The sequence below is a fragment of the Streptomyces sp. NPDC057616 genome, assembly GCF_042800575.1.
Lineage (GTDB): Bacteria > Actinomycetota > Actinomycetes > Streptomycetales > Streptomycetaceae > Streptomyces.
Window position 1 is genome coordinate 296,674 of sequence record NZ_JBHVGU010000005.1, and the last position, 48,220, is coordinate 344,893.

The following is a 48,220-nucleotide window of genomic DNA, read 5'->3' on the forward strand; positions in this document are numbered from 1 at the left end:
CCTGGGTTCACCCCCGCGACCGGCTCCTGGCGCCTCTTGGTGGGGGAGGAAACTCCCCCCCCGGTCCCGCCCGCGCCCCGCACACCTCTCCCGGTTCCGGGACCTCACTCGTACACGACGACCTTGTCGCCGGTCCGCACCTGTGCGTACAGATCCGCGATCGCCGCCTCGTCGCGTACGTTGACGCAGCCGTGCGAGGCGCCGGTGTAGCCGCGGGCGGCGAAGTCGTAGGAGTAGTGCACGGCCTGACCGCCGCTGAAGAACATGGCGTACGGCATGGACGAGTCGTAGAGCGTCGACCAGTGGTGGCGGGACTTCCAGTACACGTCGAAGACGCCCTCGCGGGTCGGTGTGCCGACCGCGCCGAAGCGGACCGACATCGTCTCCACCGTCCGCCCGTCGATCATCCAGCGCAGGGTCCGGCTCGTCTTGTCGATGCACAGCACGCGCCCGGTCATGCACCGCGGATCGGCCGGGCCCGCGGGCTGGCCGCCCATCAGATACAGCTCCCACTTGCCCGGCTCGTGCGTCATCCTCCTCAGCCGCTGCCAGGTGACGGTGTCCGTCTCGCCCGTCCTCGGCAGCCCGCGCTTGCCCTGGAACCCCTTGACCGCGTTCTCGGTCAGGTCGTCGTACGTCCCGGTCGGGCCGTCGAAGAGCCAGTCGGCCTGGCGCAGCCGCGCCTGCAGCTCGCGCACCCCGGCGCCGGAGTCGCCGCGGGACCACATCACGGGGGCGCCGGACTTCGTGCCCGGCGCGCTCGGACTCGGGGCCCTGCTCGGCTTGTCGTCGGCCTTGGTGGAGGGGGGCTTGCTGCTCGGCAGCTCTATGTGCACGGGCGAGTGGGTCCTCCCGTCGGGGCCCTGCACGGTGCAGGCGCACACGGTGGACAGGGCCGCGAGTGCCGTCATGGCGGCGATCGATCTCCCCATGCCCGTATTACGCACCACGGCCCCCCTCGATCTCAGCGGCACACCCGCGTGTCACCTGAGATGGTGCCCGCGGATGACTGGTCGCGAACGGCGCGGCATTGTGGGGACCGGAACCGTACACGTCCGGTGCAAGTCAACGCTCAGCGGGAGGCATCACCACCATGGCGCGCGAGTCGGAGTCCGGACTGCCCATCGAACCGGTCTACGGGCCCGAGGACCTGGCGGGCTGGGACCCGGGCGGGAAGCTGGGCGAACCGGGGGCGTACCCCTTCACCCGCGGTGTCTACCCGTCGATGTACACGGGCCGGCCGTGGACCATGCGCCAGTACGCCGGATTCGGTACGGCCACGGAGTCCAACGCGCGCTACCGGCAGCTGATCGCCCACGGCACGACCGGCCTGTCCGTCGCCTTCGACCTGCCCACCCAGATGGGCCACGACTCCGACGCCCCCCTCGCGCACGGCGAGGTCGGCAAGGTGGGCGTGGCGATCGACTCGATCGACGACATGCGGGTGCTGTTCGGCGGGATCCCGCTGGACAAGGTCTCGACGTCGATGACGATCAACGCGCCCGCCGCGCTGCTGCTGCTCCTGTACCAGCTGGTGGCCGAGGAGCAGGGGATCGCGCCCTCCCTGCTGACCGGCACGATCCAGAACGACGTGCTGAAGGAGTACATCGCGCGCGGCACGTACATCTTCCCGCCGAAGCCCTCGCTGCGGCTGACCGCCGACATCTTCAAGTACTGCCGGGCCGAGATCCCGAAGTGGAACACGATCTCGATCTCCGGCTACCACATGGCCGAGGCGGGCGCGTCCCCCGCGCAGGAGATCGCCTTCACACTCGCGGACGGCATCGAGTACGTCCGCACGGCGGTCGCCGCCGGCATGGACGTGGACGACTTCGCGCCCCGGCTGTCCTTCTTCTTCGTGGCCCGCACGACGATCCTCGAGGAGGTCGCCAAGTTCCGTGCCGCGCGCAGGATCTGGGCCCGCGTGATGAAGGAGGAGTTCGGCGCGCGCAACCCGAAGTCGATGATGCTGCGCTTCCACACGCAGACGGCCGGGGTGCAGCTGACGGCCCAGCAGCCGGAGGTGAACCTGGTGCGGGTCGCGGTCCAGGGCCTGGGCGCGGTGCTCGGCGGCACCCAGTCGCTGCACACCAACTCCTTCGACGAGGCGATCGCGCTGCCGACGGACAAGTCCGCGCGCCTCGCCCTGCGCACCCAGCAGGTGCTGGCGTACGAGACGGACGTCACGGCGACGGTCGACCCCTTCGCGGGCTCGTACGTCGTCGAGAGCATGACCGACGACCTGGAGGCGGCCGCGGTCGAGCTGATGCGGAAGGTCGAGGACCTCGGCGGCGCGGTCGACGCCATCGAGCGCGGCTTCCAGAAGGCCGAGATCGAGCGCAGCGCCTACCGGATCGCGCAGGAGACGGACTCCGGCGAGCGGGTCGTGGTCGGCGTCAACCGCTTCCAGCTGGACGAGGAGGAGCCGTACGAGCCGCTCCGCGTCGACCCCGCCATCGAGGCCCGGCAGGCGGAGCGGCTGGCCCGGCTGCGCGCCGAGCGCGACCAGCCGGCGGTGGACGCGGCCCTGGCGGAGCTGCGGAAGGCGGCGGCGGGCGAGGACAACGTCCTGTACCCGATGAAGGAAGCCCTGCGCGCCCGCGCGACGGTCGGCGAGGTGTGCAACGCACTTCGGGAGGTATGGGGCACCCACGTGCCCTCGGACACCTTCTGACGTGCGACACTCCCTCTCATGCTCGGCGTCATAGATCTCCCCACCTACCTGGCCGGCCTCGTCCTCATCGTGCTGCTGCCCGGTCCCAACTCGCTGTACGTGCTCTCCGTGGCCGCCCGCCGCGGGGTGCGCGCCGGTTACACCGCCGCAGCCGGCGTGTGGTGCGGGGACACCGTGCTGATGACGCTCTCCGCCGCCGGGGTCGCCTCGCTGCTGCAGGCGAACGCCGTGCTGTTCGGGATCGTGAAGTACGCCGGTGCGGGGTATCTGACGTGGCTCGCCATCGGGATGATGCGCGCCGCGTGGGCGATGTGGCGGAGCCGGCGGGAGCGCACCCTGGAGCAGGAGGCCGCGCCCGCGGCGGCCGACGAGCGGCCCTACCGCCGGGCGCTGGTCGTGAGCCTGTTCAACCCCAAGGCGATCCTGTTCTTCGTCGCCTTCTTCGTGCAGTTCGTCGACCCCGGCTACGCCTACCCGGCGCTGTCCTTCGTCGTCCTCGGCACCTTCGCGCAGATCGCGAGTTTCCTCTACCTCAGCGCCCTGATCTTCGGCGGCACCCGCCTCGCCGCCGCCTTCCGCCGCCGCAAGCGCCTCTCGGCGACGGCGACCTCGGCGGCGGGCGCCCTGTTCCTGGGCTTCGCGGTGAAGCTGTCCCTCGCGAGCTCGTAGCGCGGTGCGCGGCGGCACCGGTCAGCGCAGGCCGAGCCGGGTGACGTAGGCCCGCAGCCCGTCCGCCGAGTCGCCCGCCCAGCCGATGTAGCCGTCCGGGCGGATCAGGAACAGGCCCTTGGTGTACGGGGGCCGGGCCGGGGTCTCGATCACGTGGAGCGACGTGGTGGGCAGGGGCGCGGCCTCGGTGTCCAGGGCCAGCAGGGTCCAGTGCGGGCCGCGGAGGGCGTCGAAGAGGCGTACCTCCGCGAGCCGGGCGTCGGGGGCGCGGTCGCCCGCGCGCAGGGTGTTCGCGGCCGGGCGGGTGTCCTCGGTGAGGGTGGACTCCCGGTAGCCCAGGCCCAGTTGCATGGTCGCCGCGCCGCGCCTCACCTCGCCGCGGTGCACGCCGGTGGAGATGCCGAGCATCTGGGCGGCGATCGGGCGCCGCTCCTCCTCGTAGGTGTCCAGCAGGGCCGCGTCCGCGCCGTCCGCCAGCACCGCGCCCAGCTTCCAGCCGAGGTTGTAGGCGTCCTGGACGCTGGTGTTGAGGCCCTGGCCGCCGGCGGGGGAGTGGACGTGCGCCGCGTCCCCGGCGAGGAAGACGCGCCCGGAGCGGAAGCGGTCCGCGAGGGCCGCGCGCGGGCGGAACTCCGAGGCCCAGCGGACCTCCGTGATGTCCTCGGGCGCGAGGTGCGAGCGCGCGGCGGCGACCTTGCGGATGCCGTCCAGCGAGGTGTCCGGGGCGGTCCCCTCCGGGAACTGCGCGACCAGCTGGAAGTCCTCCGTGCCGGCCAGCGGGCAGATCGCCATGTATCCGTCGCCCGCCCCGGCCGGCGGGAAGAGGTGCCAGTTGTCGCGGTCCAGCCCGGTGATGCGCACGTCCGAGACCAGCACCGGGTTCGGGTCGACGGTCTCGCCGGTCATGCCGACGCCGAGCGCGCGCCGCACGGCCGAGCGGCCGCCGTCGGCGGCGACGACGTACCGGGCGCGCAGGCCGGGCCCGGAGGCGAGGTGCAGGGTGACGCCGGTGGCGTCCTGGTCGAGCCCGGTGACCTCCTCGCCGAAGTCCACCCGGCCGCCCAGCTCCACGAGCCGCTCGAAGAGGATCTCCTGCGTCCGCCACTGCGGGACCATCCACGGCACGGTGAACGCCGAGTCGCCCGCCGCGTTCCTGAACTCGTCCGGGTCGAGCATCACGTGCTCGCCCACCCGCTCGCCGTCCCGCCAGATCATCCCGATCGGGTAGGGCCCGCCGGCTTCGAGGATCCGTTCCAGTACGCCGAGGTCCTCCAGGACCTCCATGGTGCGCGGCTGCAGGCCCTTGCCGCGCGAGCCCGGGAAGAGGGCGTCCGCCTTCTCCAGGACCAGCGCGTCCACGCCCCGCCGGGCGAGGTCGACGCCCAGGGCCAGCCCGGTCGGGCCCGCGCCCACGATCACGACATCCGCGGTCTTCACGATCGATCTCCTTAACGCTGTTAAGTTCCGTCCTTCAGGAGAGTGCCCTTAACGCTGTTAAGCTGTCAAGCGTGAGTACGGAGAGACGCGCGCCCCTCGACCGCAAGCGGGTCGCCGACACGGCGCTGGGACTGCTGAACGAGGTCGGCCTGGACGGCCTGACCCTGCGGGCCATCGCCAACGAGCTGGACGTCAAGGCGCCCGCTCTGTACTGGCACTTCAAGGACAAGCAGGCGCTGCTGGACGAGATGGCGACGGAGATGTACCGCCGCATGGTCGCCGGGACCGCCCTCGATCCCGCCGACACCTGGCAGGAGCGGATGGAGAAGTCCTGCCGGGGACTGCGCGCGGCCCTGCTCGCCTACCGCGACGGCGCGCGCGTCTTCAGCGGCTCACGTTTCACCGGCACCGACCACGCGCGGGAGATGGAGGAGAACCTGCGCCTGTTCACCGCCGCCGGCTTCACCCTCGCCCAGACGGTCCGCGCCAACGCCACCGCCTACGCGTACACCGTCGGTTTCGTCGTCGAGGAGCAGGGCGTCCAGCCCCTGCCGGGGGAGCGCCGCGAGGGCTACGACGTCGAGGACCGCGCCCGTATGCTCGCCGACTTCCCCCTCGCGGCCGCGGCCGGCACGGAGATCTTCGAGGACTACGACCGGCACTTCGAGGAGGGCCTGCAGCTGGTGATCGCGGGGGTCGAGGCGCGGTACGCCGGGTAGTTCCGCGAGAGCCGGGCCGAAAGCGGTGGGGCGGCCTCCGGGATCCGAAGATCCGGCGGCCGCCCCACCGTCGTGCCGAAGGCGTACGCGTCACATGCTCTCCCCGCGGGCCTCGCTCAGCGCTTCACGGACTTCTTGATCGCCCGGGCGCGGCGGACCACGCGGCGGGCCGTGGAGTTGCGCGGCAGGAAGGCCAGGCGCTCCGGAAGGCCGCCGGGCAGGCCCAGCGAGGTGAGGCGCTTGCGCTTGAAGTAGCGCTTGGTGCGCGGCTGGAGGTGCCGGGAGAGATGGCGCTCCGCCGCCGGGCGCAGGCTCGGGTGGATCTGCGACTGCATGGTGTAGCTGAGCGCGGCCATCAGGCCGTCCAGGGTGTCCGCGGGGACCGTCTCCTCGCCCTTCCTGCCCTCCAGGTCCGGGATCAGCGCGTCGGCCAGCACGGCCGGGACCCGGTTGCTGTTCTGGTACGGCGTCAGACGGTCCAGGAGCGGCTCGGTCCCGATGCGGGCGACCGGCAGGCCGTAGAACGAGGAGGCCGTGAACAGCGCGGTGGAGAAGCAGCCCACGACCAGCGCGGGCGGCGACTTCTCGAAGAGCAGCTCGGCGAGGACGGGCAGGTCGAGCACGGTGAGCTCGACGCCGAGCCTGTCCGCCTCGGTCTCCAGCGCGCGGCTGTAGCGGGCCGGCGCGGTGGGGTGCGGCTTGAAGACGATCGCCCGGTGGCCGCGCCCGACCGCCCCGCGCAGCATCCGCACGTGCAGGTCCTCCTCCTCCTCGGGGGAGAGGATGCCCAGCGCGGACAGGTACTGGCCGAGCAGCAGCGCCGAGTCGTCCGGCAGGGCGGGCAACTCCGGCACGGAGGCCGTGAGTTCGCCCATCACCTTCAGGAAGGCCTCGGTCGGCAGCACCTGCGCCGGCACCCCGAACTCGGTCAGCAGCATCGGGGTGAGCCCCGGCACCAGGTCCAGGTGCAGCAGCCGCCGCACCCGGGTGCCGACCAGCGGGTCGAGCTTGTTGCGGGTGGGGCCGTAGCTCATCAGGCCGTCGGCGTACACCTCGACGGGCGCGTCGGTGAACAGCTGGGCCACGCTCAGCGCGGGCGCGACCTGGATGGACTCCAGGACCAGCTCCACCCGGTCCTCGCCCAGGTCCCACAGCATGCGCAGATAGCGCTCGAACAGCGGGACGTCGTCCGAGCGCGGGGTCCAGGACCCGGGGTGGAAGGGGCGGATGGCCTCGTTCCAGGACACCACGGCGTCGAAGCGGTCGCGCAGCGGCTCGAAGCCCGGCATCTCGTCCACGGGCGAAGTGACCTCGGGCGTCGCGGAGTTGTTGAACACCAGCAGCAGCCGGCGGGCCGGCTCCTGGCCGTCCCTGTCCTGGAAGCAGTCCGAGTCGATCGCCGCGGCCAGCGTCGCGGCGCCGTACAGGGTCGAGACGCAGAAGATACGGGTGGTCCGGGACATCAGGCAGCCGCCTTCGCAGTGGTGACCCGGCGGCGCAGCCGCCGCAGCTTGGAGGAGCGGTGGAAGTCCATGGTCTCCAGGACGTCACCGAGGGCGTCCTGCGGCATCCGCTTGATGGCCGCCGCGCTCATGGCCCGCAGCTGCCGGTGCACGGACGGCTCCCACTTGTCCTCGTCCGAGAGATGGTGGGCGATGATCGCGCAGTACGTCCGCACGGCCTTAGGCAGCAGCCGGTCCGCGTCCGGGTCCTGCGCGGTCTCCTCGATGACCTGGTCGAAGGCGCGGATGAAGTCGAGCTGGCGGACGTCGCCGATCTGGGTCAGCGAGGAGGCGACCCCGCGCCGGTAGAAGACGCCCAGGAGGCTGACCACGGCGAAGGACTCCGCCTCGCGGTGCAGCTTCCAGATCCATGGCCGGTCCTCGGCGGTGCGCAGGCCGTCGGTGAAGTGGAGCAGGCCCTTGTCGAGCAGCCGGCGGTGGTAGGCGCCGGCCCACGCGTACGCGTAGTCGACGGAGGTGCTGCGGTCGGCGGGCAGGATGGCCTCACGGGGGTCGAACGCCTCCCAGCGGCGCCCGATCGGCACCCGGTGCACGCTGCGTGCGCGGGCGGTGGCCTGGACGTGGTCGGTACGGACGAAGTCGCAGCCCAACGTCTCGATGGCGTCGACCAGTTCGGCGAAGTAGCCGGGGGCCAGCCAGTCGTCGCCGTCCAGGAACGTCAGGTACTCGCCCTGCGCGGCGTCCAGGCCGGTGTTGCGCGCGGTGGCGAGTCCCCCGTTCTTCTCATGGCGGATGTAACGCACCTGCGCGACGTCCGAGAGTTGCTCGGCCGCACGTTCGAGAATGGCCGGAGTTTCGTCCTTGGAATGGTCGTCGACCAGGATGAACTCGAAATCCTGGCGAGCGTTCAACCGAAGGCTTCTAAGGGTGTCCGGGGCGTATTGCTGCACGTTGTAGAACGGCACGATGACGGAAAGCTTTGGCACACGGGAAAGCGTAGGAGGCCGTCCGTCGGGAGAACTTTCCGGTACCCGTACAGAGGGTGAACTGAATGTGTCGGATCGGTGCATCGCCTGTACTTCCGGAGCTTCGGCGAGCCAGTTCGGCTCTCGGCGGGGTGTTGTTAACTTTTTGTTGAGGTGCGGTTGGGCCGCTCCTCGGAATTGCTTCCTAGCGTCTTCGACGTGCCACCAAGTACCTCGAAGCCCACGCGAATCGCCGTACTCGCGGACTCCGACACCCGCTGGAAATGGGGTGCGCTGACCGCGGCTCGTATCGCTCCGGGTCCGTCCATGGAAGCCGCTTCTCTCGACGACGCGCAAGTCGCTCCCGAGATGAACGGATTTCTGCTGCGCGGGCGGGCGACACCGACCGCACGCCAGCTGGCGGAGGTCGGTGTGCGCGCGGACTCCCTCAGGGAGGTCTCGGCCGTCGAGTTCCTGCGCGCCATGGCCGAGGAGTCGTACGACCTCGTCGTCCTCGCACTCGTCGGCGGCGGCGTCCAGGCGATGCTGCACGGCCTCAAGCGCGTGTGGGAGGGGCGCACGGACCGCCCCGTGGTCGTGACCGGCTATGTCGGCGTCGTCTACGAGAAGCTCGCCGACGGCCTGCTGCTGCGGCACGGCGCGGACCTCGTCCTCGCCAACTCCCGCCAGGACGCGGAGCGTTTCCGCGCCGTCTACGAGGGAGTGGGCGCCGACGCCTCGTCGGTGACCGAGGTGGCGCTGCCGTTCCTCGGCGGTGCTCCCTACGAAGGTGAACACGACCCCTACTCCGTGGTGTTCGCCGTGCAGCCGTCCGTCCCGGACAACCGCAGGGACCGGGTGTACCTGCTCGACCGGCTGATCCAGCACGCCCGGCTGCACCCCGAGCGCGAGGTTCTGCTGAAGCTGCGCTCCCGGCCGGGCGAACACACCACGCACATCGAGGAGCTGCCCTACCAGAAGCTGGTCCAGCGGCTTCAGCCGCCGGCCAACTTCCGCCTGGTGTACGGGAACATGGGCGAGGTCCTCGACCGCACCGACCTGCTGGTCACGATCAGCTCGACGGCCGCACTGGAGTCCCTGCACCGCCGCATCCCCACGGTCGTCCTGACCGACCTGGGCGTGCGCGAGGTGCTCGGCAACCACCACTTCGTCGGCTCGGGCTGCCTCGCCTCCTGGGACCAGCTCGACGCCGGGCACCGGCCCGTCCCCGACGAGGACTGGGTGGCCCGGCAGGGCGTCGCGGCTGTGGGTCCCCCCTCTGGAGGAGGGTCCTACGAGGCGGCCTTCGACGCGGCGCGTGAACGCATCGCCAAGCTGCTCGACCGGCCCGGCGGCCTGCCGCCGCTGACCCCGTACTACACACCCGCGACCGCCCCCGGCTATCTGCCCGGGATCCTCGCCCGCCACCACCTCGGCCCCGACGGCAGCGTTCTGCCGGGGGCACCCTCGGCCGACAAGGCGCCGGGGCCGGTTCGGCAGATGGTGCGCCGGGCCGCGCGGGGGGCCTACCGGCACGGCGTGCAGCGGGTGGCGCCCGCCATCCGGCGGATGGGCGAGCTGTGAGCCGCACGACCCCATTTCAAGGAGCTGAACCCATGTCCAACCCGGAAGCGGGCCAAGGCGTTTCGGTGCGCCGGGTGCTTGCCGTGATCCCCGCGCGCGGCGGCTCCAAGGGCGTGCCCGCGAAGAACCTGCTGCCCGTCGGCGGCGTCCCGCTGGTGGCACGTGCGGTGCGCGAGTGCCGCGCCTCCCGCCTGGTGACCGACGTCGTCGTGTCCACCGACGACCAGGCCATCGCGGCGGCGGCGCGCGAGGCCGGCGCGGAGATCGTGCTGCGGCCGGCGGCCATCGCCGGCGACACGGCGACCTCCGAGGCGGCGGTGCTGCACGCGATGGACGCCCACGAGGCCCTGCACGGGGCGCCGGTGGACGTGGTGCTGCTCGTGCAGTGCACCAGCCCCTTCATCCTCCGCGAGGACGTGGACGGGGTGGTCCGGGCCGTCGTGGACGACGGCGCCGACTCCGCGCTGACCGTCGCCCCCTTCCACGGCTTCGTCTGGCGCGACGCGGACGACGCGGTCGGCGCGGGCAGCGTCGCGGAGGCGGACGCGGCCACCGGCGGCGGCTACGGCATCAACCACGACAAGTCCTTCCGGCCGCGCCGCCAGGACCGCCCCCAGGACTTCCTGGAGACCGGCGCGGTCTACGGCATGCACGCGCCCGGCTTCCGCAAGCACCAGCACCGCTTCTTCGGCCGCACCGAGCTGGTCCGCACGGACCCCGCGCGCGTGCTGGAGATCGACGACCCGCACGACATGGCGCGGGCCCGGGCGCTGGCCCCCCTCTTCGACGCGGACCGCCCCGGTTCGCTGCCGACCGCCGACGACGTCGACGCGGTCGTACTGGACTTCGACGGCACCCAGACCGACGACAGGGTGCTGATCGACTCCGACGGAAAGGAGTTCGTCTCCGTGCACCGCGGGGACGGCCTCGGCATCGCGGCCCTGCGCAGGAGCGGCCTGAACATGCTGATCCTCTCCACGGAGAAGAATCCGGTCGTCGCCGCACGGGCCCGGAAGCTGCAGATCCCGGTCCTGCACGGCATCGACCGGAAGGACCTCGCACTGAAGCAGTGGTGCGAGGAGCAGGGCATCGCGCCCGAGCGCGTGCTCTACGTCGGCAACGACGTCAACGACCTCCCGTGCTTCGCCCTCGTGGGCTGGCCCGTGGCGGTCGCGAGCGCCCACGACGTGGTACGCGGCGCCGCCCGTGCGGTCACCACCGTCCCCGGTGGCGACGGCGCGATCCGAGAGATCGCCAGCTGGATCCTCGGCCCCTCTCTCGACTCCCTAAACAAGTAAGGACAGTTCTGCCATGAGCACCAACTCCCGCCTGCGTAAGTTCGGTTCCTCGCGCCTTGCCGGACCGGGCCAGCCGGTCTACATCTGCGGCGAGATCGGCATCAACCACAACGGCGAGCTGGAGAACGCGTTCAAGCTCATCGACGTGGCCGCCGAGGCCGGCTGCGACGCCGTGAAGTTCCAGAAGCGCACCCCCGAGATCTGCACCCCGCGCGACCAGTGGGACATCGAGCGCGACACCCCCTGGGGCCGGATGACCTACATCGACTACCGCCACCGCGTGGAGTTCGGTGAGGACGAGTACCGCCAGATCGACGAGTACTGCAAGGAGAAGGGGATCGCCTGGTTCGCCTCCCCGTGGGACACCGAGGCCGTCGCCTTCCTGGAGAAGTTCGACGTCCCCGCCCACAAGGTCGCCTCCGCGTCCCTGACCGACGACGAGCTGCTGCGCTCGCTGCGCGCCACCGGCCGCACGGTCATCCTGTCCTCCGGCATGTCGACGCCGAAGCAGATCCGCCACGCGGTCGAGGTCCTGGGCAGCGACAACATCCTTCTCTGCCACGCCACTTCGACGTACCCGGCGAAGGCCGAGGAGCTCAACCTGCGCGTCATCAACACCCTGCAGGACGAGTACCCGAACGTCCCGATCGGCTACTCCGGCCACGAGACGGGCCTGCAGACCACCCTCGCGGCGGTCGCCCTCGGCGCCACCTTCGTCGAGCGCCACATCACCCTGGACCGCGCGATGTGGGGCTCCGACCAGGCAGCCTCCGTCGAGCCCCAGGGCCTCACGCGCCTGGTGCGCGACATCCGCACCATCGAGGCCTCCCTCGGTGACGGCGTCAAGAAGGTCTACGACTCCGAGCTCGGCCCGATGAAGAAGCTGCGCCGCGTCGCGGGCGTCGTCGCGGAGGCGGAGATCGCCGCGGCCGCGGGCGAGCCGGTCTCGGTCTGAACACCCCCGACGCTCCACACCTGTAACGCTCTACGACGGGACGGTCGTACGTAGATGAGCCCCCGCGCCGGGTCAGCCGGCCCCCACACTCTCGCGTTCGTCGAGAGCCCGGTACAGCTGCTCAACGTGCTGGAGTGGGCGCACCTCCAAGCCCTCGGGGCCGTGGAGGAACCCGGCGGGGGGCTCACCCTCGTCGTCCTGTCACCGACCGACCCCATGACCCGCGGCCAGCTGCGCCGGATGGCCGAGCTGGCGCGGGACGAGGGGTACCGGGTCCGCTGGGAGGAGGCGCGCGGAGGCCCGGGCGCCCCCTTCCAGACCATCGGCGGCCTGACGCCGCTGCTGCGGCGGGCGCGGCGGGTCGTGATGGGCGACCCGTTCTCCCGCTACGTACAGCTTCTGCTGACGATCACCAAGGCCCGTGACCTCGTCGTCGTCGACGACGGCACGGCCACGATGGAGTTCGTCGCGCAACTCGCCCGCGGGGAGCGGCTGGTGCGCTGGCACCGCAAGGGCGGCCGGCCGGGCGCCCGCGACCTGATCTTCGCGCCCGTGTCCTCCTCGGCCCGCCGCCGGCTGACGCCCGGCGACCGGCGCAACGTGGAGGTCTTCTCCTCCATGCCGGTGGACGAGAAGCCGGAGGGGGTGACCGTGACCGCGAACGACTTCGCCTGGACCCGGGCCCGCTTCGGCCCGCCCCGCATCACCAAGGGTGCCGACATGGTGGGCACCTCGCTGGTGGAGACCGGCGTGGTCGACGGCGGCCACTATCTGGAGGCCGTCCGCACCCTCGCGAAGGCCCACGGAGCCACCCGGTACTTCGCGCACCGCCGCGAAAGCACGGACAAGCTGCACCGGCTGGCCGCGGAGACGGGGCTGGAGATCGTCCGCCCCGACCTGCCGCTGGAGCTGATCGCCCGCCGCGGTCCGGTGGGCCGCACCATCCTGAGCTTCCCCTCCACGGTCGTCCACACCCTCCCGCTCGCCCTGGCCGGCACGGAGGTCCGCGTAGCGGTCTGCGACATCGACCCCGCCTGGCTGACGGAACACGCCTCCCCCCGCGCCGAGGGCTTTCTCTCGGGCGTAACCGGCAAGGCCCGAGACGTCACCCGCCTCTCAGCGGTCACAGCGGCCTGACGGCGCCCTGACACGGCGTGGGCGCCGTCCCGGCGTCGAGGCCGCGGGTCCGGGTGCGGCGTGTCCTGTGTGTCGGCGTGAGAGCGCCTGCCGGTGTCCCGCCGGACAGGACACAGCCCGTCCGCGGTCACCGCGGTGTACGGGGGACGTCCCGGCCCCGGGGCCGCAAGCCCCGGCGGGCGCGCTCCGCGTGTCGGCGGTGACAGCCGTCTGACTGCTCCGCCGGAGCAGGTGAACGGGACACAGCGAGGGCACGCAGGCCCCGTCAGCCGTCCTTCTGGGCCAGCAAGAAGGCTCGGGGGCGTTTCTCCTCGCCCGTGGGCTCGCGCAGGACTCGGGCCCGTAGGTGCAGGCCTGCCTTGGTCAGGGGCTCCGCCACGGCGTCGGGCGTGCGCCAGTAGTAGTCGAGGGCGATGTCGTGGCCGAAGCGCTCCGTCAGGCGCAGGTGGCCCGCCTCGTCGCCGCTCTGGAAGCCGAGCAGGACATGGCCGCCGGGGACCAGGACACGGTGGAACTCGGCGAACGCCGTCGGCAGGTGCTCGTCCGGGACATGGATGACCGAGTAAAGGGCGAGCACACCGCCCAGCGTCGCGTCCGGCAGATCCAGCGAGGTCATCGAGCCGACGTGGAAGCGGATGCCCGGATGCGCCTGCCGGGCGAGCGCCACCATGCCGGGGGAGACGTCCACCCCGAAGGCCGGGACCCCCAGCGCGCCGAGCCGCGCGGTGACGTACCCCGGCCCGCTGCCGACGTCCGCGACGGGCGCCGTACCGGACGCCCGTACGAGTTCCGCGAAGGCGGTGACAAGGGCCAGATCCAGCGGCCGGTCACCCAGATGGTCGGCGAACTGCTCGCTGTAGGGCTTGGCGATCGCGTCGTAGGAGACTCGTGTGGTGTACAGGAAATCCGGTCCGGCCGGTTTCTCGGAGCTCACGCGCCGCACCCTACTGGCGGCGCCTGCCGCCCGGGCGCCGTCCCGACAGATGGAACAGAACCGCCGACGCGGTGCGGAGCGTGGTATGCGTAGAGAAAACACAGGTTTACCCATCTCAACTCACAGCCATGCGTCGAGCGGCCAGATTTTCTTCCCCTCAGGGATTGAACTTTTGTTGATCGAGGGTCGGTCGGCCCCATCGGCGTCCTACCCTTCAGAGGGTGAAGCAACTGATGTCTCTTGAGCCCGAGGTCGACCTTCCCGGGGAAGCCGCGCTTCCCGGCACGCTGCCCGAGGACCTGCGTGCCGAACTCGTAGCCTTCCGGCGCGACTTGCACATGCACCCCGAACTCGGCAACCAGGAGTTCCGCACCACCGCCGCGATCAAGGCGCGGCTCGAGGCCGCGGGCCTTTCGCCGCGCGTGCTCTCCATGGGTACGGGACTCGTCTGCGACATCGGTGACGGGGACGGCGTACGGCCCATGCTCGGCCTGCGCGCCGACATCGACGCCCTGCCCATCCCGGACATGAAGACCGAGTGCGCCTACCGCTCCACGGTCCCCGACCGCGCCCACGCGTGCGGCCACGACGTGCACACCACCGTGGTGCTCGGCGCCGGCCTCGTCCTGGCCGGCCTGCACCGCCGCGGCCTGCTCCCGCAGCCGGTCCGGCTCATCTTCCAGCCGGCCGAGGAGGTCCTCCCCGGCGGCGCCGCCGACGCCATCACCTGCGGCGTGCTCGACGGCGTGGGCCGGATGATCGCCGTGCACTGCGATCCCCGGGTGGACGCGGGCCGCATCGGACTGCGCGAGGGCGCCATCACCTCCGCCTGCGACCGCCTCGAGATCGGCCTGGACGGGCCCGGCGGGCACACCGCCCGGCCGCACCTGACCACCGACCTGGTCACCGCCGCCGCCCGCGTCGTCGTCGACGTGCCCGCCCTGGTCGGCCGGCGCGTGGACACCCGCAGCGGGCTCGCCATCACCTGGGGCCGGATCGAGTCCGGGCACGCCCCGAACGTGATCCCGCAGCACGCCGAGCTCTCCGGCACGGTCCGCTGCCTCGACCTCGCCGCCTGGCGGCAGGCGCCGGACATGGTCGTGGCCGCCATCGACGAGGTCGCCAACCTGCACGGCGCCAAGTCGGAGATCAACTACGTGCGCGGCGTCCCGCCCGTGGTCAACGACCCGGACGTGACCGCGCTGCTGCGCGACGCCATGACCGCGCGGCGCGGCGCGCAGTCCGTGGAGGGCACCGAGCAGAGCCTCGGCGGCGAGGACTTCTCCTGGTACCTGGAGCACGTGCCCGGCGCCATGGCCCGCCTCGGCGTCCGCACCCCGGGCGAGCGCACGGTGCGCGATCTGCACCAGGGCGACTTCGACGCCGACGAGTCGGCGATCACCGTGGGCGTGGAGCTGTTCACGGCCGCGGCACTGCTGGACGCGGCCACCCGCTGAGCGCACGGGCCCCCTCGGGGGCCCCTCCGCCGTCCGGCGCAACACGGTTGTAAGCCATTCGTTCACCCATCGAAATCAACCGCGGACGACCGCAAGGCACCAAGTTCAGACGGTGTTTGCCTCGAATCGATAACGGCTTCGCGAGAGGTGTTTTTCTGACATCTACGCGCGTTACGATGCCGCGAAGCCAACGCCGCCGGGGCGTTCCGGCTCGAGCACTGGCATGGTGCTCACATCAAGCGCCGACGAGGCGCTCAGGTCAGGTGAAGGAGCCTTCCCGTGCGCCGGGTAGCCAAGCTTTCCGCTGCGTGTATCGCCACCGCAGCTCTCGCACTGTCTGCCACTGCCTGTGGCAGCACCTCGTCCGACAGTGGCAGCTCCTCGTCCGCCTCCTCCGGCGGCGGCAAGGGCGTCAAGATCGGCCTCGCCTTCGACGTCGGCGGCCGTGGAGACCGTTCCTTCAACGACTCCGCAGCCCGTGGCGCCGACAAGGCCAAGACTGAGTTCGGCGGCTCGATCAAGGAGCTGACCGCCAAGACCTCCGACACCGAGGCCGACCGCGAGCAGCGCCTGACCGACCTGGCGGACGCCGGCTACAACCCCATCATCGGCGTCGGTTTCTCCTACGCCACCTCGATGCAGAAGGTCGCGGCGAAGTACCCGAAGATCAACTTCGGCATCGTCGACTCGGTCGTCGAGGGCAAGAACGTCAACAGCATCACCTTCACCGAGGAGCAGGGCTCGTACCTGGCCGGTGTCGCCGCGGCGCTGAAGACCAAGAAGGACCACGTCGGCTTCATCGGCGGCGTGGACACCCCGCTGATCAAGAAGTTCGAGGCGGGTTACGTCCAGGGCGTCAAGGACACCAACGCCAAGGTCAAGGTCGACGTGCAGTACCTGACGCACGGCTCCGACCTGTCCGGCTTCTCCAGCCCCGACAAGGGCAAGGAGGCCGCGCAGGGCATGCTCGACAAGGGCGCGGACGTCATCTACACGGCGGCCGGCTCCTCGGGCAACGGCGCGATCGAGGCCGTCCACGGCACCAAGGGCGCCTGGGCCATCGGCGTGGACTCCGACCAGTACAACATCCCGGGTCTGGCCGCGTACAAGAGCTCGATCCTGACCTCCATGGTCAAGAACGTGGACGTCGGCGTGTACGACTTCATCAAGTCCGTGCACGACGGCAAGCCGCTGACCGGCAACCAGGTCTACTCGCTGTCCAAGGGCGGTGTCTCCCTGGCGACCAGCGGTGGCTTCATCGCCGACATCCAGCCCAAGCTGGACGCCGCGAAGAAGAAGATCGTCGACGGCTCCATCAAGGTCAAGACCACTCCGTGACCTGACGGTTCCCGCCGGACCACGGCTCGGCGAAGGGGCGCTCGACAACCCCCTCGCCGAGCCATAACAATGTGTCAACTCTACGCGTGTAGCGTGGAGTTGCCGCGCTAGCGTCGCCGACGCCTGCCCTCGCCTACGCAGCCCCTTTCCCCCAGGAGAGTGCGCCATCAACGCGTCCAGCCCTCCCGCAGCCGTCGAACTGCGCGGCATCACCAAACGCTTCCCCGGCGTCGTCGCCAACCGGGACATCGACATCACCGTCGCCGCGGGCACCGTCCACGCGCTCTGCGGTGAGAACGGCGCCGGCAAGTCCACCCTGATGAAGATCCTCTACGGCATGCAGCAGCCGGACGAGGGCACCATCACCGTGGGCGGCGAGCGGGTCACCTTCAACAACCCCGCAGACGCCATCGCGCGCGGCATCGGCATGGTGCACCAGCACTTCATGCTCGCCGACAACCTCACCGTGCTGGAGAACGTCGTCCTCGGCGCGGAGAAGCTGCACGGCATCGGCGCCAAGGCCCGCGCCAAGATCAAGGAGCTCTCCGAGGCGTACGGGCTGAACGTACGGCCCGACGTCCTGCTGGAGCAGCTCGGCGTCGCCGACCGCCAGCGCGTGGAGATCCTCAAGGTCCTCTACCGCGGCGCCAAGACCCTCATCCTCGACGAGCCCACCGCCGTCCTGGTGCCGCAGGAGGTCGACGCGCTCTTCGACAACCTGCGCGAGCTGAAGGCCGAGGGGCTCACGGTCATCTTCATCTCCCACAAGCTGGGCGAGGTGCTCTCCGTCGCCGACGAGATCACCGTCATCCGGCGCGGCACCACGGTCGGCACGGTCGACCCGCGCGCCACCACCACCAAGCAGCTCGCCGAGCTGATGGTCGGCAGCGAGCTGCCCACGCCGGAGACCGAGGAGTCGACGGTCACCGACGTGCCGATGCTGGCGGTGTCGGGGCTGCACCTGAGCCAGACGGACCTCGACGGCGTCGAGCGGATCATCCTCGACGAGATCGACTTCACCATCCACAAGGGCGAGGTCCTCGGCATCGCCGGCGTGGAGGGCAACGGCCAGTCCGAGCTGGTCGAGGCGATCGTCGGCATCCGCGACCCCGACGCCGGCTCCATCACGCTCGACGGCACCGACATCTCCCACGCGCCCACCCGCCGCCGCCGCGAGGCCGGCGTCGGCTACATCCCCGAGGACCGCCACCGCCACGGCCTGCTCCTCGAGGCCCCGCTGTGGGAGAACCGCATCCTCGGCCATGTCTCCGAGCGCCCCAACTCCCGCGGCCAGCTGCTGGACCTCAAGGGCGCCCGCGCCGACACCGAGCGCATCGTCCAGGCCTACGACGTCCGTACGCCGGGCATCGAGGTGACCGCGGCCTCCCTGTCCGGCGGCAACCAGCAGAAGCTGATCGTCGGCCGCGAGATGAGCCACGCGCCCAAGCTGCTCATCGCCGCCCACCCCACCCGCGGTGTGGACGTCGGAGCGCAGGCCGCGATCTGGGACCACATCCGCGAGGCCCGCCGCGAGGGCCTGGCCGTGCTGCTGATCTCGGCCGACCTGGACGAGCTCATCGGGCTCTCCGACACCCTGCGGGTGATGTACCGCGGCCGTCTGGTCGCCGACGCCGACCCCGCCACGATCACCCCCGAGGAGCTCGGCTCCGCCATGACGGGTGCGGCCTCCGGCCACCTGGAGCACGCAGAGGACGACGAGCGATGAAGAAGCTGACCCAACGCATCGACAGGGAGCGGCTGCTCCTCGGCATCGCGGCGCCCCTGCTCGCGATCGTCGCCGCGATCGTCGTCACCACGCTGGTCATCCTCGCCACCGGCAAGAACCCGGGCGACGCCTTCAGCGACATGGTGACCTACGGCTCGGCGAGCGACAGCCAGGTCTACATCCTGAACAAGGCGACGACGTACTACCTGGCGGGTGTCGCGGTGGCCATCGGCTTCCGCATGAACCTGTTCAACATCGGCGTCGACGGCCAGTACCGGATCGCCGCGTTCTTCGCCGCGGTCCTCGGCGGGGCGCTGACCCTGCCGGGCTGGATCTCCATCCCGCTGATCATCCTGTGCGCCATGGCGACCGGTGCCCTGTGGGCGGCCATCGCGGGTGTGCTGAAGGTGACCCGCGGCGTCAGCGAGGTCATCTCGACCATCATGCTGAACTCGATCGCCACCGCGGTCATCGCCTACCTCCTGCAGCCGGGCAAGCTCGCCGAGCTGCAGAGCGGCGGCACGGTCGTCTCCACCAAGCCGCTGCCCAAGAGCTCGTACTTCTTCAGCTTCAACACCGGTGCGGCCGGCGAGCTGTGGGGCTTCATCGTCATCGCCGTGCTCGTCGGCATCGCGTACTGGTTCGTGCTGGGGCGCACCCGCTTCGGCTTCGACCTGCGCACCGTCGGCCAGTCCGAGAGCGCGGCCTCCGCGAGCGGTGTGTCGGTGAAGAAGATGGTCGCCACCAGCATGATCATCTCGGGTGCGGTGGCCGGCCTGATCGGCATGCCGACCCTGCTCAACGACAGCCACCAGTTCAGCAACGACTTCCCGTCGGGCATCGGCTTCACCGGCATCGCCATCGCGCTGCTGGGCCGCAACAACCCCGTGGGCATCGCCCTCGGCGCCCTGCTGTGGGGCTTCCTGGAGCGCACCACCAACCACCTGGAGTTCCAGGGCTACGACAAGGAGATCCTCGGCGTCATCCAGGGCGTCATCGTCCTGTGCGTCGTCATCGCCTACGAGGTCGTACGCCGCTACGGCCTCAAGCGCCAGCAGCAGCGGGTCGGCGCCGAGCTCGCCGCCCAGGCCGCCGCCCCGACCGAGAAGCAGGAGGTGGCGTGATGACTGCCACGATGACCGACACGCCGCCGCCCGCGGCGCCCAAGGCGGACACCGGCCGCTCCGGCTCGGGCCGCCCGCTCGGCCGGACCCTCACCATCCTCGCGGTGGGCCTGGCCCTGGTCGCCGTGGTCCGCATCATCACCGGCGCCGACCAGCTCACCTCCGAGGGGCAGATCTCCGCGGCCCTCGGGCTCGCCGTGCCGATCGGCCTCGCCGGCCTCGCGGGCCTGTGGTCCGAGCGCTCCGGCGTGGTCAACATCGGCCTCGAGGGCATGATGATCCTCGGCACCTTCGGCGCCGGCTGGATCGGCTGGCAGTCCAACCCCTGGCTCGGCCTGCTGTGCGGCATCGGCTTCGGTGTCCTCGGCGGTCTGGTGCACGCGGTCGCCACCATCACCTTCGGCGTCGACCACATCGTCTCCGGTGTCGCGGTCAACCTCCTCGCGCTGGGCACCACCCAGTACCTCGCCAAGCTCTTCTTCTCGGAGGGCAAGGCGGCCGACGCGGGCGGCAACCCCAAGCAGTCCCCGCCCGTCGACTCGCTGCCCAACTTCGACATCCCCGGCCTCTCGGACGCCCTGCACTCCGTCGAGAACCACCACTGGTTCGTGATCTCCGACCTCGCGGGCATCCTCGGCGGCCTGGTCACCGACCTGTCCGTGGTGACGATCCTGGCCGTGCTGCTCTTCGTCGGCAGCTGGTGGGTGCTGTGGCGCACCTCGTTCGGCCTGCGCCTGCGCTCCTGCGGCGAGAACCCGATCGCCGCGGAGTCGCTCGGCGTCAACGTCTACCGCTACAAGTACGTGGCCGTGGCCGTCTCCGGCGGCCTCGCCGGCCTCGGTGGCGCCTTCCTCGCGCTGGTCACCTCGCACACCTACCTCGAGGGCCAGACCGGCGGCCGCGGTTACATCGGTCTGGCGGCCATGATCTTCGGCAACTGGCGGCCGGGCGGACTCGCCATGGGCGCGGGCCTGTTCGGTTACTCCGACGCGCTGCAGCTGCGCAACGGCGGCGAGACCGTCCACGCCCTGCTGCTCCTGCTCTTCGTCCTCCTGCTGGCCCTGGCCGGCTGGAAGCTCTACAAGAAGGCGATGTGGCAGGCCGCGACCAGCGCGGTCATCTCCGTGCTGATCCTGGCCTGGTACCTGACCACCGACGAGGTCCCGAGCGACTTCGTGGGCGCCACGCCGTACGTCGTCACGCTGCTGGTGCTGTCGCTGTCCGCGCAGCGCCTGCGGATGCCGAAGGCGGACGGCATGCGCTACCGGAAGGGCCAGGGCAAGTGACCTCGCAGGCCGGCGTCGACTGGGAGGCGCTGCGTGCCGAGGCCCGCGAGGCCATGACGCACGCGTACGCCCCCTACTCGGGCTATCCCGTCGGGGTCGCCGCCCTGGTCGACGACGGCCGCACGGTCTCCGGCTGCAACGTCGAGAACGCCTCCTACGGCATCAGCCTGTGCGCCGAGTGCGGGCTGGTCTCGCAGCTGCAGCGCACCGGCGGCGGCCGGCTGACGCACTTCACGTGCGTCGACGGGCGCGGCGAGATCCTCGTCCCGTGCGGCCGCTGCCGCCAGCTCCTGTACGAGTTCGGGGGCCCCGACCTCCTGCTGGAGACCCCGGCGGGGGTCCTCCCCCTCTCGGAGATGCTGCCCCAGGCCTTCGGCCCGGACCATCTCACCAAGTAACTCCCGTACGGCCCCTCTGACTTGAGCTCCGACCTCGGCAGAGGGGCCGTGCACTTCCAGGAACCTCGGAAGGAACGCACGTCATGGCCATGGACGTTATCTCCGTCATCCGCACCAAGCGGGACCGCGGCGAACTCAGCGACGAGCAGATCGACTGGGTCATCGACGCGTACACCCGTGGGGAGGTCGCCGACGAGCAGATGTCCGCACTCGCGATGGCCATCCTGCTCAACGGCATGAACCGCCGTGAGATCGCCCGCTGGACGGCCGCGATGATCGCCTCCGGCGAGCGCATGGACTTCTCGTCGCTGTCCCGCCCGACGGCCGACAAGCACTCGACGGGCGGCGTCGGCGACAAGATCACGCTTCCGCTGGCACCCCTGGTGGCGGCCTGCGGCGCGGCCGTGCCGCAGCTGTCGGGCCGCGGCCTCGGCCACACCGGCGGCACCCTGGACAAGCTGGAGTCGATCCCGGGCTGGCGCGCCCTGCTCTCCAACGAGGAGATGCTCGGCGTCCTCGACACCACCGGCGCGGTGATCTGCGCGGCGGGCGACGGACTGGCCCCCGCCGACAAGAAGCTCTACGCGCTGCGGGACGTCACCGGCACGGTCGAGGCGATCCCCCTGATCGCCTCCTCCATCATGTCGAAGAAGATCGCGGAGGGCACGGGCTCCCTGGTCCTCGACGTGAAGGTGGGCACCGGCGCCTTCATGAAGACGATCGAGGACGCCCGCGAACTGGCCTCCACCATGGTGGGCCTGGGCACCGACCACGGCGTGCGGACGGTCGCGCTGCTGACGGACATGTCGACCCCGCTGGGCCTGACCGCGGGCAACGCCCTGGAGGTCCGTGAGTCGCTGGAGGTCCTGGCGGGCGGCGGCCCCGAGGACGTGGTGGAGCTGACCCTGGCCCTCGCCCGCGAGATGCTGGACGCGGCGGGCGTCAAGGACGCCGACCCGGCGAAGGCGCTGGCCGACGGCTCCGCGATGGACGTCTGGCGGCGCATGATCGCGGCCCAGGGCGGCGACCCGGACGCCGAACTGCCCACCTCCCGCGAGCAGCACGTGATCAAGGCCCCGTCGGCGGGCGTCCTGACCCGCCTCGACGCCTACGACGTCGGCGTCGCGGCCTGGCGCCTGGGCGCGGGCCGCGCCCGCAAGGAGGACCCGGTGCAGGCGGCGGCGGGCATCGAGCTGCACGCCAAGCCGGGCGCCACCGTGAGCGCGGGCCAGCCCCTGCTGACCCTGCACACCGACACCCCCGAGCGGTTCGAGTACGCGCTCCAGGCCCTGGAGGGCTCGTACGACATCGGCGCCGCGGGCACGGAGTTCACGGCGTCGCCCGTCGTGCTGGAGCGCATCGCCTGACGGCCGGGGCGAGGTGAAGGGGCCGGTCCCACGGGGGGCGGCCCCTTCGGCCTGTCCGGGCTCAGCCGAGCAGGGCGGCCACCACCACGAGGACGGGCACCGACAGGATCGTCGACAGCAGGATCGAGTCCCGCGCCAGGCCCTCGGCGACCCGGTAGCGGCTCGCGTACGTGTACAGGTTCTGTGCCGCCGGCAGCGCGGACGTCACCACCACGTCGAGGAGCTGGTGGCCGTGCAGGCCGAAGACACCCGTCGCCAGGGCCCACGCCGCCACCGGCTGGCCCACCGCCTTCAGGGCCACCGAGAGGAACACCGGGCCCTTGTCGGCGCCCCGGCCCGGCATCGTGCTGCCGCACAGGGAGATGCCGAAGGCCAGCAGGACCGCCGGGACGGACATGTTGGCGATCAGGGTCAGCGGGTCCATCACCGGGTCCGGGACGCGGACGCCCGCCGCGGCGACCGCGACGCCGGCCAGCGAGCAGACCGCGATCGGGTTGCGCAGCGGCGTGAGCAGCCGCATCCACAGCGGGCCCTTCTCGCCCTGGCCGGACAGGTCGAGGATCGTCAGCGCGATCGGGGTGACCGCGATGATCTGGAACAGCAGCACCGGCGCCACCAGGGAGGCGTCGCCCAGCACGTACACGGCGATCGGGATGCCGAGGTTGCCGGAGTTGACGTAGCTGGAGCACAGCGCGCCGATCGTGGTGCGGCCCACGCCCCAGCCCCGTACGGCGCCCACCGCGACGAAGACGCCCGCCGCGGCCGCCGTGCTCATCGCGGTCACCAGCAGGCGGCTGGAGAAGATCACCGACAGGTCGGCCTTCGCGAGCGTCGTGAACAGCAGGGCCGGGGACGCCACATGGAAGGCCAGCTTGGTCAGCACCTCGCGCCCGTGCTCGCCGAGATGACCCCGGCGGCCGATGACGTACCCGACCGCGATGACGACGGCGATGACCGCGAAGCCCGTCAACACCCCCTGCACGGCGCCTCCTCGGAGGGGAGGGAGCCGTGGGTTGGCCGGGGCGGTGCCGATATGTGGGGCATACAGCCAACCCTCTTGGGCGGGAGGGCAGCAGGTCAATGTGATCCCGGTCGGCGGACACGGCCGCACGGGAGCGCGGGTCCGCGCCGGCGGGAGGGCGCGGCCCGATGAGTTCCGGGTGTCCGGCCGGTCTACAGATCGTGGATGCCGTGACACCCGCCGTACTCGTGCTGCCCGACCCCGTCACCCGTGACGAGGTGGCAGGGCTGTGCGACGACGTGCGCGACCTGCTGGAGGCCACCGGCACCGGCGTCGTCGTGGTCGACGTCGCGGCGCTGGGACCCTGGGGGCTCGGTGCCGTCGACCTGCTCGCCCGGCTGGAGCTGTCCGCCCGCCGGGCCGGGGGCCGGATCCGGCTGCGGGACCCCACCCCCTCCCTACACGCCCTCCTGAATCTGGTCGGGCTCCGCTTCGAGATGGAGGGGCAGGCCGAACAGCGGGAACCACCGCTTGGTGTCCAGGAAGAAGTGGAACCCGGTGAGCCGGCCGTCTGAGATCTCCAGGACCTGCACCGCCCACGGGGTGTAGCCGCCCTGCTCCGGGTCCGGCTTGTACTGGGCGAACCCCGGCAGGCCGTTGACCTGCACCGGCACCAGGCGGGAGCCCTCGCATGCCGCGCCCAGCGTCGTCATGAAGCCCGTGATGTCGTCGTGGCCGGTCAGCCACAGGTCGAACGGCGGCATCGTCATGACGGCGTCCTCGTGCAGCAGGGTCGTCAGCGCCGTCATGTCGTACCCCTCGAAGGCCGCGACGTAGCGGTCGAGGAGCTTTTGCTGGTCCTCGTCCAGCGGGTCCGAGACGGCCGCGTGCACCGCCTTGTCGTCCCGCTCGGCGAGCGTCGCCCGGGCCCGCTGGAGCGCGCTGTTGACCGACGCGACCGAGGTGTCGAGCAGCTCGGCGACCTCGCTCGCCTTCCACGCCAGCACCTCGCGCAGGATGAGCACCGCCCGTTGCTTCGACGGCAGCTGCTGGAGCGCGGCCATGAAGGCGAGCCGCACGGACTCCTTGGCGACGGCCGCCTCCGCCGGGTCGTCGGTCGTGGGCAGGACGCGGTTGTCCGGCATCGGCTCGAGCCAGGTGTTGTCCGGGCGGGGGGAGAGGGCGGCCTGGGCGAGGGGCGTCGACTCGCTGAGGTCCATCGGGCGGGCGCGCTTGTTGCCCGCGGTCAGCATGTCCAGGCAGACGTTGGTCGCGATGCGGTACAGCCAGGAGCGCAGGCTGGAGCGGCCCTCGAACTTCTCGTAGCTCCGCCAGGCGCGGACCATGGTGTCCTGCACCGCGTCCTCGGCCTCGAAGGAGGATCCGAGCATGCGGTAGCAGTAGCCGGTCAGCTCCACCCGGTGCTTCTCCAGCCTGATGTCGAGGTCCGCCGTCGTCGTCCCCGTGCCGTCGCTCATCGTCCACCCACCCCTGTGGAGTTTCTGTCGCGCGCCTTTGCGCCCAGCACCTTGGAAGCTACCGCAGGGCACTGACAATGGCGTCCCGAGTGGGAGAAGGCGCAGGTCAGGTCAGGGGTGGGGGACAGGGGTCAGGCCGTGACCGGCTGCCGCCGGGCGGCCACGCGCGCCGCGCGCGAGCCGAACACCGTGATCGTCACGACCCCGAGCACGGCCAGCAGGCCGACGCCGACCGTGCCCGACCAGCCCGCGGCGTGGAAGGCCACCGCGCCGACGGTGCTGCCGGCACTGGAGCCGATGTAGTACGCCGACTGGTAGAGCGCCGCGGCCTGCGCGCGCCCGTGGTCCGCCGTCCTGCTGACCGCCGACGACGCGACCGCGTGACCCGCGAAGAAGCCGGCGGTGATCAGCACCAGGCCCAGCAGGACCGGGACCAGGGAGCCGACCAGGCTCAGCAGCAGGCCCGCCGCCGTCGTGCCGCCCGCCAGGTACAGGGCGCCGCGCCGGCCCAGCCGCCCGACCAGCCGGCCCGCGGTCGAGGCGGAGACCGTGCCCACCAGGTACACCAGGAAGATCGACCCGATGATGCCCTGCGGCAGTGAAAACGGCGCCTCCGTCAGGCGGTAGCCGATCACCGTGTAGACGCCGCCGAAGACCGTCATGAACAGCGCGCCGATCGCGTACAGGCGGCGCAGCAGCGGGTTGGCGAGGTGGTCGCGCACCGTGCGGGCCAGGACCCGCGGCCGCAGCGAGCCGGCCGTGAAGTGGCGCGGGGCGGGCAGCAGCAGCCGGAAGGCCACCGCGCAGCCGACGGCGATCACGCCGATCACGCCCACCGCGACGCGCCAGCCCCATTCCTGCGCGACCCAGCCGGTGATGACACGGCCGCTCATCCCGCCGACGCTGTTGCCCGCGACGAACAGCCCGATCGCCGTGACCAGCGCCCTCGGCCGGACCTCCTCCGCCAGGTACGCGGTCGCGGAGGCCGGCAGCCCGGCCAGCGCCGCGCCCTGCACGGCCCGCAGCACGACCAGCGTGGTCAGCGAGGGCGCGAAGGGGACCAGGAGCCCCACCGTGACCGCGACCGCCAGCGAGCCCGTCATCACCGTACGGCGGCCGAACCGCTCCGAGAGCGCGCTCATCGGCAGCACGAACACCGCGAGGCCGCCGGTCGCGGCCGCCACCGTCCAGCTCGCCGAGCTCGCCGCCACCCCGAACTCGCCCGAGATCAGGGGCAGCAGGGCCTGGGTGGAGTAGAGCAGGGCGAAGGTCGCGACGCCCGCGAGGAAGAGGGCGAAGCTCATCCGGCGGTAGCCGGGGCCGCCCGGGGTCAGACGGGTGTCGGTGGCAGGGGCGAGGTCGGCGGCGCCCACGACGGTGGACGCCCCGGTATCGGCGGGAGTCATGCTTCGAAGCTACGGACGCCGCCGCTCATCCGTCCAATGCACGGAATTGCCATAATCGTTCCCATGGCGCATCAACACAGCTCACAGCCTCGCCTGTCACCGTCCAGTGACACAGAAGACATGGTGATGTTGCTGGCCCCCCGGCTCGCGCACTTCGCGGGGGTCGCCCGTACCGAGCACGTCACCCGGGCCGCGCAGGAACTCCAGGTGCCGCAGTCGACCTTGTCGCGGGCCATGGTCCGCCTGGAACAGGATCTGGGCGTCGACCTGTTCGCCCGGCGCGGCCGTACCGTCTCCCTCACCCCGGCCGGCCGCACCTTCCTCGCCTCGGTCGAGCGGGCGCTCGCCGAGATCGAGCGGGCCGCCGACGAGGTCCGCGCGGACGCCGACGCCACCACCGGCAAGGTCGCCTTCGGCTTCCTGCACACCATGGGGGCGGAGACGGTCCCGGGCCTGCTGCAGGCCTTCCGCGTCGACCATCCGCGCGTCCGCTTCAGCCTGGTCCAGAACTACGGCGAGGCGATGCTGGAGAAGCTGCGGGCGGGCGAGCTGGACCTCTGCCTGACCTCCCCGGTCCCCGAGGCCCCCGGCCTCGTCGCCCGCCGGCTCGACGAGCAGAAGCTGCGTCTGGTCGTCCCCGCCGACCACCCGCTCGCGGCCCGCCGCCGCATCCGCCTGGCGGAGGCGTCCGACGAGACCTTCGTGACGCTCGAACCCGGCTACGGCCTGCGCCGCATCACCGACCACCTCTGCCTGGAGGCCGGCTTCCGGCCCCGGATCGCCTTCGAGGGGGAGGAGACGGAGACGCTGCGGGGCCTGGTGGCCGCGGGCCTGGGCGTCGCGCTCCTGCCCCCACCGACCGTGCCCCGCCCGGGAGTTGTGGAACTGGCGATCACCGGCCAGCGGGCGGTCCGGGAGATCGGGGTGGCCTGGCTGGAGGGCCGCACGGACACGCCGCCGGTGGCGGCGTTCAAGAGGTTCCTGCTGTCGAGGAGAGGCGGCCTGCTGCCCGACTGACCCCGGTCAGCGGCGCAGCGACTTGCCGAACCCCGAGGCCAGCGGCATCCGCAGGCCCAGCGGAGGCGGAGCCGCGAAGGCGTCCTCGACCGGCCGGGAGTACGCCCTCCCGAACAGGCTCCCCATCACGAAGTTCTCGGCCAGCGCCTGCACTTCGCTGCGGTACTGGTGCAACCCGTGCCCGTCCGAGTGGACTTCGAAGCGGCACACGTCCCGGTTCGCCTTCTTCGCCCGCGCCGCGAGCCGGAAGGACAGCTCGGGGTCGCAGACGCTGTCGTTCGTGCCGTGCACGATCAGCACCCGCCGCCCCACGAGCTGTTTCACCGGTTCGGGCGAGGCGGCGACGTCCTCCTCCGGCAGCCAAGGTCCGATCGCCAGAACGGAGTTGACGGCTTCGTGCCCGCCCGCGCGCAGCGCCGCCCGGCCGCCCATGTCGACGCCGACGAGGCAGATCGGGACGTCGCCGTAGCGCCGTACGACCTCGTCGGCGGCCCAGGTGGCGTCCTGCGCCAGATGGGCCTCGCTGCCGTTCCAGCCGCGGTAGCGGTAGTGGACGACGTGCGTCGCCAGGTCCTCCTCGCGGCCCGCGCGGGCCAGCCGTCTGCCCAACGCGCGTACGGATGCGGTCGCCAGCATGGGGGACGGTCTGCGGGCCGATTCCTCGGCACCGCCGGGGAGCAGCAGGACCACTCCGCTCACCGCTGTCGGCTCCGGGCCGAGTGCCCGCCCCAGCCGGGCCCGGATCGGCATCGCTTGGTGCGCCATGACAGAACAGTGTCAGAAGGGTGGCTGTACTCGACCCGTACTTGCGGTCACCGTTACGTATCGACGGAACTGTACAGCGGGCGATCTACGCGCGTAGGGGATAGAGTGCGGAAATGACGAGCCAGGCCATCTCGAAGACCCCGACGCCGGACCAGATCCGCCGGGCGCCGAAGGTTCTGCTGCACGACCACCTCGACGGCGGCCTCCGCCCGGGGACGATCGTCGAACTCGCCCGCGAGACGGGCTACTCACGCCTCCCGGAGACCGACCCCGACAAGCTCGGCATCTGGTTCCGCGAGGCCGCCGACTCCGGTTCGCTGGAGCGGTATCTGGAGACCTTCTCCCACACCGTCGGCGTGATGCAGACCCGCGACGCCCTCGTCCGGGTCGCCCGCGAGTGCGCCGAGGACCTCGCCGAGGACGGTGTGGTCTACGCCGAGGTGCGGTACGCCCCCGAGCAGCACCTCGAAGGCGGACTCACCCTCGAAGAGGTCGTCGAGGCCGTCAACGAGGGCTTCAGGGAAGGGGAGCAGCTGGCCCGGGCGAACGGCCACCGGATCCGCGTCGGCGCCCTGCTCACCGCCATGCGGCACGCCGCCCGCGCTCTGGAGATCGCGGAACTCGCCAACCGCTACCGGGACTTGGGTGTCGTCGGCTTCGACATCGCGGGCGCGGAGGCCGGTTACCCGCCCACCCGGCACCTCGACGCCTTCGAGTACCTCAAGCGCGAGAACAACCACTTCACCATCCATGCAGGCGAGGCCTTCGGGCTGCCGTCCATCTGGCAGGCGCTCCAGTGGTGCGGCGCGGACCGGCTCGGGCACGGCGTGCGCATCATCGACGACATCCAGGTGCAGGCGGACGGCTCGGTGAAGCTCGGCCGGCTCGCCTCCTACGTCCGCGACAAGCGCATCCCGCTGGAGCTGTGCCCCAGTTCGAACCTCCAGACCGGCGCGGCGGCGTCCTACGCCGAGCATCCGATCGGTCTGCTGCGCCGGCTGCATTTCCGTGCCACCGTAAATACGGACAATCGCCTCATGTCGGACACGAGCATGAGCAAGGAATTCGAGTACCTGGTCGAGGCGTTCGGTTATTCGCTCGACGACCTCCAGTGGTTCTCCGTCAATGCGATGAAATCAGCGTTCATTCCTTTCGATGAACGACTCGCGATGATCAATGACGTGATCAAGCCCGGATATGCCGAGCTGAAGTCCGAATGGCTGTTCCAGCAGACCGCCTCCACCAGCGGTTCTGCTGATTCGGAGGGGTGAGCGAAAAAATCGGGGTGTGAGGAATGCGGACGGGTATTCACAACGCGTCCGCATTTCGATGTTTGCAGCGGGCGGGTGTGCGTGTTTACGGTCTTGGACACCGCTCACATCCCCGTAATCCATTTCGAGGACGCATTTTCATGAAGCAGTCTGCTGCCAAGACCCTCGGTGTCGCCGCTCTCGGTGCCGCCTTCGCCGCCACGGGCGCGGGCGCCGCGAACGCGGCTACGGCGGTTCCGGACGCCACCGGAACGCTGGACTCCGTGACCAGCCAGCTCCCGGCGCAGAACGTCTCCCAGGCGCTCCCCGGCGCCCAGGCGGCGGTGGCCCAGGGCAAGCCCACCATCGAGCGTGGCCTGGCCTCCGTGCAGCCGGCCGCCCAGCGGGCCATCGCCGACGGCCCGTCCACCCCGGTCGCCGGGCTGCTCGGCGGCCTGCCCGTGCAGGGCGGCGTGCCGGTGAAGGGCCTGCCGATCGGCGGCTGATCCGCCCGCGGAACGCGCCGATGGGGCGCACCCCTTGGACACGGGGTGCGCCCCATCGGCGTACGCAGGAGCAGATGTCACCAGGCGGTGCGGGCGGATGCCTTGTCCTCCGAGGGGAGCAGGATCCACAGCGCTATGTAGAGCAGGAACTGCGGTCCCGGCAGCAGGCAGGAGAGCAGGAAGATCACGCGCATCGTGGTCGCGGAGGTGCCGAAGCGCCGCGCCAGACCGGCGCACACGCCGCCGATCATGCGGCCGTGGGTGGGGCGGACGAGGGCGGACATGTGCGGCTCCTTCGTGAGCGTCGGAGGAGAGCCCGGGTGGCTTCCTCATCTGCCTTCAACGCTACGGAGACGAAGGGGGCAAAGCGTCGCTCTACGGTGCGATCCCTACCCTGGGAAACGTCGGGGTCCGACCCTGAGCAGCTTCCTCCTGGCGGACGGCGGCACGGTCGCCCGGCTGCGACCTGCGGCGGAGCCAGGCGCGGGCCGCGGGGACGACGGCGAGATGCGCGACGGCCACGCCCACCGTGTTCAGCAGCAGCGCGTCGACATCCGGGACCCGCCCCGGCACGCCCGTCTGCAGCAGCAGGATGCCCAGCGAGACCAGGGCGCCCGCGGCGACCGTACGGACGAAGGAGGCGAACGGGGAGACGCGGAGCCTGCCGTGCGCCGCCGGCAGCAGCACCCCGAGCGGCGCGAGGAGGGCGAGGCCCGCGCCGATCCGGCGGGCCGCCACCGGTCCGCCGAGCGCGAGATCGGCCCGGATGCCGGCGAACGGGCGCAGATTGGGCGGCGTCACCCAGGGCACCTCCAGCGGCCGCAGCGTGAGCCAGGCGACGAACGCGAGGTGTGCGACGAGGAGGACAACCCCTGTCACACGGATGCGGATCGCGGCGCTGCCGCCGATGGAGCCTTGACGCTGCACGCCCCCCTAGACGCGGCGTCCGGCAGGATCGGTTCCGGGTCGCCCCCAGGTACCTGTGTGAGGCCTGCGCCACACGCCCCCGTCGGCCCCCGTTCATCTCGGGGGAAGCCTGCCGGGCCGTGCGGCCCGGCAGGGCGCGTCAGCCGTCCGTGACCGCGCTGGAGGGCGGCTGCGTGGTGCCCGGGCGGGAGCGGACCTCGTCGGTGCACTCGTAGCGGCGCAGCGGCTCGCGGCCCGGGCCGCCCAGGATGACCGAGCCGTCGCCCTCGGCCGCCGCCGAGTCGGAGAACGTGCAGACGACCTGCGCGAGGGCGAACGAGGTGAGGTCGCCGGGCGGGGTGCTCAGGCGGATCGTGTCCTCGGGGTCGCCGGCGTGCGGGCCGCCGACGGTCATGCCGCCGCGTACGTCCGTGGTGTAACCGGCCTCCTTCTCGGCGGCCGACGGTGTCGCCGCGAGCTGGTCCAGCAGCCCCTGGGCCACCAGCACCCGCCGCTGCGAGTCCGCGGTGCCGTCCGGCACCCGTACCGTCCGGTCCACGGAGACCAGCGACGAGCCGCACAGCAGGAACACCTGCACCGGCAGCCCGCGCGAGGCCTGCGCCGCGACCTCCGGCTCGGCGAGCGAGCACTGCACCTTCGAGGGCGCCGCCCCGAAGTCCGTGGGCACCTCGGTGGACCGGATGCCGCACCCGGCGAGCAGCACGGCCAGGACCGGGACCGCCAGCAGGCGTCGTACGGTCATGTGGCGTCCCCGTCCTTCCCCGAGTCGTTCTCGGACTCCTCCGCGAGCCGCGACGCGTCGCGCGGCAGCCGCAGCGTGAACACCGCGCCCCCGTCGGGCGAGTTCGCGGCGGTGATCTCGCCGCCGTGGATGTGGGCGTTCTCCATCGCGATGGACAGGCCCAGGCCGCTGCCCTCGGAGCGCGGCCGGGACGCGCTCGCCTTGTAGAAGCGGTCGAAGACGTGCGGCAGGACGTCCTCGGGGATGCCGGGGCCGTGGTCCCGTACCGCGATGACGATCTCGTCGGCCGTCTCGCGCACCGCGACCCGCACCGGGGAGCCGCCGTGCTTGAGGGCGTTGCCGATGAGGTTCGCCAGGATCACGTCCAGGCGGCGCGGGTCGAGCCGGGCGTGGACGCCGCGTTCGGCCTCCAGGTCCACCGCGTCCAGCCAGGCGCGCGCGTCGATGCAGGCGGTGATCTGGTCGGCGATGTCCACGTCGTCGAGCACCAGGCGGGCGGTGCCCGCGTCGAAGCGGGTGACCTCCATCAGGTTCTCGACCAGGTCGTTGAGCCGCCGGGTCTCGCTGACGACGAGCCGTACGGCGGGCTCGATCATCGGGTCCATCGACCCCGACTCCGCCTCCAGCTCCTCCTCCAGGATCTCGGTCACGGCGGTGATCGCGGTGAGCGGCGTCCGGAGTTCATGGCTCATGTCCGCGACGAAGCGCCGGGAGGACTCGTCGCGCGCGGCCATGTCGTCGACGCGTTTCTCCAGCGCCTCGGCCGCGTGGTTGAACGTCCGTGACAGATCGGCGAGTTCGTCCGTGCCCGAGACCCTCAGCCGGGTGTCCAGCTTGCCCTCGCCGAGCCGCCGGGCGGCCACGCCCAGCCGCTGAACGGGCTTGAGCACGGTGGAGGCGGCGGCCTGCGCGAGCAGCGCGGAGCCGATCAGCGCGAGACCGGTGGCGATCCCCAGCGACCAGGCCAGGGAGTTGAGGTCCTTGGCCTCCGGCTCCAGCGACTTGAGCATGTAGCCGGTCGACCCGCCGCCGATCACCCGCGTGCCGGCCACCAGGTACGGCGTGCCGTGGTCCACGACGCGCTGCCAGTACAGGTGGTAGGCGTACTTGTTGCCGGAGTCGACCGCCTGCCTCTTGTTCACGGCGGCCCGCAGCGACGCGGGCACGTCCTGCAGCGAGAAGCCGTCGAGGCCGCCCGAACTGCCGTACACCGTGCGGCCGTCGGAGTCCTGGGCGACGAGCAGCACACTGAAGCGCTGGCTGGTGTTCGCCATCTGCCCCGCGGTGTGCTGCAGTTCGTCCTGGGTGGGATGCGGCGGCAGGGTGCCGGCGCGGGTCTGCATCGCCTGCCGGAAGTCGCCGAGCACCGCGTCCTGGGTGCGGGTGAGCACGGCCTCGCGGTTGAGCCAGTACGCGATCCCCGACGCGGACACGGCCGCGGTGAGCGCCACCAGCCCGAACACGACGACCAGCCGCAGCCGGAGACTGGTGAACCGCAGTCGCGACAGATGTCCCTTGCGGGTCGCGGCCCAGCCGCGAACCCCCCCTTGCGCTGGTGTCACTGAGGAGTGTCCAGCCGGTAGCCCACGCCACGCACGGTACGGATCAGGGTCGGTGCGGACGGCACGTCCTCGACCTTGGCACGCAGCCGCTGGACGCAGGCGTCCACCAGCCGGGAGTCGCCGAGGTAGTCGTGCTCCCACACCAGGCGCAGCAACTGCTGCCGGGACAGGGCCTGTCCGGGCCGCCGGCTCAGTTCGAGCAGCAGCCTGAGCTCGGTCGGGGTGAGCTGGAGGTCCTCGCCGTTCTTGGTCACGGTCATGGCCGCGCGGTCGATGACCAGCGAGCCGAAGGTCGCCGAGTCGTTCGCCTCGCGCTCCCCGCGCCGCAGCACCGCCCGGATACGGGCGTCGAGCACCCGCCCCTGGACGGGTTTGACGACGTAGTCGTCGGCGCCGGACTCCAGGCCCACCACCACGTCGATGTCGTCGCTGCGCGCGGTCAGCAGGATGATCGGCAGCTGGTCGGTGCGCCGGATGCGCCGGCACACCTCGAACCCGTCGATGCCGGGCAGCATCACGTCCAGCACGATCAGGTCCGGCCGTTGCTCGCGCAGGAGCTTCAGACCGTCCTCACCGGTGGCAGCGGTGGCAACCCGGTGTCCCTGGCGCGTAAGGGACAGCTCCAGGGCCGTACGGATGGCGTCGTCGTCCTCGATCAGCAACAGGGAAGGCACGAGGCACATTCTGGCCCATGGCAGGCCGCGGTTTCGACTCCTGTACGGGTACGTGCGCGTACCGCTCCTCTCTGTGACCGGGCTGTGCTCCCTCTACGAAGGGCCCCTGTGACAGGTCTGTGACAGTCGGCTGACACGGCGATGAAGGTGCCCGGGCAAGCTTTTCGGCACAGGCAAGGAAGGACCGCCTGAGAAGACCGAACACCGGAAGTCCACGACGGGGGGCGCGAGATGAATACGCTGCACGGCACCAGCATCAGCGCAGTGATCACGCGCCTGCACGACGTGAACGGGGGCCGGGGTTCAGAGAAGTCCGGTGCCGTGAGCGGGCGGGGGTGCGCTCGCGGCACCGGGCGTCAGCACACCGGTTACATGTCGGTGGTTGACATCACGGGGGAGAACCACGGGGGAAGCGCGTACAGGGAGGACACGGGGGAACGTCGCTCGCTGTCGGAGGCGGAGTTCACCGCCTACGTCCAGGAGCGCCGCGCCTCCCTGTACGCAACCGCCTACCACCTGACCGGTGACCGCTTCGAGGCCGAGGACCTGCTGCAGAGCGCGCTGTTCTCGACGTACAAGGCATGGGACCGGATCAGCGACAAGGCGGCGGTCGGCGGATACCTCCGCCGCACCATGACCAACCTGCACATCAGCGCGTGGCGCCGCCGCAAGCTGAACGAGTACCCGACCGAGGAACTGCCGGAGACGCCCGGCGACACGGACGCGATGCGCGGCACCGAACTGCGCGCCGTCCTGTGGCAGGCGCTCGCCCGGCTGCCCGAACTCCAGCGCACGATGCTGGTCCTGCGCTACTACGAGGGCCGCACCGACCCGGAGATCGCGGAGATCCTCGACATCAGTGTCGGCACGGTGAAGTCCAGCATCTGGCGCTCGCTGCGCCGGCTGCGCGAGGACGAGGTCCTCAGCTTCGGCCGTGACGAGGAGGACGCCTTCGGGGAGCTCGTCGCCTGAAGGTCGGGGGGAAGCAGGTAACGGGGGAAGCACGGGGGAAAGACGGGGGAACGGTCGCCGGGGGGACCCACGGGGGAACGGGGGTCATGGGCGGCCGGTAACCCGGGGGGAGCACCACGGGGGAACGGGGGAGAGCGGGACTGGAGGGCCGGGGGGTCCGTCCAGTCCCGCTTTTCGTCTGTGCACCGGCGGTCGCCCGCCCGCGCTCAGGTCGTGGGGGCCGCCGCCGGGCGCCGGCCCACCGCGGCGGCCGCCAGCCGGCCCAGGGCCTCGTCCCGGTCGCAGGCGTACGCGCCCAGAGCGGTCTGCCGGGCGATGATCGAGCGCTCCTCGCGCATCAGGCGCCAGCCCCGGCGGAGCAGGAACGGGACCGACTTGCGGCCCTCCCTGAGGTCGCGCACGAACCGGCGGCGGAAGGTGCGCACCGCGCCGCGGCTGAGGCACAGCGCGTCGGCCAGCAGCCCCAACTCCCGGCAGCGCTCGACGATCTCGGCCGCGAAGATGCCCTCCGCGATGAACAGCGGGGTCCGCCCGATGTCGACGGTCTCCTCACCGGTGCGGGCGGACAGCGAGAGGTCGTAGACGGGGATGTTCGTCCGGCCCGTGCGGCACAGCTCCGCGATCGCGGTGACGGCGACGTCCGTGTCCCAGGAGTCGGGGTGGTCCCAGTCGATGTCGCCGCTGCCCGCCACCAGCGGCAGCGTCGGGTCCGCGCCCTCCTTGTAGAAGTCGTCGAGGCGCAGCACGGGAAGGCCGGAGCGGGCGGCGACGAGGGACTTGCCCGAGCCCGAGGGGCCGCAGAGCAGCACGACGCGGGCGGGCGAGGAGGGATGGATGCTCACGGGACACCAGTTTGACGTATTCCGTACGCCCTGCCGACCCCGCGGGTCGGCTTTTGAGCGCACATCACACCTCAACTACCCTTCGTGTCGATCCGGTTACTCAACGCTTCGAAGGTGGCCTTCGCCATGGCACGACACTCGTCCCCCCTCAACTCCACCGCCGCGCGCGCCCTGATCGCCCTCGCGACCGCGACGGCCGCCCTGGGCGCGGGCGCGGCGACGGCCTCCGCCGCGCCGCAGGCCGGCCCGGTGAAGGGCATCGGGGGCGACATCACGATCCTCCGGGGCGCCGCCGGCGACCCGCACGGCAACGGCGTCGACATCCCGCTCTCCCAGCTGACCGGCCCGGTCACCCAGACCGGCCCGGTCGGTGCCGTCCCCGCGCTCGAGGGGGTCGCGGGGCTGCTGGGCGGCGGGGCGAGCGGCCTGTCCTGACGGCGCGCCAGACGCGGCGGCGCACGCAGGAGAGCCGCGTTCTCCCCGGACGGAGGGAGGACGCGGCTCTCGGCCTGCGGGAGGGGCCGGCTCAGTACGAGGAGCCGGACGCGCCCAGCGCGCCCGTCGGGTGCCAGACGGTCTTCGTCTCCAGGAACGCCGTCATGCGCTCGGTGCCCGGGGTTGCCGCCCAGTCGTCCACAGGCTGTGGACGAAGAACGCGCTTGAGGTTGTCGGCCGCCGCGATCTCCAGATCCTTCGCCAGGACGTCGTCGGCGCCCGCGAGGTCGATCGCGTTGACGTCCTGGTGCGCGGCCAGCGGGGCGGCGATCTCCGCCGTACGGCCGGACAGGACGTTGACGACGCCGCCGGGCAGGTCGGAGGTGGCCAGCACCTCGCCCAGCGACAGGGCGGGAAGCGGGGACTTCTCGCTCGCGACCACGATCGCCGTGTTGCCGGTCGCGATCACCGGGGCGAGCACCGAGACCAGGCCCAGGAAGGACGACTCCTGGGGCGCGAGGACCACGACCACGCCCGTCGGCTCCGGCGAGGAGAGGTTGAAGAACGGGCCCGCGACCGGGTTTCCGCCGCCGACGACCTGGGCGATCTTGTCCGTCCAGCCCGCGTACCAGACCCAGCGGTCGATCGTGGCGTCCACGACCGCGGCCGCCTTCGGCCTGGACAGGCCCTCCGACTCGGCGACCTCGCGGACGAACTGCTCCTTGCGGCCCTCGAGCATCTCCGCGATGCGGTAGAGGATCTGGCCGCGGTTGTAGGCCGTCGCGCCGGACCAGCCGCCGACCGCCTTACGGGCGGCGACCACCGCGTCACGGGCGTCCTTGCGGGACGAAAGGGGCACGTTCGCCAGCCAGTTGCCCTTCTTGTCGGTCACCTCGTACACCCGGCCGCTCTCGGAACGCGGGAACTTCCCGCCGACGTACAGCTTGTAGGTCTTGAAGACAGACAGGCGATCAGACATCGAGGTATGCCTCCAGGCCGTGGCGGCCGCCCTCGCGGCCGAAGCCCGACTCCTTGTAGCCGCCGAACGGCGAGGTCGGGTCGAACTTGTTGAACGTGTTGGACCAGACGACGCCCGCCCGGAGCTTGTTCGCGACCGCGAGGATGCGCGAGCCCTTCTCCGTCCAGATGCCCGCCGACAGGCCGTACGGGGTGTTGTTGGCCTTGGCGACGGCCTCGTCGGGGGTGCGGAAGGTCAGCACCGACAGCACCGGGCCGAAGATCTCGTCACGCGCGATGGTGTGCGCCTGGGTGACGTTCGTGAACAGCGTCGGGGCGAACCAGTAGCCGCTCTCGGGGAGTTCGCAGGCCGGGGACCAGCGCTCGGCGCCCTCCGCCTCGCCGCGCTCGACGAGCGAGGTGATGCGGGAGAGCTGCTCCTCGGAGTTGATCGCGCCGATGTCCGTGTTCTTGTCCAGCGGGTCGCCGAGCCGGAGCGTCGACAGCCGCCGCTTGAGGGAGTCGAGCAGCTCGTCCTGGATCGACTCCTGGACCAGCAGCCGGCTGCCCGCACAGCAGACCTGCCCCTGGTTGAAGAAGATGCCGTTGACGATCCCCTCCACCGCCTGGTCGATCGGGGCGTCGTCGAAGACGATGTTGGCGCCCTTGCCGCCCAGTTCGAGGGTGAGCTTCTTGCGGCTGCCCGCGACCGTGCGCGCGATCTCCTTGCCGACGGCCGTGGAGCCGGTGAAGGCGACCTTGTTCACGTCCGGGTGCGCGACGAGCGCGGCGCCCGCGTCGCCGTACCCGGGAAGGATGTTGACGACGCCCCTGGGCAGCCCCGCCTGGCGGCAGACGTCCGCGAAGAAGAGGGCGGAGAGCGGGGTGGTCTCGGCGGGCTTGAGCACGACCGTGTTGCCGGTGGCGAGCGCGGGGGCGATCTTCCACGCCAGCATCAGCAGCGGGAAGTTCCAGGGGATGACCTGGCCCGCGACGCCCAGCGGGCGCGGGTCCGCGCCGAAGCCGGCGTGGCCGAGCTTGTCGGCCCAGCCCGCGTAGTAGAAGAAGTGCGCGGCGACCAGGGGGAGGTCGGCGTCGCGGGTCTCCTTGATCGGCTTGCCGTTGTCCAGCGTCTCCAGGACGGCCAGCTCGCGGCTGCGCTCCTGGATGATCCGGGCGATGCGGAACAGGTACTTGGCGCGCTCGGAGCCGGGCAGCGCCGACCACGTCTCGAAGGCCTTGCGGGCGGCCTTCACCGCGCGGTCCACGTCCGCCTCGCCGGCCTGGGCGACCTCGGAGAGGACCTCCTCGGTCGACGGGGAGACGGTCTTGAAGACCTTGCCGTCGGCGGCCTCCGTGAACTCGCCGTCGACGAACAGGCCGTAGGACGGGGCGATGTCGACGATCGAGCGGGACTCGGGCGCCGGGGCGTATTCGAATGCGGATGCCATGGTGATCAGTCCACCGTCACGTAGTCGGGGCCGGAGTAGCGGCCGGTGGCCAGCTTCTGACGCTGCATCAGCAGGTCGTTCAGGAGCGAGGAGGCGCCGAAGCGGAACCAGTGGTTGTCGAGCCAGTCCTCGCCGGCGGTCTCGTTGACCAGGACGAGGAACTTGATCGCGTCCTTGGACGTACGGATGCCGCCGGCCGGCTTCACCCCGACCTGCACGCCGGTCTGGGCGCGGAAGTCGCGCACCGCCTCCAGCATCAGCAGGGTGTTCGCGGGCGTCGCGTTCACCGCCACCTTGCCGGTGGAGGTCTTGATGAAGTCGGCGCCCGCCAGCATGCCGAGCCAGCTCGCGCGGCGGATGTTGTCGTACGTCGACAGCTCGCCGGTCTCGAAGATGACCTTGAGGCGGGCCGAGGTCCCGCAGGTCTCCTTCACCGCGGCGATCTCGTCGTACACCTTGATGTAGTCGCCCGCGAGGAACGCCCCGCGGTCGATGACCATGTCGATCTCGTCGGCGCCCGCGGCGACGGCCTCGCGCACGTCCGCCAGCTTGACGGAGAGCGGGGCGCGGCCCGCCGGGAAGGCGGTGGCGACCGAGGCGACCTTCACGGTCGAGCCGGCCACGGCCTCCTTGGCGACGGGCACCATGTCGGGATAGACGCAGACGGCCGCGGTCGGCGGAGCCGTGCGGTCCGTCGGATCGGGCCGGACCGCCTTGGCGCCGAGCGCCCGGACCTTGCCCGGGGTGTCCGCGCCTTCCAGCGTCGTCAGGTCGACCATCGAGATGGCGAGGTCGATGGCGTACGCCTTCGCGGTGGTCTTGATGGAACGGGTGCCGAGCGAGGCGGCGCGCGCCTCCAGGCCGACCGCGTCGACGCCGGGCAGCCCGTGCAGGAAGCGGCGCAGCGTGCGGTCGGACGTGGTGACGTCCGTCAGTGCGTGAGCTGCGGAGGGTGCGTTGGTGGGCATGGTCACCAGACGAGCATATCTACGCGCGTAGCAGCTGTACAGCCCGGGAAGCCGGATCGCTGCGCGGAAGGGACGCCCGGCCCCACGGCGCCCGCTCGCCCCGCCTACGGCACAATCGCAGGCATGACGACCCCCGACCACGAGTCACCTGCGCCCCAGCCCCCCACCCCGGGGCAGCGGGACCGCGCCTACCGTTCCCCCATGGGCATCGCCGGCGGCGTCCTGCTGCTGGCCATCGTGGCCTGGCTCGGCATCGACGCGATCGTCTCCGGGCGCGACCGCACGCCCTGGCTGGCGCTCGCCACGATGATCTTCCTCGTCCCGCTGATCACGGCCTTCACACTGCGCCCCGCCGTCTTCGCCAACGAGGAGCGGATGCGCATCCGCAACCCCTTCCGCATCGTCTCGGTGCCCTGGGGCGAGGTCGTCTCGCTGCGCTCCGGCTACTCCAACGAGGTCGTCGCGAAGTCCGGCCGCAAGTACCAGCTGTGGGCCGTCCCCGTCTCCCTGCGGGCCCGGAAGAAGGCGGCCGCGCGGGACGCCCGGGCGAACGCGCAGCGCGCCGCCGAGGCGAGCGGCCGGGGCGGCCGTCGCGGCGGCATGGGCGGCGGCTTCGGCCTCGGCGGCCTTGCCCGCGGCGCCGCCGACGTCTCCGACGGACCCGCCCGCGCCGAGTCCGACAAGGTCATGGACGACCTGCGCGAACTCCTGGAGACCAAGGGCGAGTCGGAGGCGGCGCAGGGTGAGGTGAGCGTCCGCTGGGCCTACGAGATCGCGGCACCGGTGGTGGCCGGTGCGGTGCTGCTGGCGATCCTGGTGGCGACGGGCTGAGCGCCGCGCCGCACCAGACGCCGAACGGGGTGCCCGGTGAGGGCACCCCGTTCCGCATGCCGGGCCCGCGGCCGCCGGCCGCGTGCCTCAGATGCCGGCGGCGGCCGACAGGTCCCGCTTGATCGCGTCGAGGAGGCCGGTGGCGGTCGCGCGGGCCGCCTGGAGGCCCGCGTGGCCGGCGACCGGGACGACGACCTCCAGGTAGCACTTCAGCTTGGGCTCGGTGCCGCTGGGCCGGACGACCACCCGGGCGCCGTCCAGCGTGTAGCGCAGGCCGTCGGTGGGCGGCAGCCGGTCCGTGCCCTGGCTCAGGTCCTCGGCCCGGGTGACGGCCAGGCCCGCGAGCCCGGTCGGCGGCCGCTCGCGCAGGCGGCGCATCGCGTCGGCGATGACCGACAGGTCCTCGACGCGGACCGAGAGCTGGTCGGTGGCGTGCAGCCCGTGCTCCACCGCGAGGTCGTCGAGCAGGTCGGGCAGCGTACGGCCCTCCTCCTTGAGCTCGGAGGCCAGCTCGGTGATGAGCAGGGCGGCGGTGATGCCGTCCTTGTCCCGTACGCCGTCGGGGTCGACGCAGTAGCCGAGGGCCTCCTCGTAGCCGTAGCGCAGGCCCTCGACGCGGGCGATCCACTTGAAGCCGGTGAGGGTCTCCTCGTAGGGCAGGCCCGCCTTCTCGGCGATGCGGCCGAGCAGGGAGGAGGAGACGATCGACTCCGCGAAGGTGCCGCGGGCGCCGCGCCGCACCAGGTGCGCGGCGAGCAGCGCGCCGACCTCGTCCCCGCGCAGCATCCGCCAGTCGCCGCCGTCCTTGACGGCCACGGCGCAGCGGTCGGCGTCCGGGTCGTTCGCCACGATCAGGTCGGGGTCGGTCTCGCGGGCCCTGGCGAACGCCAGGTCCATGGCGCCCGGCTCCTCCGGGTTGGGGAAGGCGACCGTGGGGAAGTCCGGGTCCGGCTCGGCCTGCTCGGCGACCAGGACCGGCTCCGGGAACCCGGCGCGGGCGAAGGCGGCGAGGAGGGTGTCCTTGCCGACGCCGTGCATCGCCGTGTAGACGGTGCGTGCCGTGCGGGGGGAACCGGCGGCGAGCACGGCGTCCGTGCGGGCGAGGTAGGCGTCCAGGACCGAGTCGCCGAGGGTCTCCCAGCCGGCGTCCGGGCGCGGGACGTCCGCCAGGGCGGCGATCGCGTCGATCTCGGCGGCGATCTCCGCATCGGCGGGCGGCACGATCTGCGAGCCGTCGCCGAGGTAGACCTTGTAGCCGTTGTCCCGGGGTGGGTTGTGGCTGGCGGTGACCTCGACCCCGGCGACCGCGCCGAGGTGCCGTATGGCGTACGCCAGGACCGGGGTCGGCAGCGGGCGGGGGAGCACGGCGGCCCGCAGCCCCGCGCCCGTGATCACCGACGCCGTGTCGCGGGCGAAGTCGGCGGACTTGTGGCGGGCGTCGTAGCCGATCACGACCAGGCCGCCGCGCTGCCCCTTGGCGTCGAGGTACGCCGCGAGACCGGCGGCCGCCCTGATGACGACCGCGCGGTTCATGCGCATGGGCCCGGCGCCGAGTTCGCCCCGCAGCCCCGCGGTGCCGAACTGGAGGGTGCCGCCGAACCGTTCGGCGAGCTCCGTGACGTCCCCGGCCTCGATCAGCTTGGCGAGTTCGTCGCGGGTCTCCGGGTCGGGGTCCTCGGCGAGCCAGGCGTGGGCGCGGGCTAGCAGGTCGTCGTGCACGTCGGGGTCAGCCTCTCGTGTTCGTCAAAACCAGTTGCTCCGGCGTTCGGGGAGCGTGGGGCCAGGGGGCCGGGCCCCTGGTGCGTCGCCTACAGCCGGCCGAGCACCTGGGCCAGCAGGGAACCCATCCGCGTCGCCGAGTCGCGGCCCGCCTGCAGGACCTCCTCGTGGTTCAGCGGCTCACCGGTCATCCCGGCGGCGAGGTTGGTGACCAGAGAGATGCCCAGCACCTCCGCGCCCGCCTCGCGCGCCGCGATGGCCTCCAGCACCGTCGACATGCCCACCAGGTCCGCCCCGATCACCCGGGCCATGCGGATCTCGGCCGGCGTCTCGTAGTGCGGGCCGGGGAACTGGGCGTAGACGCCCTCCTCCAGCGTGGCGTCGATCTCCTTGCACAGGGCACGCAGGCGCGGGGAGTACAGGTCGGTGAGATCGACGAAGTTGGCGCCCACGATCGGGGAGGTCGCCGTCAGGTTGATGTGGTCGCTGATCAGCACGGGCTGCCCGGGGCGCATGCCCTCGCGCAGACCGCCGCAGCCGTTGGTCAGGACCACGGTCTTGCAGCCGGCGGCGACGGCGGTGCGGACGCCGTGCGCGACGGCGGCGACACCGCGGCCCTCGTAGTAGTGCGTACGGCCCAGGAAGACCAGGGCGCGCTTGTCGCCGGAACGGTAGGAGCGGATCTTGCCGCCGTGCCCCTCCACCGCCGGGGGCGGGAACCCGGGCAGCTCGGTGACCGGGAACTCGGCGTCGGGAGCGCCGAGGGCGTCCACCGCCGGCGCCCAGCCGGAGCCCATCACGAGGGCGACGTCGTGGGTCTCGGCGCCGGTCAGTTCGCGCAGGCGCGAGGCGGCGGCGTCGGCGGCGGCATGCGGGTCGCCCTGGATGTCGTCCGGAAGAAGAGATGCGTTCACGCGGACGAGAGTAGCCGGTATCGGCCTACGCGCGTAGATGACAGAGCTCACGGGATGGCGATCGTTGTCTTGTCGTTTCCAACGAAAGCTGTGACGCGAGGGACCCTGAGAGTGGCCTGTGACCGCCCTCTGTGCGGCCTGTGCGCCATCGGGGCGCCGCCTGTTTCAGCAGGGACGCTTCCGCAGCTCCATCACGTAGTCGTGCGGAGCGCCGGCGGACTCCGCCGCGTCCGCGATCTCGCCGAGGTAGCGCGCCGCCGGCAGACCGCCCTCGTAGCCGTCGAGGACGTAGGTCCAGGCGGGCTCCTCGCCGTCCAGGGTGTGCACCCGCGTCCGCATCCGGCGGTAGATGCCGAGCCCGACGCCCTCCCAGCGGTCCATGGCGTCCTCGTCGGGCGGCGCGATGTCGTACAGCGCGACGAAGACCTGGCAGAAGGGGTCCTCGACGATCGTCGCCAGCGCGCCCTCCCAGCCCATGTGCTCGCCCCCGAACGTCAGCCGCCACCCGTTCAGCCAGCCGGTGGCGCGCAACGGCGAGTGGGGAGCGCGACGGGACATCAGCCGCGCATCGAGGTTGCCGGCGTACGCGGCGTAGAGCGACATGCGTCGAGGGTACGGCAGCGGGCCCACCCGCCCCGCCGGTACCAGAGGCCCCTTGCCAACCCATTGCCCCGTGCCGGGAGAAGGGGTGCCCCGAACCCCCGGGCGGAAGCACCTTGAAGAGTGCGGGACAATGGGGTACGTGACTCGGATCGTGATCATCGGTGGCGGACCCGGCGGATACGAGGCGGCCCTGGTGGCCGCCCAGCTCGGCGCGGAGGTGACCGTCGTCGACTGCGACGGCCTGGGCGGAGCGTCGGTGCTGACCGACTGCGTGCCGTCGAAGACTCTGATCGCCACGGCCGAGGTGATGACCACCTTCGACTCCTCGTACGAAGAGCTCGGCATCATCGTCGCCGACGACACCCCGCCGATGGAGCAGGCCGCGCGGGTCGTCGGCGTGGACCTCGGCAAGGTGAACCGCCGTGTGAAGCGGCTCGCCCTCGCCCAGTCGCACGACATCACCGCCTCGGTCACGCGCGCGGGCGCCCGGGTCATGCGCGGCCGCGGCCGGCTGGAGGGCATGCAGGCCCTCGACGGCTCCCGCAAGGTCGTGGTCGCCGCCGCCGACGGCACCGAGGAGACCCTCACCGCCGACGCCGTCCTGATCGCCACCGGCGGTCACCCGCGCGAGGTGCCCGACGCCCAGCCCGACGGCGAGCGCATCCTCAACTGGACGCAGGTCTACGACCTGACCGAGCTCCCCGAGGAGCTCATCGTGGTCGGCTCCGGTGTCACCGGCGCCGAGTTCGCCGGCGCCTACCAGGCCCTCGGCTCGAAGGTCACCCTCGTCTCCTCCCGCGACCGCGTGCTGCCCGGCGAGGACCCGGACGCCGCCGCCGTCCTGGAGGACGTGTTCCGCCGCCGCGGCATGAACGTCATGGCGCGCTCCCGCGCCGCCGCCGCCAAGCGGGTCGGCGACCGGGTCGAGGTCACCCTCTCCGACGGCCGCGTCATCAGCGGCACGCACTGCCTGATGGCGGTCGGCGCCATCCCGAACAGCCAGGGCATGGGCCTGGAGGAGGCCGGCGTCCGGCTGCGCGACTCCGGGCACATCTGGACCGACAAGGTCTCGCGCACCACCGCTCCGGGCGTCTACGCCGCCGGTGACGTGACCGGCGTCTTCGCGCTCGCGTCCGTGGCCGCGATGCAGGGACGTATCGCCATGTACCACTTCCTCGGCGACGCGGTGGCCCCGCTGAACCTGAAGACGGTCTCCTCCAACGTCTTCACCGACCCCGAGATCGCGACCGTCGGCTACACACAGGCGGACGTCGACGGCGGCAAGATCGACGCCCGGGTCGTCAAGCTGCCCCTGCTGCGCAACCCGCGCGCCAAGATGCAGGGCATCCGCGACGGCTTCGTGAAGCTGTTCTGCCGCCCGGGCACGGGGATCGTGGTCGGCGGCGTCGTCGTCTCGCCGCGCGCCTCGGAACTGATCCACCCGATCTCGATCGCCGTCGACAACAATCTGACGGTCGAACAGATCGCGAACGCGTTCACCGTGTATCCGTCCCTTTCGGGGTCGATCGCGGAGGTCGCGCGCCAGCTGCACACGCGCAAGACGAGCGGGGACGTCTAGGCTCTGTCCAGCGGCCGAATCCGACTCCCCGCTGGTCACAGGGAGTTGTCGAGCATGCGTGCGGCATAGGCGGGGCGGGTAGGCCCCATACCACTTCCCGCCCCTGTGTGCGAACAACTTCTGTTATTCGGCGCAAACTGCTGAAACCAGACGGTCGTTGGGGTTACTGTCAGTTTCGTGTTCGCTGCAGAACGTCGCCAATTGATCCTCGAAATGGTGCGAGCGAACGGGGCCGTGTCGCTCCGTGAGCTCGCCCGCGTCGTCCAGACCTCCGAAGTGACCGTACGGCGGGACGTGCGCGCACTGGAGGCAGAAGGACTCCTCGACCGCCGGCACGGCGGTGCGGTACTGCCGGGCGGGTTCACGCGGGAGTCCGGCTTTCCGCAGAAATCGCATCTCGCGACCGCCGAGAAGACTGCCATCGCGGACCTCGCCGCCAACTTCGTGGAAGAGGGCGAGGCCATCGTGGTCGGGGCGGGCACCACCACCCAGGAGCTGGCCCGCCGGCTCGCCCGGGTGCCCGGGCTCACCGTCGTCACCAACTCCCTGCTGGTCGCCCAGGCGTTGGCCCATGCCAACCGCGTGGAGGTCGTGATGACCGGCGGCACCCTGCGCGGTTCCAACTACGCGCTCGTGGGCAGCGGCGCCGAGCAGTCCCTGCAAGGGCTGCGGGTCTCGCGGGCCTTCCTCTCCGGGAGCGGGCTCACCGCCGAGCGCGGGCTGTCCACGTCCAACATGCTCTCGGCGTCCGTCGACCGGGCGCTGGTACAGGCGGCGGCTGAGGTCGTCGTCCTCGCCGATCACACCAAGCTCGGTACGGACACCATGTTCCAGACCGTGCCCACGGACGTGATCACCCGGCTGGTCACGGACGAGCCGCCGGCGCACGACGACCGTGCGGCGACCGAACTGCAGGCCCTTGCCGATCAAGGCGTGCAGATCGCGGTGGCCGGCGCGTCCGGGAACGCGGGCGGTGATTCGGTCCCCCCGCGCCAGCCGCGCCGGGACGTGGCCCTGCCGGGACCTCGGCGCGGGGCTACGGGGCTGCGGACGGCGACGGTGCTCGGTGAGAGCTCGGCGGGGGCGGAGCAGCGGGCGCGGGTCGCCGACATGCGGCGGCGCTAGGGTTCTGCGCCGCGTCGCCGTGGGGCCTTGTGTCCTGGGGCGGGTGTGGGTCCGTTGTGGCTGGTCGCGCAGTTCCCCGCGCCCCTCAGGGAGTTGCGGCCAAGCCTCTCAGGGTCAGGTTCAGCAGGCGGTCCGCCAGAGCCGGGTCCGCGGGGGACTCCTCTGCTGCCAGTGCGATCGCATGGGTCAGCTGGAGGAGGTCGCCGGCGGTGACGTCGGGGCGGATCCGCCCCGCTTCCTGGGCCCGGGTGAGCAGCGCCTGACCCGCCTCGTGGATCGGGTCGCTGCAGCGGGCGAGGGCCGACGTGGTGTCGGACGAGACCGACAGCAGGGCCCGGGCCAGGCCGCGGTACTCGCTCGCGTGCGTGACCGTCTCGCGGAGCCAGGTCACCAGGGCCGTACAGGGCTCGGGGGCGGCCAGCAGTTCGTGGGAGCGGGCGAGCAGATCGCCGACCGCGTCCTCGAAGACGGCGCTCAACAGGGCGTGCCGGTTGGGGAAGTGGCGGTAGAGGGTGCCGATGCCCACGCCCGCGCGGCGGGCCACGTCCTCCAGGGACGCGTCCGTGCCGTGGGCGGCGAAGGCGGAGCGAGCCTCGGCTAGCAGCCGCTCGTAGTTGCGGCGGGCGTCGGCCCGCATGGCGCGCGGCGTCACGGGCGCCACCGTGGCACCGCCGTGCACGGCGGTCTCCGCCGGCGTCGTGTCCACCATGCCTCCCGCCCGTCCTCGTGTGCGCCCCCTTCTGCCTCAAGGATGCCATCGGGGATGCGCGCGCGGGCTTGAAGGACCGTGCACAGGCCGTACCGTCTTCTCAGGCGGGAGCAGCGCCGGGAGATCGGGATGGACATCAGCGGTGCGGACGCGCGTCAGGTGCTGACGCTCGTACAGGACCTGGAGGAGTCCGACTCCGTCCGGGAGTTGCAGGAGCGGGCGCTCCCCGGGCTGGCCGGGCTGATCGGCGCCGACGCGGCCCAGTGCTACCGGTTCTCGGCCGACGGGACGGGCTTCTTCGCCCTCTCGCTGCCGCGGGAGTCCTTCCACGAGGACCCGATGGTCATCTACGACCATCCCCTCGACCATCCGCTGACCGGAGCCATGCTGGACGCCCCGGCCCCGGACGCCTGGCGGGTGAGCGACGTCGCCGGGGACCGGCAGTGGCGGCGCACCCAGTGCTACAACCTGGACTTCCGCCCCTTCGGGCTGCACCGTCACCTGGTGGCCTCGGCCGGCTCGGACACGGCCGTGGCCGAGGGGTACGCGCTGGCCCGCTCCGGCGAGGACTTCACCGAGCACGACCGCGACCTGCTCGGCTTCGCCCAGCTCCAACTCGGCCTCGCGGAACGGGCGGTGCGCGAACGCGAGCAGCTGCGCGCGCTGGCCGCCGTGGCCCTGGAGCTGGCCGGCGGGCATGAGCGCGGGGTCGCCGCACTCGACGAGGGCGGGCGCCCGCAGGCCCTCAACGCCGTCGCCGCCGGCCTGCTGGCCGTCGTCGGGGACGATCCGCGGCTGGGGCGGCCCGAGTCGTTCGTCGCCCGCCACATCGAGGTGCGCTACGTGCCCCCGGCCGGGCCCGGGCTCTCCGCCCTGCTGCTCCTGCGCGACCTCGCCCGGCCCCGTGCGACGGCCCGCAGCTTCGGGGTCACCGAGCAGGAGCACCGCACGCTGCTCCATCTCCACGAGGGGCGTACGGCGACCGAGGCGGCCCGGCACATGGGGCTGTCACCGACCACCGTGCGGGGCTACATCGCCTCCCTGCACCGCAAGTTGGAGGCGGGGCACACGGCGGCGCTGCTGCGCAGGGGGCGGGATCTCGGGCTGATCGGCGACTGAGGAATGCGATACGTCGCGACCCGTCAGAATTGACGGATGGCCGCCGGACACGTCCCGCCGCTTCACTGATCTCAGGCGCTCCGCGAGGCGACGGCACCGGCCGGTGCGGGGCACCGGCCCAGACCAATGCCTCGGGGGACGGGGGAGAAAAACGAGGCGCCCGGCGGACCTCTTGCT

46 protein-coding genes are annotated in these 48,220 nt (G+C 71.7%); 24 read left to right on the top strand and 22 right to left on the bottom strand.

Translation table 11 applies throughout. From position 1 onward, the window contains the following. Positions 1 to 104 precede the first annotated feature (104 nt). Positions 105 to 932 carry a L,D-transpeptidase family protein gene (locus tag ACFU97_RS08465; RefSeq protein ID WP_384252603.1) on the bottom strand — a complete coding sequence of 276 codons (828 nt, stop codon included), beginning with the start codon at positions 930 to 932 and terminating at the stop codon, positions 105 to 107. A 161-nt stretch (positions 933 to 1,093) separates the two neighbouring features. Between ACFU97_RS08465 and ACFU97_RS08470 the strand changes: the two genes are divergently transcribed. Both ACFU97_RS08470 and leuE read left to right on the top strand, forming a co-directional pair. Then, complete coding sequence (locus ACFU97_RS08470; RefSeq protein ID WP_384252606.1) at positions 1,094 to 2,674, top strand: methylmalonyl-CoA mutase; 1,581 nt, start codon at positions 1,094 to 1,096, stop codon at positions 2,672 to 2,674. Positions 2,675 to 2,692: 18 nt separating this feature from the next. After that, positions 2,693 to 3,343: a leucine efflux protein LeuE gene (gene leuE / locus ACFU97_RS08475; RefSeq protein ID WP_384252609.1), complete on the top strand. Its 651-nt coding sequence runs from the start codon at positions 2,693 to 2,695 to the stop codon at positions 3,341 to 3,343. Positions 3,344 to 3,364: 21 nt separating this feature from the next. Here the strand turns inward: leuE and ACFU97_RS08480 are convergent, their stop codons facing one another. Beyond that, a complete protein-coding gene (locus tag ACFU97_RS08480) occupies positions 3,365 to 4,780 on the bottom strand; it encodes an FAD-dependent oxidoreductase (protein ID WP_384252611.1) in 1,416 nt (471 codons plus the stop codon). A gap of 71 nt (positions 4,781 to 4,851) precedes the next feature. Between ACFU97_RS08480 and ACFU97_RS08485 the strand changes: the two genes are divergently transcribed. Next, positions 4,852 to 5,499: a TetR/AcrR family transcriptional regulator gene (locus ACFU97_RS08485; protein WP_384252613.1), complete on the top strand. Its 648-nt coding sequence runs from the start codon at positions 4,852 to 4,854 to the stop codon at positions 5,497 to 5,499. Positions 5,500 to 5,615: 116 nt separating this feature from the next. Here ACFU97_RS08485 and ACFU97_RS08490 read toward each other — a convergent pair whose 3' ends face one another. After that, positions 5,616 to 6,962: an alpha-2,8-polysialyltransferase family protein gene (locus ACFU97_RS08490; protein WP_384252616.1), complete on the bottom strand. Its 1,347-nt coding sequence runs from the start codon at positions 6,960 to 6,962 to the stop codon at positions 5,616 to 5,618. Continuing rightward, positions 6,962 to 7,948: a glycosyltransferase family 2 protein gene (locus tag ACFU97_RS08495; RefSeq protein ID WP_384252618.1), complete on the bottom strand. Its 987-nt coding sequence runs from the start codon at positions 7,946 to 7,948 to the stop codon at positions 6,962 to 6,964. The genes ACFU97_RS08490 and ACFU97_RS08495 overlap by 1 nt, the downstream gene beginning before the upstream one ends. 198 nt (positions 7,949 to 8,146) lie before the next feature. On the opposite strand from ACFU97_RS08495, the gene ACFU97_RS08500 reads away from it, so the two are divergent. Genes ACFU97_RS08500 through ACFU97_RS08515 form a run of 4 tightly spaced genes read left to right on the top strand, consistent with a single transcriptional unit; the run spans position 8,147 to position 12,901 of the window. Continuing rightward, positions 8,147 to 9,511: a DUF6716 putative glycosyltransferase gene (locus tag ACFU97_RS08500; RefSeq protein ID WP_384252621.1), complete on the top strand. Its 1,365-nt coding sequence runs from the start codon at positions 8,147 to 8,149 to the stop codon at positions 9,509 to 9,511. A 32-nt stretch (positions 9,512 to 9,543) separates the two neighbouring features. Beyond that, a complete protein-coding gene (locus tag ACFU97_RS08505; protein ID WP_384252624.1) occupies positions 9,544 to 10,809 on the top strand; it encodes a cytidylyltransferase domain-containing protein in 1,266 nt (421 codons plus the stop codon). Positions 10,810 to 10,822: 13 nt separating this feature from the next. After that, positions 10,823 to 11,764 (top strand): N-acetylneuraminate synthase family protein, encoded by a 942-nt coding sequence (locus ACFU97_RS08510; RefSeq protein ID WP_384252626.1) that lies wholly within the window; start codon positions 10,823 to 10,825, stop codon positions 11,762 to 11,764. Positions 11,765 to 11,818: 54 nt separating this feature from the next. Next, positions 11,819 to 12,901 (top strand): hypothetical protein, encoded by a 1,083-nt coding sequence (locus tag ACFU97_RS08515; protein ID WP_384252629.1) that lies wholly within the window; start codon positions 11,819 to 11,821, stop codon positions 12,899 to 12,901. Positions 12,902 to 13,166: 265 nt separating this feature from the next. On the opposite strand, the gene ACFU97_RS08520 is transcribed toward ACFU97_RS08515, so the two are convergent. Then, positions 13,167 to 13,835: a class I SAM-dependent DNA methyltransferase gene (locus ACFU97_RS08520; protein ID WP_384252632.1), complete on the bottom strand. Its 669-nt coding sequence runs from the start codon at positions 13,833 to 13,835 to the stop codon at positions 13,167 to 13,169. 233 nt (positions 13,836 to 14,068) lie between these two features. On the opposite strand from ACFU97_RS08520, the gene ACFU97_RS08525 reads away from it, so the two are divergent. From ACFU97_RS08525 to ACFU97_RS08555, 7 genes are all read left to right on the top strand, one after another. Further along, the gene (locus ACFU97_RS08525; protein ID WP_384252733.1) at positions 14,069 to 15,292 is read left to right on the top strand and encodes an amidohydrolase; all 1,224 of its coding nucleotides are present in this window, start codon (positions 14,069 to 14,071) and stop codon (positions 15,290 to 15,292) included. 279 nt (positions 15,293 to 15,571) lie between these two features. After that, positions 15,572 to 16,630 carry a BMP family protein gene (locus ACFU97_RS08530; protein WP_384252635.1) on the top strand — a complete coding sequence of 353 codons (1,059 nt, stop codon included), beginning with the start codon at positions 15,572 to 15,574 and terminating at the stop codon, positions 16,628 to 16,630. A 199-nt stretch (positions 16,631 to 16,829) separates the two neighbouring features. Next, positions 16,830 to 18,356 carry an ABC transporter ATP-binding protein gene (locus ACFU97_RS08535; protein ID WP_384252736.1) on the top strand — a complete coding sequence of 509 codons (1,527 nt, stop codon included), beginning with the start codon at positions 16,830 to 16,832 and terminating at the stop codon, positions 18,354 to 18,356. Beyond that, on the top strand, positions 18,353 to 19,480 hold the full coding sequence (locus tag ACFU97_RS08540) for an ABC transporter permease (protein ID WP_384252638.1): 1,128 nt from the start codon (positions 18,353 to 18,355) through the stop codon (positions 19,478 to 19,480). Before ACFU97_RS08535 ends, ACFU97_RS08540 begins: the two co-directional genes overlap by 4 nt. After that, positions 19,480 to 20,766 (top strand): ABC transporter permease, encoded by a 1,287-nt coding sequence (locus tag ACFU97_RS08545; protein ID WP_384252641.1) that lies wholly within the window; start codon positions 19,480 to 19,482, stop codon positions 20,764 to 20,766. Before ACFU97_RS08540 ends, ACFU97_RS08545 begins: the two co-directional genes overlap by 1 nt. Next, a complete protein-coding gene (locus tag ACFU97_RS08550; RefSeq protein ID WP_384252644.1) occupies positions 20,763 to 21,164 on the top strand; it encodes a cytidine deaminase in 402 nt (133 codons plus the stop codon). The genes ACFU97_RS08545 and ACFU97_RS08550 overlap by 4 nt, the downstream gene beginning before the upstream one ends. An 89-nt stretch (positions 21,165 to 21,253) precedes the next feature. Then, the gene (locus ACFU97_RS08555) at positions 21,254 to 22,531 is read left to right on the top strand and encodes a thymidine phosphorylase (RefSeq protein WP_384252738.1); all 1,278 of its coding nucleotides are present in this window, start codon (positions 21,254 to 21,256) and stop codon (positions 22,529 to 22,531) included. Between the two features lie 61 nt (positions 22,532 to 22,592). On the opposite strand, the gene ACFU97_RS08560 is transcribed toward ACFU97_RS08555, so the two are convergent. After that, complete coding sequence (locus ACFU97_RS08560) at positions 22,593 to 23,513, bottom strand: AEC family transporter (protein WP_384252647.1); 921 nt, start codon at positions 23,511 to 23,513, stop codon at positions 22,593 to 22,595. Between the two features lie 167 nt (positions 23,514 to 23,680). Here ACFU97_RS08560 and ACFU97_RS08565 point away from each other — a divergent pair, with 167 nt between their 5' ends. Further along, entirely contained in the window at positions 23,681 to 24,067 is a 387-nt protein-coding gene (locus tag ACFU97_RS08565) for an STAS domain-containing protein (RefSeq protein WP_384252650.1), read from the top strand. Here ACFU97_RS08565 and ACFU97_RS08570 read toward each other — a convergent pair. Together ACFU97_RS08570 and ACFU97_RS08575 are read right to left on the bottom strand one after the other, a co-directional pair. Continuing rightward, positions 23,951 to 24,970 carry a sigma-70 family RNA polymerase sigma factor gene (locus ACFU97_RS08570; protein WP_384252653.1) on the bottom strand — a complete coding sequence of 340 codons (1,020 nt, stop codon included), beginning with the start codon at positions 24,968 to 24,970 and terminating at the stop codon, positions 23,951 to 23,953. The two genes, ACFU97_RS08565 and ACFU97_RS08570, sit on opposite strands and share 117 nt — an antisense overlap. 131 nt (positions 24,971 to 25,101) lie before the next feature. After that, on the bottom strand, positions 25,102 to 26,376 hold the full coding sequence (locus ACFU97_RS08575) for an MFS transporter (RefSeq protein WP_384252655.1): 1,275 nt from the start codon (positions 26,374 to 26,376) through the stop codon (positions 25,102 to 25,104). Positions 26,377 to 26,439: 63 nt separating this feature from the next. Here ACFU97_RS08575 and ACFU97_RS08580 point away from each other — a divergent pair, with 63 nt between their 5' ends. Continuing rightward, positions 26,440 to 27,393, top strand: a complete 954-nt coding sequence (locus ACFU97_RS08580; RefSeq protein WP_384252658.1) for a LysR substrate-binding domain-containing protein — start codon at positions 26,440 to 26,442, stop codon at positions 27,391 to 27,393. Positions 27,394 to 27,399: 6 nt separating this feature from the next. Here ACFU97_RS08580 and ACFU97_RS08585 read toward each other — a convergent pair whose 3' ends face one another. Continuing rightward, complete coding sequence (locus tag ACFU97_RS08585) at positions 27,400 to 28,158, bottom strand: alpha/beta hydrolase (protein WP_384252661.1); 759 nt, start codon at positions 28,156 to 28,158, stop codon at positions 27,400 to 27,402. 113 nt (positions 28,159 to 28,271) lie between these two features. On the opposite strand from ACFU97_RS08585, the gene ACFU97_RS08590 reads away from it, so the two are divergent. Then, the gene (locus ACFU97_RS08590) at positions 28,272 to 29,429 is read left to right on the top strand and encodes an adenosine deaminase (RefSeq protein ID WP_384252663.1); all 1,158 of its coding nucleotides are present in this window, start codon (positions 28,272 to 28,274) and stop codon (positions 29,427 to 29,429) included. Between the two features lie 140 nt (positions 29,430 to 29,569). Further along, a complete protein-coding gene (locus ACFU97_RS08595; RefSeq protein ID WP_384252665.1) occupies positions 29,570 to 29,914 on the top strand; it encodes an ATP-binding protein in 345 nt (114 codons plus the stop codon). A 77-nt stretch (positions 29,915 to 29,991) separates the two neighbouring features. Here ACFU97_RS08595 and ACFU97_RS08600 read toward each other — a convergent pair whose 3' ends face one another. From ACFU97_RS08600 to afsQ1, 5 genes are all read right to left on the bottom strand, one after another. Beyond that, complete coding sequence (locus tag ACFU97_RS08600) at positions 29,992 to 30,198, bottom strand: PspC domain-containing protein (protein WP_384252667.1); 207 nt, start codon at positions 30,196 to 30,198, stop codon at positions 29,992 to 29,994. A 91-nt stretch (positions 30,199 to 30,289) separates the two neighbouring features. Beyond that, a complete protein-coding gene (locus tag ACFU97_RS08605; RefSeq protein ID WP_384252670.1) occupies positions 30,290 to 30,841 on the bottom strand; it encodes a VanZ family protein in 552 nt (183 codons plus the stop codon). 139 nt (positions 30,842 to 30,980) lie between these two features. After that, on the bottom strand, positions 30,981 to 31,583 hold the full coding sequence (locus tag ACFU97_RS08610; RefSeq protein ID WP_384252672.1) for a hypothetical protein: 603 nt from the start codon (positions 31,581 to 31,583) through the stop codon (positions 30,981 to 30,983). After that, positions 31,580 to 33,145, bottom strand: a complete 1,566-nt coding sequence (locus tag ACFU97_RS08615) for an ATP-binding protein (protein ID WP_384252675.1) — start codon at positions 33,143 to 33,145, stop codon at positions 31,580 to 31,582. Before ACFU97_RS08615 ends, ACFU97_RS08610 begins: the two co-directional genes overlap by 4 nt. Beyond that, positions 33,142 to 33,819, bottom strand: a complete 678-nt coding sequence (gene afsQ1, locus ACFU97_RS08620) for a two-component system response regulator AfsQ1 (RefSeq protein WP_384252677.1) — start codon at positions 33,817 to 33,819, stop codon at positions 33,142 to 33,144. Before afsQ1 ends, ACFU97_RS08615 begins: the two co-directional genes overlap by 4 nt. Before the next feature lie 231 nt (positions 33,820 to 34,050). On the opposite strand from afsQ1, the gene ACFU97_RS08625 reads away from it, so the two are divergent. Beyond that, entirely contained in the window at positions 34,051 to 34,791 is a 741-nt protein-coding gene (locus ACFU97_RS08625; protein WP_384252679.1) for a SigE family RNA polymerase sigma factor, read from the top strand. Between the two features lie 206 nt (positions 34,792 to 34,997). On the opposite strand, the gene ACFU97_RS08630 is transcribed toward ACFU97_RS08625, so the two are convergent. Beyond that, positions 34,998 to 35,633, bottom strand: a complete 636-nt coding sequence (locus tag ACFU97_RS08630; protein WP_384252681.1) for a uridine kinase — start codon at positions 35,631 to 35,633, stop codon at positions 34,998 to 35,000. Positions 35,634 to 35,759: 126 nt separating this feature from the next. Between ACFU97_RS08630 and ACFU97_RS08635 the strand changes: the two genes are divergently transcribed. Continuing rightward, positions 35,760 to 36,068 carry a hypothetical protein gene (locus ACFU97_RS08635; protein ID WP_384252683.1) on the top strand — a complete coding sequence of 103 codons (309 nt, stop codon included), beginning with the start codon at positions 35,760 to 35,762 and terminating at the stop codon, positions 36,066 to 36,068. Positions 36,069 to 36,159: 91 nt separating this feature from the next. On the opposite strand, the gene ACFU97_RS08640 is transcribed toward ACFU97_RS08635, so the two are convergent. From ACFU97_RS08640 to deoC, 3 genes are read right to left on the bottom strand one after another with little or no spacing between them, the layout of a single operon-like run. Continuing rightward, positions 36,160 to 37,047, bottom strand: a complete 888-nt coding sequence (locus tag ACFU97_RS08640; protein ID WP_384252685.1) for an aldehyde dehydrogenase family protein — start codon at positions 37,045 to 37,047, stop codon at positions 36,160 to 36,162. Beyond that, complete coding sequence (locus tag ACFU97_RS08645; RefSeq protein ID WP_384252688.1) at positions 37,040 to 38,476, bottom strand: aldehyde dehydrogenase family protein; 1,437 nt, start codon at positions 38,474 to 38,476, stop codon at positions 37,040 to 37,042. Before ACFU97_RS08645 ends, ACFU97_RS08640 begins: the two co-directional genes overlap by 8 nt. 5 nt (positions 38,477 to 38,481) lie before the next feature. After that, the gene (gene deoC, locus ACFU97_RS08650) at positions 38,482 to 39,444 is read right to left on the bottom strand and encodes a deoxyribose-phosphate aldolase (RefSeq protein WP_384252741.1); all 963 of its coding nucleotides are present in this window, start codon (positions 39,442 to 39,444) and stop codon (positions 38,482 to 38,484) included. Positions 39,445 to 39,567: 123 nt separating this feature from the next. On the opposite strand from deoC, the gene ACFU97_RS08655 reads away from it, so the two are divergent. Then, positions 39,568 to 40,275 (top strand): PH domain-containing protein, encoded by a 708-nt coding sequence (locus tag ACFU97_RS08655; protein ID WP_384252690.1) that lies wholly within the window; start codon positions 39,568 to 39,570, stop codon positions 40,273 to 40,275. A gap of 87 nt (positions 40,276 to 40,362) precedes the next feature. On the opposite strand, the gene ACFU97_RS08660 is transcribed toward ACFU97_RS08655, so the two are convergent. The 3 genes from ACFU97_RS08660 to ACFU97_RS08670 form a co-directional block, all read right to left on the bottom strand. Next, positions 40,363 to 41,994: a phospho-sugar mutase gene (locus ACFU97_RS08660; protein WP_384252692.1), complete on the bottom strand. Its 1,632-nt coding sequence runs from the start codon at positions 41,992 to 41,994 to the stop codon at positions 40,363 to 40,365. Positions 41,995 to 42,083: 89 nt separating this feature from the next. After that, positions 42,084 to 42,908, bottom strand: coding sequence for a purine-nucleoside phosphorylase (locus ACFU97_RS08665; protein WP_384252695.1), 825 nt, complete (start codon positions 42,906 to 42,908; stop codon positions 42,084 to 42,086). Between the two features lie 165 nt (positions 42,909 to 43,073). Continuing rightward, on the bottom strand, positions 43,074 to 43,511 hold the full coding sequence (locus tag ACFU97_RS08670; RefSeq protein ID WP_384252697.1) for a gamma-glutamylcyclotransferase: 438 nt from the start codon (positions 43,509 to 43,511) through the stop codon (positions 43,074 to 43,076). Positions 43,512 to 43,641: 130 nt separating this feature from the next. On the opposite strand from ACFU97_RS08670, the gene ACFU97_RS08675 reads away from it, so the two are divergent. Beyond that, positions 43,642 to 45,090, top strand: a complete 1,449-nt coding sequence (locus ACFU97_RS08675) for an NAD(P)H-quinone dehydrogenase (RefSeq protein ID WP_384252700.1) — start codon at positions 43,642 to 43,644, stop codon at positions 45,088 to 45,090. A gap of 177 nt (positions 45,091 to 45,267) precedes the next feature. Further along, positions 45,268 to 46,215, top strand: a complete 948-nt coding sequence (locus tag ACFU97_RS08680; RefSeq protein WP_384252702.1) for a DeoR/GlpR family DNA-binding transcription regulator — start codon at positions 45,268 to 45,270, stop codon at positions 46,213 to 46,215. An 85-nt stretch (positions 46,216 to 46,300) separates the two neighbouring features. Here the strand turns inward: ACFU97_RS08680 and ACFU97_RS08685 are convergent, their stop codons facing one another. Then, positions 46,301 to 46,852, bottom strand: a complete 552-nt coding sequence (locus ACFU97_RS08685) for a TetR/AcrR family transcriptional regulator (protein WP_384252744.1) — start codon at positions 46,850 to 46,852, stop codon at positions 46,301 to 46,303. Between the two features lie 201 nt (positions 46,853 to 47,053). Between ACFU97_RS08685 and ACFU97_RS08690 the strand changes: the two genes are divergently transcribed. Beyond that, entirely contained in the window at positions 47,054 to 48,043 is a 990-nt protein-coding gene (locus ACFU97_RS08690; protein WP_384252705.1) for a response regulator transcription factor, read from the top strand. Positions 48,044 to 48,220 lie beyond the last annotated feature (177 nt).

Coding starts and splice junctions, on each gene's coding strand:
- ACFU97_RS08465 (WP_384252603.1), bottom strand. CDS start 932: ATGGGGAGATCGATCGCCGCCATGACGGCACTCGCGGCCCTGTCCACC.
- ACFU97_RS08470 (WP_384252606.1), top strand. CDS start 1,094: ATGGCGCGCGAGTCGGAGTCCGGACTGCCCATCGAACCGGTCTACGGG.
- leuE (WP_384252609.1), top strand. CDS start 2,693: ATGCTCGGCGTCATAGATCTCCCCACCTACCTGGCCGGCCTCGTCCTC.
- ACFU97_RS08490 (WP_384252616.1), bottom strand. CDS start 6,962: ATGTCCCGGACCACCCGTATCTTCTGCGTCTCGACCCTGTACGGCGCC.
- ACFU97_RS08505 (WP_384252624.1), top strand. CDS start 9,544: ATGTCCAACCCGGAAGCGGGCCAAGGCGTTTCGGTGCGCCGGGTGCTT.
- ACFU97_RS08510 (WP_384252626.1), top strand. CDS start 10,823: ATGAGCACCAACTCCCGCCTGCGTAAGTTCGGTTCCTCGCGCCTTGCC.
- ACFU97_RS08515 (WP_384252629.1), top strand. CDS start 11,819: ATGAGCCCCCGCGCCGGGTCAGCCGGCCCCCACACTCTCGCGTTCGTC.
- ACFU97_RS08525 (WP_384252733.1), top strand. CDS start 14,069: ATGTCTCTTGAGCCCGAGGTCGACCTTCCCGGGGAAGCCGCGCTTCCC.
- ACFU97_RS08540 (WP_384252638.1), top strand. CDS start 18,353: ATGAAGAAGCTGACCCAACGCATCGACAGGGAGCGGCTGCTCCTCGGC.
- ACFU97_RS08545 (WP_384252641.1), top strand. CDS start 19,480: ATGACTGCCACGATGACCGACACGCCGCCGCCCGCGGCGCCCAAGGCG.
- ACFU97_RS08555 (WP_384252738.1), top strand. CDS start 21,254: ATGGACGTTATCTCCGTCATCCGCACCAAGCGGGACCGCGGCGAACTC.
- ACFU97_RS08565 (WP_384252650.1), top strand. CDS start 23,681: ATGAGTTCCGGGTGTCCGGCCGGTCTACAGATCGTGGATGCCGTGACA.
- ACFU97_RS08570 (WP_384252653.1), bottom strand. CDS start 24,970: ATGAGCGACGGCACGGGGACGACGACGGCGGACCTCGACATCAGGCTG.
- ACFU97_RS08575 (WP_384252655.1), bottom strand. CDS start 26,376: ATGACTCCCGCCGATACCGGGGCGTCCACCGTCGTGGGCGCCGCCGAC.
- ACFU97_RS08580 (WP_384252658.1), top strand. CDS start 26,440: ATGGCGCATCAACACAGCTCACAGCCTCGCCTGTCACCGTCCAGTGAC.
- ACFU97_RS08585 (WP_384252661.1), bottom strand. CDS start 28,158: ATGGCGCACCAAGCGATGCCGATCCGGGCCCGGCTGGGGCGGGCACTC.
- ACFU97_RS08590 (WP_384252663.1), top strand. CDS start 28,272: ATGACGAGCCAGGCCATCTCGAAGACCCCGACGCCGGACCAGATCCGC.
- ACFU97_RS08595 (WP_384252665.1), top strand. CDS start 29,570: ATGAAGCAGTCTGCTGCCAAGACCCTCGGTGTCGCCGCTCTCGGTGCC.
- ACFU97_RS08600 (WP_384252667.1), bottom strand. CDS start 30,198: ATGTCCGCCCTCGTCCGCCCCACCCACGGCCGCATGATCGGCGGCGTG.
- ACFU97_RS08610 (WP_384252672.1), bottom strand. CDS start 31,583: ATGACCGTACGACGCCTGCTGGCGGTCCCGGTCCTGGCCGTGCTGCTC.
- ACFU97_RS08625 (WP_384252679.1), top strand. CDS start 34,051: ATGAATACGCTGCACGGCACCAGCATCAGCGCAGTGATCACGCGCCTG.
- ACFU97_RS08635 (WP_384252683.1), top strand. CDS start 35,760: ATGGCACGACACTCGTCCCCCCTCAACTCCACCGCCGCGCGCGCCCTG.
- ACFU97_RS08640 (WP_384252685.1), bottom strand. CDS start 37,047: ATGTCTGATCGCCTGTCTGTCTTCAAGACCTACAAGCTGTACGTCGGC.
- ACFU97_RS08645 (WP_384252688.1), bottom strand. CDS start 38,476: ATGGCATCCGCATTCGAATACGCCCCGGCGCCCGAGTCCCGCTCGATC.
- deoC (WP_384252741.1), bottom strand. CDS start 39,444: ATGCCCACCAACGCACCCTCCGCAGCTCACGCACTGACGGACGTCACC.
- ACFU97_RS08655 (WP_384252690.1), top strand. CDS start 39,568: ATGACGACCCCCGACCACGAGTCACCTGCGCCCCAGCCCCCCACCCCG.
- ACFU97_RS08670 (WP_384252697.1), bottom strand. CDS start 43,511: ATGTCGCTCTACGCCGCGTACGCCGGCAACCTCGATGCGCGGCTGATG.
- ACFU97_RS08675 (WP_384252700.1), top strand. CDS start 43,642: ATGGGGTACGTGACTCGGATCGTGATCATCGGTGGCGGACCCGGCGGA.
- ACFU97_RS08685 (WP_384252744.1), bottom strand. CDS start 46,852: ATGCGGGCCGACGCCCGCCGCAACTACGAGCGGCTGCTAGCCGAGGCT.
- ACFU97_RS08690 (WP_384252705.1), top strand. CDS start 47,054: ATGGACATCAGCGGTGCGGACGCGCGTCAGGTGCTGACGCTCGTACAG.